This is a genomic window from Caproiciproducens galactitolivorans, assembly GCF_029266045.1.
Lineage (GTDB): Bacteria > Bacillota > Clostridia > Oscillospirales > Acutalibacteraceae > Caproiciproducens > Caproiciproducens galactitolivorans.
Genome location: NZ_JAJUFJ010000004.1, coordinates 1 through 57,671, shown reverse-complemented (window position 1 = coordinate 57,671; position 57,671 = coordinate 1). Strand labels below are relative to the sequence as shown.

The 57,671-nt window shown below is 46.9% G+C and carries 55 protein-coding genes, 5 tRNA genes and 1 riboswitch (1 of these 61 running past the window's edge); of the genes, 42 read left to right on the top strand and 18 right to left on the bottom strand.

The annotated features are described in order from the left end of the window. The 12 genes from hprK to P9B68_RS04615 all read left to right on the top strand — a co-directional run. On the top strand, positions 1-195 hold the 3' portion of the coding sequence (hprK, locus tag P9B68_RS04670) for an HPr(Ser) kinase/phosphatase (RefSeq protein ID WP_135656830.1). Its footprint begins 771 nt before the window's first position; the window shows 195 of its 966 coding nt (coding positions 772-966); the start codon falls outside the window, past its left edge; the stop codon is at positions 193-195. An 86-nt stretch (positions 196-281) separates the two neighbouring features. Continuing rightward, the gene (locus tag P9B68_RS04665; RefSeq protein WP_135656833.1) at positions 282-1,043 is read left to right on the top strand and encodes a phosphatase; all 762 of its coding nucleotides are present in this window, start codon (positions 282-284) and stop codon (positions 1,041-1,043) included. After that, entirely contained in the window at positions 1,040-1,951 is a 912-nt protein-coding gene (murB, locus tag P9B68_RS04660; protein ID WP_135656835.1) for a UDP-N-acetylmuramate dehydrogenase, read from the top strand. Before P9B68_RS04665 ends, murB begins: the two co-directional genes overlap by 4 nt. A 12-nt stretch (positions 1,952-1,963) precedes the next feature. Beyond that, positions 1,964-2,824 carry an RNase adapter RapZ gene (gene rapZ / locus P9B68_RS04655; protein WP_135656837.1) on the top strand — a complete coding sequence of 287 codons (861 nt, stop codon included), beginning with the start codon at positions 1,964-1,966 and terminating at the stop codon, positions 2,822-2,824. Positions 2,825-2,844: 20 nt separating this feature from the next. After that, positions 2,845-3,762 (top strand): DNA-binding protein WhiA, encoded by a 918-nt coding sequence (gene whiA, locus P9B68_RS04650; RefSeq protein ID WP_135656839.1) that lies wholly within the window; start codon positions 2,845-2,847, stop codon positions 3,760-3,762. A gap of 20 nt (positions 3,763-3,782) precedes the next feature. Further along, positions 3,783-7,271: a DNA polymerase III subunit alpha gene (locus P9B68_RS04645; RefSeq protein WP_277668525.1), complete on the top strand. Its 3,489-nt coding sequence runs from the start codon at positions 3,783-3,785 to the stop codon at positions 7,269-7,271. 102 nt (positions 7,272-7,373) lie between these two features. Next, entirely contained in the window at positions 7,374-8,342 is a 969-nt protein-coding gene (gene pfkA, locus P9B68_RS04640) for a 6-phosphofructokinase (RefSeq protein WP_135656844.1), read from the top strand. Positions 8,343-8,456: 114 nt separating this feature from the next. Further along, positions 8,457-8,570, top strand: a riboswitch (FMN riboswitch). A 101-nt stretch (positions 8,571-8,671) separates the two neighbouring features. Then, complete coding sequence (gene ribD, locus P9B68_RS04635) at positions 8,672-9,793, top strand: bifunctional diaminohydroxyphosphoribosylaminopyrimidine deaminase/5-amino-6-(5-phosphoribosylamino)uracil reductase RibD (RefSeq protein ID WP_135656846.1); 1,122 nt, start codon at positions 8,672-8,674, stop codon at positions 9,791-9,793. Next, a complete protein-coding gene (locus P9B68_RS04630; RefSeq protein WP_135656848.1) occupies positions 9,778-10,416 on the top strand; it encodes a riboflavin synthase in 639 nt (212 codons plus the stop codon). Before ribD ends, P9B68_RS04630 begins: the two co-directional genes overlap by 16 nt. A 13-nt stretch (positions 10,417-10,429) precedes the next feature. After that, positions 10,430-11,635: a bifunctional 3,4-dihydroxy-2-butanone-4-phosphate synthase/GTP cyclohydrolase II gene (locus P9B68_RS04625; protein ID WP_277668524.1), complete on the top strand. Its 1,206-nt coding sequence runs from the start codon at positions 10,430-10,432 to the stop codon at positions 11,633-11,635. 22 nt (positions 11,636-11,657) lie between these two features. Next, positions 11,658-12,125: a 6,7-dimethyl-8-ribityllumazine synthase gene (gene ribH / locus P9B68_RS04620; RefSeq protein WP_135656853.1), complete on the top strand. Its 468-nt coding sequence runs from the start codon at positions 11,658-11,660 to the stop codon at positions 12,123-12,125. A gap of 100 nt (positions 12,126-12,225) precedes the next feature. Continuing rightward, complete coding sequence (locus P9B68_RS04615) at positions 12,226-12,807, top strand: DUF6143 family protein (RefSeq protein WP_135656855.1); 582 nt, start codon at positions 12,226-12,228, stop codon at positions 12,805-12,807. 251 nt (positions 12,808-13,058) lie between these two features. Here P9B68_RS04615 and P9B68_RS04610 read toward each other — a convergent pair. Further along, positions 13,059-13,134, bottom strand: a tRNA-Ala gene (locus P9B68_RS04610). Positions 13,135-13,199: 65 nt separating this feature from the next. Next, a complete protein-coding gene (nth, locus tag P9B68_RS04605) occupies positions 13,200-13,850 on the bottom strand; it encodes an endonuclease III (RefSeq protein WP_135656857.1) in 651 nt (216 codons plus the stop codon). Positions 13,851-13,982: 132 nt separating this feature from the next. On the opposite strand from nth, the gene P9B68_RS04600 reads away from it, so the two are divergent. From P9B68_RS04600 to P9B68_RS04585, 4 genes are all read left to right on the top strand, one after another. After that, positions 13,983-14,636, top strand: a complete 654-nt coding sequence (locus P9B68_RS04600) for a TraX family protein (protein ID WP_167875121.1) — start codon at positions 13,983-13,985, stop codon at positions 14,634-14,636. A gap of 54 nt (positions 14,637-14,690) precedes the next feature. Next, complete coding sequence (locus tag P9B68_RS04595) at positions 14,691-15,944, top strand: serine hydroxymethyltransferase (RefSeq protein ID WP_277668559.1); 1,254 nt, start codon at positions 14,691-14,693, stop codon at positions 15,942-15,944. Positions 15,945-15,968: 24 nt separating this feature from the next. Then, on the top strand, positions 15,969-17,240 hold the full coding sequence (locus P9B68_RS04590; protein WP_135656864.1) for a replication-associated recombination protein A: 1,272 nt from the start codon (positions 15,969-15,971) through the stop codon (positions 17,238-17,240). A gap of 91 nt (positions 17,241-17,331) precedes the next feature. Next, on the top strand, positions 17,332-17,985 hold the full coding sequence (locus P9B68_RS04585) for a flavin reductase (protein WP_277668523.1): 654 nt from the start codon (positions 17,332-17,334) through the stop codon (positions 17,983-17,985). 154 nt (positions 17,986-18,139) lie between these two features. On the opposite strand, the gene P9B68_RS04580 is transcribed toward P9B68_RS04585, so the two are convergent. Both P9B68_RS04580 and P9B68_RS04575 read right to left on the bottom strand, forming a co-directional pair. After that, the gene (locus P9B68_RS04580; protein ID WP_277668522.1) at positions 18,140-19,195 is read right to left on the bottom strand and encodes an aldose epimerase family protein; all 1,056 of its coding nucleotides are present in this window, start codon (positions 19,193-19,195) and stop codon (positions 18,140-18,142) included. Positions 19,196-19,226: 31 nt separating this feature from the next. Beyond that, the gene (locus tag P9B68_RS04575; protein WP_135656870.1) at positions 19,227-20,180 is read right to left on the bottom strand and encodes an ROK family protein; all 954 of its coding nucleotides are present in this window, start codon (positions 20,178-20,180) and stop codon (positions 19,227-19,229) included. Between the two features lie 158 nt (positions 20,181-20,338). On the opposite strand from P9B68_RS04575, the gene P9B68_RS04570 reads away from it, so the two are divergent. The 8 genes from P9B68_RS04570 (at position 20,339) to P9B68_RS04535 (ending at position 26,397) form a co-directional block, all read left to right on the top strand. After that, positions 20,339-21,016, top strand: a complete 678-nt coding sequence (locus P9B68_RS04570) for a sugar transferase (protein ID WP_462675521.1) — start codon at positions 20,339-20,341, stop codon at positions 21,014-21,016. A 61-nt stretch (positions 21,017-21,077) separates the two neighbouring features. After that, a complete protein-coding gene (locus P9B68_RS04565) occupies positions 21,078-21,248 on the top strand; it encodes a hypothetical protein (RefSeq protein ID WP_167875122.1) in 171 nt (56 codons plus the stop codon). 80 nt (positions 21,249-21,328) lie between these two features. Beyond that, positions 21,329-22,312 carry a M23 family metallopeptidase gene (locus tag P9B68_RS04560; protein WP_135656872.1) on the top strand — a complete coding sequence of 328 codons (984 nt, stop codon included), beginning with the start codon at positions 21,329-21,331 and terminating at the stop codon, positions 22,310-22,312. Between the two features lie 72 nt (positions 22,313-22,384). Further along, positions 22,385-22,471: transfer RNA gene (locus P9B68_RS04555), tRNA-Leu, on the top strand. Between the two features lie 472 nt (positions 22,472-22,943). Beyond that, entirely contained in the window at positions 22,944-23,162 is a 219-nt protein-coding gene (locus P9B68_RS04550; RefSeq protein ID WP_135656874.1) for a hypothetical protein, read from the top strand. Positions 23,163-23,404: 242 nt separating this feature from the next. Next, the gene (locus P9B68_RS04545; RefSeq protein ID WP_135656876.1) at positions 23,405-25,039 is read left to right on the top strand and encodes a class I adenylate-forming enzyme family protein; all 1,635 of its coding nucleotides are present in this window, start codon (positions 23,405-23,407) and stop codon (positions 25,037-25,039) included. A 105-nt stretch (positions 25,040-25,144) separates the two neighbouring features. After that, positions 25,145-25,708, top strand: coding sequence for a dihydroxyacetone kinase transcriptional activator DhaS (dhaS, locus tag P9B68_RS04540; protein WP_135656878.1), 564 nt, complete (start codon positions 25,145-25,147; stop codon positions 25,706-25,708). A 161-nt stretch (positions 25,709-25,869) separates the two neighbouring features. Beyond that, a complete protein-coding gene (locus P9B68_RS04535; RefSeq protein WP_135656880.1) occupies positions 25,870-26,397 on the top strand; it encodes a cysteine hydrolase family protein in 528 nt (175 codons plus the stop codon). A 35-nt stretch (positions 26,398-26,432) separates the two neighbouring features. Here the strand turns inward: P9B68_RS04535 and P9B68_RS04530 are convergent, their stop codons facing one another. After that, positions 26,433-27,716: a methyl-accepting chemotaxis protein gene (locus P9B68_RS04530; protein ID WP_277668521.1), complete on the bottom strand. Its 1,284-nt coding sequence runs from the start codon at positions 27,714-27,716 to the stop codon at positions 26,433-26,435. 420 nt (positions 27,717-28,136) lie between these two features. On the opposite strand from P9B68_RS04530, the gene speE reads away from it, so the two are divergent. The 4 genes from speE (at position 28,137) to P9B68_RS04510 (ending at position 32,830) form a co-directional block, all read left to right on the top strand. After that, positions 28,137-29,051 (top strand): polyamine aminopropyltransferase, encoded by a 915-nt coding sequence (speE, locus tag P9B68_RS04525; RefSeq protein ID WP_135656884.1) that lies wholly within the window; start codon positions 28,137-28,139, stop codon positions 29,049-29,051. Between the two features lie 65 nt (positions 29,052-29,116). Then, positions 29,117-30,730: a M20/M25/M40 family metallo-hydrolase gene (locus P9B68_RS04520; protein ID WP_135656886.1), complete on the top strand. Its 1,614-nt coding sequence runs from the start codon at positions 29,117-29,119 to the stop codon at positions 30,728-30,730. A 74-nt stretch (positions 30,731-30,804) separates the two neighbouring features. Continuing rightward, entirely contained in the window at positions 30,805-31,932 is a 1,128-nt protein-coding gene (aguA, locus tag P9B68_RS04515; protein ID WP_407932263.1) for an agmatine deiminase, read from the top strand. 118 nt (positions 31,933-32,050) lie between these two features. Beyond that, on the top strand, positions 32,051-32,830 hold the full coding sequence (locus tag P9B68_RS04510; protein WP_135656890.1) for an NYN domain-containing protein: 780 nt from the start codon (positions 32,051-32,053) through the stop codon (positions 32,828-32,830). Between the two features lie 399 nt (positions 32,831-33,229). On the opposite strand, the gene rpsR is transcribed toward P9B68_RS04510, so the two are convergent. From rpsR to P9B68_RS04485, 5 genes are all read right to left on the bottom strand, one after another. Further along, positions 33,230-33,484: a 30S ribosomal protein S18 gene (gene rpsR, locus P9B68_RS04505; RefSeq protein WP_135656892.1), complete on the bottom strand. Its 255-nt coding sequence runs from the start codon at positions 33,482-33,484 to the stop codon at positions 33,230-33,232. 40 nt (positions 33,485-33,524) lie between these two features. Next, entirely contained in the window at positions 33,525-33,980 is a 456-nt protein-coding gene (locus tag P9B68_RS04500; protein ID WP_135656894.1) for a single-stranded DNA-binding protein, read from the bottom strand. 18 nt (positions 33,981-33,998) lie between these two features. Then, entirely contained in the window at positions 33,999-34,295 is a 297-nt protein-coding gene (gene rpsF / locus P9B68_RS04495; protein ID WP_135656896.1) for a 30S ribosomal protein S6, read from the bottom strand. A 117-nt stretch (positions 34,296-34,412) separates the two neighbouring features. Further along, positions 34,413-35,288 carry a UTP--glucose-1-phosphate uridylyltransferase GalU gene (gene galU, locus P9B68_RS04490; RefSeq protein WP_135656898.1) on the bottom strand — a complete coding sequence of 292 codons (876 nt, stop codon included), beginning with the start codon at positions 35,286-35,288 and terminating at the stop codon, positions 34,413-34,415. Between the two features lie 25 nt (positions 35,289-35,313). Further along, positions 35,314-36,351 carry an RING finger protein gene (locus P9B68_RS04485; protein ID WP_135656900.1) on the bottom strand — a complete coding sequence of 346 codons (1,038 nt, stop codon included), beginning with the start codon at positions 36,349-36,351 and terminating at the stop codon, positions 35,314-35,316. Between the two features lie 264 nt (positions 36,352-36,615). Between P9B68_RS04485 and prfB the strand changes: the two genes are divergently transcribed. Both prfB and P9B68_RS04475 read left to right on the top strand, forming a co-directional pair. Then, positions 36,616-37,743, top strand: coding sequence for a peptide chain release factor 2 (gene prfB / locus P9B68_RS04480; protein ID WP_135656902.1), 1,128 nt, complete (start codon positions 36,616-36,618; stop codon positions 37,741-37,743). A gap of 253 nt (positions 37,744-37,996) precedes the next feature. Further along, complete coding sequence (locus P9B68_RS04475; RefSeq protein ID WP_135656904.1) at positions 37,997-38,989, top strand: sialidase/neuraminidase family protein; 993 nt, start codon at positions 37,997-37,999, stop codon at positions 38,987-38,989. A gap of 75 nt (positions 38,990-39,064) precedes the next feature. Here the strand turns inward: P9B68_RS04475 and P9B68_RS04470 are convergent, their stop codons facing one another. From P9B68_RS04470 to P9B68_RS04455, 4 genes are all read right to left on the bottom strand, one after another. Then, the gene (locus P9B68_RS04470) at positions 39,065-39,358 is read right to left on the bottom strand and encodes a late competence development ComFB family protein (protein ID WP_277668520.1); all 294 of its coding nucleotides are present in this window, start codon (positions 39,356-39,358) and stop codon (positions 39,065-39,067) included. Positions 39,359-39,468: 110 nt separating this feature from the next. Beyond that, positions 39,469-39,966 carry an amidase domain-containing protein gene (locus P9B68_RS04465; RefSeq protein WP_135656906.1) on the bottom strand — a complete coding sequence of 166 codons (498 nt, stop codon included), beginning with the start codon at positions 39,964-39,966 and terminating at the stop codon, positions 39,469-39,471. Between the two features lie 69 nt (positions 39,967-40,035). After that, positions 40,036-40,449, bottom strand: a complete 414-nt coding sequence (locus P9B68_RS04460; RefSeq protein ID WP_135656908.1) for a hypothetical protein — start codon at positions 40,447-40,449, stop codon at positions 40,036-40,038. An 85-nt stretch (positions 40,450-40,534) separates the two neighbouring features. Next, positions 40,535-40,711 carry a hypothetical protein gene (locus P9B68_RS04455; RefSeq protein WP_167875123.1) on the bottom strand — a complete coding sequence of 59 codons (177 nt, stop codon included), beginning with the start codon at positions 40,709-40,711 and terminating at the stop codon, positions 40,535-40,537. A gap of 135 nt (positions 40,712-40,846) precedes the next feature. On the opposite strand from P9B68_RS04455, the gene P9B68_RS04450 reads away from it, so the two are divergent. Then, the gene (locus P9B68_RS04450) at positions 40,847-42,043 is read left to right on the top strand and encodes an HD-GYP domain-containing protein (RefSeq protein WP_135656910.1); all 1,197 of its coding nucleotides are present in this window, start codon (positions 40,847-40,849) and stop codon (positions 42,041-42,043) included. Positions 42,044-42,078: 35 nt separating this feature from the next. Here P9B68_RS04450 and P9B68_RS04445 read toward each other — a convergent pair whose 3' ends face one another. Further along, positions 42,079-42,234 carry a hypothetical protein gene (locus tag P9B68_RS04445; RefSeq protein WP_167875124.1) on the bottom strand — a complete coding sequence of 52 codons (156 nt, stop codon included), beginning with the start codon at positions 42,232-42,234 and terminating at the stop codon, positions 42,079-42,081. A gap of 367 nt (positions 42,235-42,601) precedes the next feature. On the opposite strand from P9B68_RS04445, the gene P9B68_RS04440 reads away from it, so the two are divergent. The 9 genes from P9B68_RS04440 (at position 42,602) to nadC (ending at position 50,833) form a co-directional block, all read left to right on the top strand. After that, positions 42,602-43,330: an ABC transporter ATP-binding protein gene (locus tag P9B68_RS04440; RefSeq protein WP_277668519.1), complete on the top strand. Its 729-nt coding sequence runs from the start codon at positions 42,602-42,604 to the stop codon at positions 43,328-43,330. Then, entirely contained in the window at positions 43,327-45,126 is a 1,800-nt protein-coding gene (locus P9B68_RS04435) for a COG1361 family protein (protein ID WP_277668518.1), read from the top strand. The genes P9B68_RS04440 and P9B68_RS04435 overlap by 4 nt, the downstream gene beginning before the upstream one ends. Before the next feature lie 12 nt (positions 45,127-45,138). Then, complete coding sequence (locus P9B68_RS04430) at positions 45,139-46,491, top strand: ABC transporter permease (RefSeq protein ID WP_277668517.1); 1,353 nt, start codon at positions 45,139-45,141, stop codon at positions 46,489-46,491. Between the two features lie 113 nt (positions 46,492-46,604). Then, positions 46,605-46,681, top strand: a tRNA-Asp gene (locus tag P9B68_RS04425). Between the two features lie 3 nt (positions 46,682-46,684). Then, positions 46,685-46,760 (top strand) — tRNA-Thr (locus P9B68_RS04420). A 586-nt stretch (positions 46,761-47,346) separates the two neighbouring features. Further along, positions 47,347-47,433 (top strand) — tRNA-Leu (locus tag P9B68_RS04415). Between the two features lie 365 nt (positions 47,434-47,798). Continuing rightward, a complete protein-coding gene (nadA, locus tag P9B68_RS04410; protein WP_135656918.1) occupies positions 47,799-48,710 on the top strand; it encodes a quinolinate synthase NadA in 912 nt (303 codons plus the stop codon). 4 nt (positions 48,711-48,714) lie between these two features. Further along, the gene (locus tag P9B68_RS04405) at positions 48,715-50,016 is read left to right on the top strand and encodes an L-aspartate oxidase (protein ID WP_135656920.1); all 1,302 of its coding nucleotides are present in this window, start codon (positions 48,715-48,717) and stop codon (positions 50,014-50,016) included. Next, positions 49,997-50,833 carry a carboxylating nicotinate-nucleotide diphosphorylase gene (gene nadC / locus P9B68_RS04400; protein WP_135656922.1) on the top strand — a complete coding sequence of 279 codons (837 nt, stop codon included), beginning with the start codon at positions 49,997-49,999 and terminating at the stop codon, positions 50,831-50,833. Before P9B68_RS04405 ends, nadC begins: the two co-directional genes overlap by 20 nt. 119 nt (positions 50,834-50,952) lie before the next feature. Here the strand turns inward: nadC and P9B68_RS04395 are convergent, their stop codons facing one another. From P9B68_RS04395 to P9B68_RS04385, 3 genes are all read right to left on the bottom strand, one after another. After that, positions 50,953-51,540 (bottom strand): xanthine phosphoribosyltransferase, encoded by a 588-nt coding sequence (locus P9B68_RS04395; RefSeq protein ID WP_135656924.1) that lies wholly within the window; start codon positions 51,538-51,540, stop codon positions 50,953-50,955. A 270-nt stretch (positions 51,541-51,810) separates the two neighbouring features. Beyond that, positions 51,811-53,232, bottom strand: coding sequence for an MFS transporter (locus tag P9B68_RS04390; RefSeq protein WP_135656926.1), 1,422 nt, complete (start codon positions 53,230-53,232; stop codon positions 51,811-51,813). A 317-nt stretch (positions 53,233-53,549) separates the two neighbouring features. Further along, a complete protein-coding gene (locus P9B68_RS04385) occupies positions 53,550-53,855 on the bottom strand; it encodes a hypothetical protein (RefSeq protein ID WP_135656928.1) in 306 nt (101 codons plus the stop codon). Positions 53,856-54,177: 322 nt separating this feature from the next. Between P9B68_RS04385 and P9B68_RS04380 the strand changes: the two genes are divergently transcribed. Together P9B68_RS04380 and P9B68_RS04375 are read left to right on the top strand one after the other, a co-directional pair. Further along, positions 54,178-54,339 (top strand): hypothetical protein, encoded by a 162-nt coding sequence (locus tag P9B68_RS04380; protein WP_167875125.1) that lies wholly within the window; start codon positions 54,178-54,180, stop codon positions 54,337-54,339. Positions 54,340-54,494: 155 nt separating this feature from the next. Beyond that, positions 54,495-57,218 (top strand): SH3 domain-containing protein, encoded by a 2,724-nt coding sequence (locus tag P9B68_RS04375; RefSeq protein WP_135656930.1) that lies wholly within the window; start codon positions 54,495-54,497, stop codon positions 57,216-57,218. Positions 57,219-57,671: the final 453 nt, after the last annotated feature.

The window sequence follows — 57,671 nt, the reverse complement described above, 5'->3', positions numbered from 1 at the left end:
CTTGGAATCAAAGTGCCGGTGCTTACCATTCCGGTTAAGCCGGGCAGGAACCTTGCCATTATTATCGAAGTTGCCGCCATGAACAACCGCCAGAAGAAAATGGGATATAATGCGGCGCAGGAGCTGATGCAGAATCTGGGCATGGATATGTCGATTCTGCAGGAGCAGGAGAAAAAGAGGGAACTGGAATTTTAAGGGGCTTTTCAGTTTGCCTAAATGCATTTGTTTTGCTGAAACAACTGGAAAATTACTAAGGTATGGAATAGGAACAAGGAGTAAGAATGAATATCATAGCAGATACACATACACACACGATTGCATCTACACACGCGTACAGCACATTACAGGAAATGATACACGCCTCAGCGCAGAGAAAGCTGTATGCGATCGCGATTACCGATCATGGCCGCAGCATGCCGGGCGCGCCGGGACAATGGTATTTCGAAAATATGAAAGTGATACCGCGTTTTATGGAAGGTGTTCTTGTCCTGCGCGGGCAGGAAACGAATATTATCGATACGGACGGCAACATTGATCTTGAGCCGGACTGTGTGGGGAAACTGGATTGGATTGTCGCATCCATTCACGAAGAAGCCTTTCGTTGCGAAAACCCTACTGTAGAAGCGGTTACGAATGCATGGATGAACATAACGAAAAACCCGCAGGTTCATGTGATTGGGCACAGCGGCACAAAAGAGTATGAATATGATTTTGAAACAGTAATCCCCGAGTTTGGGCGTACGGGGAAGCTGGTGGAATTGAATGAAGGCAGTTTTATAGGTCGGAAGAAATCCATACCGAACTGCAAAAAAATCATGGAGCTATGTAAAAAACACAGCGTTCCAATCATTTTAAATTCGGATTCCCATATATCCGCAACGGTTGGATGTTTTGAACATTCCTTGGAATTATTGAAGGAACTGGATTTTCCGGAAGAGCTTGTGGTAAACGCAAGCGTGGATCGCTTCCATGCTTACTTAAAAGAGTATTCCGTAGTAAAGAACGATCCGGTCTTTCAATCCAAATCATGGAGGGCAAAATGAATCGACTGGAACAGTTAGCGAACACGGCGAAAGACTTGGGCTGCAAAGTCCGCCGCGACGAACCGATGAGCCGCCATACCACCTTCAAAATAGGGGGGCCGGCGGATCTGTTTATTACCATATACAGCAGGGAGGCCATTCAAAAGCTGTATAAGGCGGCCAATGAGCTTGAGGTGCCGTTGCTACCTATCGGCAATGGCTCCAATATACTTGTCAGCGACAATGGAATTCGCGGCGGAGTGGTTGCGCTGGCCGGAGAATTCAGCCAGATACAATTTACCGGCGACGATTGCACGATCCGCTGTGGCGCGGGCGCAACGCTGGCAGGGCTCTGCGTTTTTGCAAGGGAACATTCGCTTACCGGGCTTGAATTTGCGTGGGGGATTCCCGGCGCAGCCGGAGGCGCGGCGTTTATGAATGCGGGTGCCTATGAATGCGCAATGGAAAGCGTGCTGACTTCCTGTACGCATATTACCAAAACAGGGGAAATCGGTTCGCTTAGCGGTCCGAAGTTGGAGATGGGCTATCGCCACACAGCTTATACCGACAATGGCTGCACGATTCTCTCCCTTACCATTCGGCTGAAAAGGGGCGACCGGGATCAAATTGCGGCCCGCATGGACGAACTGCTTGCCCGCAGGAAAACAAAACAGCCCCTTGAAATGCCAAGCGCCGGAAGCGTATTTAAGCGCCCAAAGGGCCACTTTGCCGGGGCGTTGATTGAAAACTGCGGTTTAAAGGGCAGGAGCGTGGGGGGCGCCATGGTAAGCACGAAGCATGCTGGTTTTATTGTAAATACGGGTGGTGCGACCTGCCGCGACGTGCTAGAGCTGATTGACATCATAAAGGAAACCGTGTATCGGCAGACGAATGTGGAACTGGAATGCGAAATTAAAACGATCGGCTGATATGGAGGAACTATGGAATTTTTGATTGTAACGGGTCTATCCGGCGCGGGGAAATCCCGCGCGATTGACGCGCTGGAGGATATTGGCTTTTATTGCGTGGATAATATCCCGCCAAAGTTAATTACCGCATTTTATGAGCTTGCGAATCAGGCGAAAGGCTCGCTTTCCCGCGTGGCGGTCGTTACGGATATCCGCGGCGGAGATATGTTTTCCAGTCTGTTTGAAACGCTGGATGAGCTGAAAAGCGAAAAGAAGGATTACCGGATTTTGTTTTTAGACGCGAATGATTATGTGCTGATGAACCGTTTTAAGGAAACGCGGCGCAAGCATCCGCTTGCGGAAAACTGCCTTGGTTCGCTGGAGCAGGCGGTCAAACTGGAAAGGGATGTTTTAAAGCCGGTGCGGGAACGGGCGGACTATATCATTGATACTTCCCATCTTTCACCCGCACAGCTTAAGGAGCGCATTTCCAGCCTGTTTTTAGGCGATTCATCCGACGCGCTGATGATTCACTGTGTTTCGTTCGGGTTTAAATATGGAATACCCGCCGAGGCGGATTTGGTGTTTGATGTGCGCTGTCTTCCGAACCCGTTCTATGTGGAAGAACTGCGGAATTTGACGGGGCTGGACGAGCCTGTCCGCAGCTATGTGATGAAATGGGAGCAGACACAGGGATTCATCGACCGCTTATTAAGCCTGGTTGATTATATGATTCCGCTGTACTGCAATGAGGGAAAATCCCAGCTGGTTATTGCCATCGGCTGTACTGGCGGGCATCACCGCTCGGTGGCTTTGGCGCAGCTTCTGTACAATCATCTGCTGGAACAGGATATGCGCACCAGCGTGAATCATCGGGATATCCATAAACAATAAGTACCGGGGAGAAGGTTGGAATGTCATTTTCATCCGATACGAAAATCGAATTATGTAAAGAAATACCGCAGGGCTCCTGCTGCCGAAAGGCGGAGTGCTACGGTTTGCTTTTATTTGCGCGGGCATTTTCGGCCCATGTCATCACACTTACGACGGAAAGCGGGGCCGCCGCGCACCTTGCGGCACAGCTTACCGCTGAAACCATCGGGGTTATTGTTGATATTTCCGCCTCTATGCTGCGCAGAAAGGAGCGGAAAAACTCCTTTACGGTTACCGTAAACGGCAGCGAACAGTGTAGTGCCGTTCTTGCTTTTTTCGGGCATAATCAAAAGGAAATCAATCTGCGGATTAACCATTCGAATATGGAAGAGGACTGCTGTGCCAGCGCTTTTCTGCGCGGCGCTTTCCTGTCCTGCGGCACCGTAACCGATCCCAACAAGGATTATCGCCTTGAATTTACGGTCCCCTTTATGAATTTGGCAAGGGATCTGTCCGCTTTTATCAGCGGGATTTACGAGCTGGATTTGCAGCCTGGCCTTTTGAACCGCAAGGGTTCTTTTGTTGTTTATGTAAAAGGCGGCGAGCGCGTTGCGGATCTGTTGACGTACATGGGGGCGGGCAATGCGGCGATGGCCTTGATGCAGACCAAAATGCTGAAGGAAGTCCGAAACAATGTAAACCGGAAAACCAATTTTGAAACGGCCAATATTGATAAAACAGCCTCTGCCGCTGCCGCGCAGATTATTGCGATTGAAAAAATCATTAAGACAACGGGGCTGGACGCTTTGCCGGAAGAACTGAGGGAAATTGCCGACCTGCGTTACCGCAATCCCGAGATGTCCCTGCGTGAGCTCGGCGGGGCGTTGTCCGAACCGCTGAGCCGTTCCGGGGCGAACCACCGGCTCCAACGCATTGTTGACATAGCGCGGAGTCTATAAAGAACAGAGAGGGAGATACCATGTTTGTACATTTGCACCTGCATACGGAGTATAGCCTGTTAGACGGCGCCTGCCGTATCAAAGAGTTAATCGATACCGCTGCGGACAGGGGCGACACAGCGATTGCGATTACGGACCACGGTGTAATGTACGGCACCGTAGATTTTTATAAAGCCGCGAAAAAGCGGGGTATCAAGCCGATTATCGGCTGCGAGGTTTACGTTGCGCAGCGGTCACGCTTTGATAAGGTACATGAGCTGGATTCGGAACACCGACATCTTGTTCTGCTCTGTGAAAATAATACCGGTTATCAGAACCTGATTGCTATGGTCTCCAAGGCATGGACGGAGGGGTTTTACAGCAAGCCCCGCGTCGATTTTGAACTGCTAGAAAAATATCATGAGGGGCTTATTGCTTTATCCGCCTGCCTGGCCGGTGAAATTCCCCGTGCGCTTACCGCGGGGGATTACAACGGTGCAAAGGAAGCCGCCCTGCGTTATCGTGATATTTTCGGCGAGGATCATTTCTATTTGGAACTACAGGATCATGGAATCCGAGAGCAGAAGCGGATTAACCCGTCTATTATCCGCCTGTCCGAAGAAACGGGAATTCCCCTGGTGGTTACCAATGACTGCCATTATATTAAGCCGGAAGACAACAGCATGCACCGCATTCTTTTATGTATTCAGACAAACCATACGATCAATGACGATGATACGATGGAATTCGGAAGCGACCAGTTTTATTACAAAACGGAAGGAGAAATGCGCGCGCTGTTTCCCAACCATCCGGAGGCGGCCGATAATACAGTAAAGATCGCGGAACGCTGCAATGTGGAATTCGAGTTTGGCCACACGAAGCTTCCGCATTTTGATACGCCGAACGGGCAGGATAACACAGCCTATTTCCGTGAAAAATGTTACGAAGGCTTATACAAGCACTACGGCAAAAATCCGGATCAATCCATTATTGACCGTCTGGAATATGAGCTGAAAACGATTGAACAGATGGGGTATGTGAATTATTATCTGATTGTGCATGACTTTGTGCGCCACGCGAAAGAAGTCGGAATTCCTGTCGGACCGGGAAGGGGCTCCGGCGCGGGAAGCCTTGCCGCCTACTGCATCGGGATTACAGGAATCGATCCCTTGAAATACAACCTGCTGTTCGAACGGTTTTTAAACCCGGAGCGCGTCAGCATGCCTGATTTCGATATCGATTTTTCCGATGAGCGCCGCCCCGAAATGATCGACTATGTTGTCGAGAAATACGGTGCCGATCATGTGGCGCAGATTGTCACCTTCGGCACCATGGCGGCGCGCGGTTCCATTCGTGACACCGGCCGGGCAATGGCGATTCCCTATGCTACGGTGGACAGCGTTGCAAAGCTGGTTCCGATGGAACCGAACATGACGCTTCAAAAAGCGCTGAATTCTTCCACGGAGCTGAAACTGCGCTACGATACCGACCCGCAGATTCATGAACTGATTGATATGGCGCTCAAGCTGGAGGGAATGCCCCGGAACGCTTCCACCCATGCCGCCGGCGTAGTCATTACGGACAAGCCCGTTGCCGAGTACGTGCCGCTTGCGAAAAACAACGATGCCGTCGTTACCCAGTACACTATGACGACGCTGGAAGAGCTGGGCCTTTTGAAAATGGATTTTCTCGGGCTTCGCAACCTCTCTGTAATCCGCGACGCGCAGAATATGATCCGGAAAAAACAGCCGGAATTTCAAATTGAGAATATACCGCTGGACGATAAAAAAGTATACGCAATGCTGGCAGCCGGTGCAACGGACGGCATATTCCAGTTCGAGTCCAGCGGCATGCGCAGCGTGCTGATGCAGCTGAAGCCGGAATTTATTGAAGACCTGATCGCGGTTAATTCGCTGTATCGCCCCGGCCCAATGGAATACATCCCGCGCTATATTGAAAACCGCCATCATCCGGAAAAAATCACATACCGTCACCCGCTTTTAAAGAACATTCTTGACGTTACGTACGGCTGTATTGTGTATCAGGAGCAGGTTATGCAGATTTTCCGAACGCTCGCCGGCTATTCGCTCGGTCGTGCAGACATTGTGCGCCGGGCAATGAGCAAGAAAAAAGCCGACGTAATGGAGCGTGAAAAGCAGATCTTTATATACGGCCTGAAGAACGAAAAGGGCGAAGTGGAGGTGGAAGGCTGTATCCACCGCGGCGTGGACGAAGCGACGGCTAAAGCGATTTACGGCGAAATGGCAAGCTTTGCTTCCTATGCCTTTAACAAATCGCATGCCGCGGCCTATGCATTGTTAAGCTACCAGACGGCGTGGCTCAAATGCTATTATCCGCATGAATATATGGCCGCCCTTCTGACCAGCGTTTTGGACAACAACAATAAGCTTTCGGCCTATATTGCCGAATGCATGCGCCTTGGAATCTGCGTTCTTCCCCCACATGTGAACCAGAGCTGCATTGGTTTTACCGTTTCCGGTAAGGACATCCGGTTCGGCCTGTTGGCGATACGCAATCTTGGGCGCGGGTTCATTTTGAACCTTCTGCATGAACGCGAAGCAAACGGTCCGTTTACCAGTTTTTACGGCTTTTGTAAACGCATGTACGGCGATTTGAACCGCCGTTCCCTAGAGAACCTGATTAAGTGCGGCGCGCTGGACGGCCTTGGGGCAAACCGCAGGCAAATGCTTACGAACGTTTCCAACATTATGGATTATCTTGATGATGATAAAAAGCGCAATGTGGACGGGCAGATGGGCTTTTTCGACAGCGTAAAAAACGATGAGCACGAATATGCCATTGCGCCGATGCCAGATTATAGCCTTTCGGACAAGTTGGCTATGGAAAAAGAATCCGCCGGTATGTATCTTTCCGGCCATCCAATGGCAGAATATATTTATACCTATGATACAATTCATGCGGTCCGGATCGGAGAAATTCTGGATGATGCAAGGGAGCAGGGCGGCCGTTTTCACGACGGTGACACCGTTACGCTTCTGGGGATTATTGTCGGTGTGAAAATGAAGGTTACAAAAAACAACAGTACCATGGCCTTTGTCACAATAGAGGATATGTACGGGTCGATGGAAGTGTTCGTTTTCCCGAAAGTCCTTTCGCAGTTCGCGGAATGGATCGCCGAGGGGAAAATTGTAAAGATTTTTGGCAGGATCAGTATGCGCGAGGACGAGGATGCAAAATTGATTTGCGAATCGGTTGGTCCCGCCCCGCCGCCCGCCGGGAAAAAGAAAGCCGCCCGGTCCGGAAAATCCGCGCGCCCAGGGCTGTATATTAAGGTGCCCGGCGAAAATTCCGAACAGTATAACCGGGCAAAGAAATATTTGGCAATTTTTGACGGTAGCACGCCGCTTTATATCTATTTTGTTGATTCCAAAAAGCTTATGCGCGCCCCCTTGTCAATGTTTGTAAGCGTGAATGATATATTGATTCGAGAATTAAAAAAACTTTTGGGAGACAAGAATGTGGCTTATATTGAACAAATGCAACAATAATCCATATAGGTGATACTTTTATCCATATTTTGCGGTTGATTCCGTACGACAGAATAGACTATAATCTATGGTGAGAGTAAAGCAAAATTAGGGGGTACAAGTATGAATACGAAAACGATTGCTGTTTTGACGAGTGGCGGCGACGCACCCGGAATGAACGCAGCCGTACGCGCCGTTACGAGGACGGGGATTTCATCCGGTATGCGGGTAATGGGAGTCCGCAGAGGATACAACGGCCTTTTGAATCGTGATGTGTTTGAAATGAATCTGCGTAGTGTTTCTGATATTATCAATGACGGCGGCACAGCGCTGTTTACCGCACGCAGCCCGGAGTTTAATACGCCGGAGGGCGTAAAGGAAGCTGCGGATAATTGCCGCGACATGGGCATTGAGGGGGTTGTCGTCATCGGCGGGGACGGTTCTTTCCGCGGGGCAAGGGACTTAACCAAAGCGGGGATTCCCTGCGTGTGCGTTCCGGGAACCATTGATAACGATATTGCCTCAACAGAATATACAATCGGCTTCGACACCGCTATGAACACGGCTGTGGAAATGGTTGACCGTCTGCGTGATACAACCGAATCCCACGACCGCTGTAGTGTTGTGGAGGTTATGGGCAGACGCTGCGGTGACCTGGCCTTGCAGACCGGAATTGCCGTAGGCGCCACGAGCATTTTGGTACCGGAAGTTCCCTTTGACTTCCAAAGGGATATCATCGACCGTATGATGTTTACGCAGAAAACCGGCAAAAAGCATTTCATTATTGTCGTTGCCGAGGGCGTAGGCGGTGTAGACAAGCTAGCAAAAGATATAGAAGCCAAAACCGGTATCGAGACCAGGGCGACCGTCCTTGGACATGTGCAGCGCGGTGGTTCGCCGACGCTGAGGGATCGTGTTGTCGGCACGGTAATGGGATACTATGCGGCAGATCTGCTTTACCGCGGAAAGGGCAACCGCGTTGTCGTTATGCACGATGGTAAGATTACGGACGTTGATCTTAACGAGGCTCTGAATATGACCCGCACATTTGACAAGCAGCTTTATGATATCGCTCATCGGGTTTCCATATAATTCTATATAATAAAGGGGTCCCTTTTCTGGGGCTCCTTTTTTATTTTGAGTTTTCATTAACTATTGACATTTTCCTTCAATTGTGTTATTTTGTTAACAAATAAAATAAAAAGAATAAATCTTCAGGGCAGGGTGAAATTCCCTACCGGCGGTAAAGCCCGCGAGCCGTAAGGCAGATTCGGTGAAACTCCGAGGCCGACAGTACAGTCTGGATGGAAGAAGATTGAAAGCGCGAAAAGCATTGGCAGTTTGCCAGGCTGTTTTTCTTGCATGATTCGCCCTGAGAATTTATTCTCAGGGCTTTCTTTATGCCGAGAAAGGAGGAAAGAATGGATATCAAATATATGCACAGGGCGCTGCGCCTTGCAAAGCGGGGCGCAGGCTACACAAACCCGAATCCGCTTGTCGGTGCGGTCCTTGTTCGGGACGACCGGATCATCGGCGAGGGATACCATGAAGCTTACGGGGCAAACCACGCGGAAATAAATGCTATCCTGCACGCCACGGAAGAGGTAAGCGGAGCGGATCTGTATGTTACTTTGGAGCCCTGCTCCCATTACGGGAAAACGCCTCCCTGTGCGCAGACGATTCTGGAAAAAGGCATTAAGCGGGTAATCGTCGCGGCGGAGGATCCGAATCCGCTGGTATCCGGCAGGGGGATTGCCATGCTTCGGGAAAATGGGGTGGAGGTTATTACGGGCGTGCTGGAAAAAGAGAGCCGGAAGTTGAATGAAATCTTTTTTAAATACATAACAACCGGAAAGCCTTTCTGCATTCTGAAAGCAGCGATGTCGCTGGATGGAAAGATTGCAACCCGAACTGGCGATTCCCAATGGATTACAGGGGAATGCGCACGCAGACAGGTGCATTTGCTTCGGCACCGGGTGGCCTGCGTAATGACGGGAATCGGAACCGTTCTATCCGACGACCCGCAGCTTACCACACGCCTTCCCGATAAAAAGGGAAAAGATGCGGTAAGAGTCATTGTGGACAGCAGCGCAAGAATCCCGCTCTCCGCAAAGGTGTTGAATGTGGATTCGGACGCGCCTGCAATTGTCGCCGTAACGGAAAAAGCACAGGATAAGAAAATAAGGGAGCTGGAGCGAATGGGCGCAAAGGTTATCTGCATGCCCCAAACGGGAAACGGGGTGGATTTGGCTTTTCTGATGAAAAAGCTGGGAGAGGAAGGCCTGGATAGTGTTCTGCTGGAGGGCGGAAGCACGTTGAACGAATCCGCGCTTCGCCAGGGAATTGTCGACAAAGTGAATTTTTTTATCGGACCAATTCTAATCGGCGGGGATACCGCGAAAACAGCGGTTGGCGGTAGAGGGGTTGCTTCCTTAAAAGATGCATATCGCCTGCGAAATCTGTGCACGCAATTTTTTGGCCGCGGCATTATGATCGAAGGTTACCTTGGAACCGGGGAGGAAGCGCCATGTTCACAGGATTGATTGAAGAAATGGGAACTGTTGAGGCGCTGAACAAGTCGGCTCAGTCCGCGCAGATTACCATTCGGGCAGAGAAAGTGCTGCATGGCTTGCGCATAGGGGACAGCATCGCGGTCAACGGCGTATGCCTTACGGTAATATCCTTCGATGCGCATCGGTTCACCGTGGATGCTATGGCGGAAACGTTGCGCCGGACAAATGAGAAGAGCTTTTTACCGGGCGTACGGGTCAACCTGGAACGCGCCATGCGGCTGGGGGATCGGCTGGGCGGACATATTGTAAGCGGCCATGTCGACGGAACCGGCGTGGTCCGGTCTGTGAAGCGGGAAGACAACGCGGTATCAATCGACATAGTGGCGCCGGAAAATATTTTAAAGTATGTTGTAGAAAAGGGCTCCATCGCGGTGGACGGTGTAAGCCTTACGGTGGCCCGGGCGGGCGACCGGCTGTTTCGGATTTGCGTCATTCCTCATACACAGCAGGAAACGACGCTGCTCCAAAGGAAACCCGGAGACACTGTGAATCTGGAATGCGACCTGATTGCCAAATACACCGAAAAGCTGCTGAGGGAAAATTCCCAATTCGCCGGGATCACCATAGAATTTTTACAGCAGCATGGATTTTAAGGAGGTTTTCGTAATGAACTACAATACGATTCCGGAAGCGCTGGATGCTTTGCGCGCAGGAAAAATTATTCTTGTCGCGGACGACAAAAACCGGGAGAACGAAGGCGACCTGATTTGTGCGGCGCAATATGCAACCTGTGAAAACGTGAATTTTATGGCAACATATGCAAAAGGGCTGATTTGCATGCCAATGGATAGTAAGTTGGGCCATAAATTGGGGCTTGCGCAGATGGTTGCGGAAAATACAGACAATCATACCACCGCCTTTACGGTTTCCATTGACCATGTGGATACTACAACCGGCATTTCCGCCGCGGAACGGTCGCTGACGGCGCTGAAATGTGTCGAGCTTGGCGCCAAACCCGAGGATTTCCGCCGGCCGGGGCATATGTTTCCGCTTGTTGCTAGGCGGGGCGGCGTTCTGGTGCGCGGCGGCCATACGGAAGCGACCGTTGACCTTATGCGGCTGGCGGGGCTGAGGGAATGCGGGCTCTGCTGTGAAGTAATGGCGGAGGACGGGCATATGATGCGTACGCTCCAGCTTTGGGAATTTGCGCGACAGCATGGGCTCGTTTTCATCACTATTCATGATCTGCAAGATTATTGCAGGCGCCATGACAAGCATGTTGTCCATATGGCCAGCGCCAAATTGCCCACCGCTTATGGCGACTTTCAGATTCATGGTTATGTCAATGACTTAACCGAAGAGCATCATGTTGCCCTGGTAAAGGGGGATATCGGCGACGGCGAGAATCTTTTGTGCAGGGTGCATTCGGAATGCCTGACAGGGGATGTGTTCGGTTCCCTGCGCTGTGACTGCGGGCAGCAGCTTGCGGCGGCGATGCGCCAAATTGAAAAAGAAGGGCGCGGGATTCTTCTTTACATGAGCCAGGAGGGGCGCGGAATCGGGCTTATCAATAAACTGAAGGCATACGAATTGCAGGAAAAAGGCCGCGATACCGTAGAAGCTAATCTGGAATTGGGTTTTGCGCCCGATTTGCGGGAATACTGGATCGGCGCCCAGATCCTGCAGGACTTAGGCGCTCGAAAAATTCGCCTGTTGACGAATAACCCAAGCAAGATTTACGGGCTGGACGGATTTGGAGTGGAAATTATTGAAAGAGTTCCGATCGAGATTGCTCCCTGTAAAGAAGATGCCTTCTACCTGAAAACAAAAGAGGAAAAAATGGGGCATTTGTTTTCCCATATCCCATCTTAAGCATGAAAAGGAGCGAGTTCACATGAGAGTAATGGAAGGACAACTGGTTGCGGAAAAACTGAAATTCGGGATCGTCGTTTCCCGGTTTAATGAGTTTATTTCAAGCCGCCTTTTGAGCGGCGCGCTGGACACTTTGAAACGCCACGGCGCGAAGGAAGAAGAAATCGAAGTCGCCTGGGTTCCGGGCGCATTTGAAATCCCGCTTGCCGCAAAGAAAATGGCAAAATCCGGGAAATATGACGCGGTTATCTGCCTTGGCGCGGTTATCCGCGGTTCAACGCCGCATTTTGATTATGTAAGCAATGAGGTTTCCAAAGGAATCGCCAGCGTTTCGCTGGAAACGGAAACGCCGGTCGCTTTCGGCGTTTTAACGACGGATAACATTGAACAGGCCATTGAACGCGCCGGTACAAAGTCCGGAAATAAGGGCAGCGACGCGGCGCTTACCACCATTGAAATGGCAAATCTGCTCAGGAAACTTTCAAATTAGGAAATATATAAAATATAACAGTATAAAGCCTTTTTCTAAGCACAGCATCCGCTAATTCCACATAAAATGGGATACGAAAGCAACAGAAAAAGGTGACATTATGCTCAATTCTGCTGGGCCGAACATCATTCGGTATAGTTATGATCAAAGTGTAAACATTCCGATCGAATTGTACGAATCCTTGAACGGCAATTATTTTATGGGTTATGGGGATAATTTAAGCCTTGGAAATGGAACCAGCGCCTGGGCCCGGCTATACAATCCGCCGAATTCCGGCGTCAATTTATATGTGAATGTTTGGACGGTAACCGATATATCGGATTCGCCCTTCCGCGCCCAATTCTGGTTTAACGCAACCCCGCCCAAGGGCTCGTTCGAATCCGTTCCGGTAACCCCGTCCAATACAGCGATTCGCCCCGTTCCGCATCCTCGTGTTCAATTGCAGGTAGCATCGAATGTATCCGGCGAACCGACCGGCGGGGTTAAAGCGTTTGTGCGCAGGGGAGAATCGGGAACAACTGTGGTGGATACCGAAAACGGGAAATTGATTTTTCCGCCCGGGGGTTCATTCCTTGTTTTCTTGTCGGTGACGGAGGACGTTTCAGCTGCGGCGGGGAGAATTGCCTTCGGTTGGTGGGAAGAAAAAATATCCTGTTTTGCATTTTATACGCAAAAGAACTGAGCGCAGGACAAGAAGCTATTATTTATAAAGAAGCAAGGTGCTTTCAAGGTACCTTGCTCAGACTGTCGAAGAACCCATCCGACGCGTTAAGCGAAGGATGGGTTCTTCGACAGTCTGAGAGGCATTGAATTTTACTTCAAAATTTTTCCGGGGTGAAATCCGGAGAAAATGGAAAGATGAAATCCACAGTGCTTGCACGCAGCAGTGTGAAAATAGAAAAGAGGAAATCTTTTTACAGATTTCCTCTTGCATGGTGGACCTGGAGGGATTTGAACCCTTGACCTCTCGGATGCGAACCGAACGCTCTCCCAGCTGAGCTACAGGCCCATATTTCCGCACTTCTCCCGCGCGACGTAAATAATTATATCACGTTGGCACGGCAATTTCAACTATTATTTTAATTTTTCCGACAACTTTTCTTTTCCAAATTTGCAGATGTCTTTTAGACAGCATTCTTCACATTGCGGATTCCGGGCGGTACAAACCTTCCGGCCATGCAGAACAAGCCTGTGGCAGAAGTCGTTTGACTCGTCCATAGGCAGTACTTCGCGAAGCTGTTTTTCCACCTTAAATGGGTTCTTGCCCTCGCTCAGGCCGATTCTTCCGCAAATACGGATACAGTGTGTGTCTGTGACAACCGCCGGTTTGTGATAAATATCGCCGACCACCAGATTGGCGGTTTTTCTGCCCACGCCCGGCAGACGGGTCAATTCTTCGATTGTGTCCGGCACCACGCCACCGTATTCCTCCTTCAGCATTTTGGACATGGCAAGAATATCCCGTGCCTTTGTCTTGTAAAGCCCGCAGGTACGGATTAATTCTTCAATTTCTTCGACTGTTCCTTTCGTAAAGGCATCCACGTCGGGGAACCTTTCAAAGAGGGCAGGGGTAACAAGGTTTACCCTTGCGTCCGTACACTGTGCGGACAGGCGGGTTGCGACCAGCAGTTGAAAGGCGTCGGTATAGGTAAGGGAACAGATGGCGTCCGGATATTCTTTTTTTAAAGCTTCCACCGCCAAAGCCGCGCGCTGTTTCCGGGTCATAACCATTCCCTCCTGCAAAATGTTGATGTATTGTTATTTTATCTTAGATTTCACAAAAGTACAAGTTGACAGGGAAAAGTTTATCAAATATCATATTGGTAAATACATCAAAAAATGGAAGCTGGGGAAAATATGACCAGGGCGCAGATAAAAATTCTTGCAATTGTTACTATGCTGATCGATCACATCGGAGCCATATTTTTCCCGCAGATTCCGTTGTTCCGTATAATTGGCAGGCTTTCTTTCCCGCTCTTTTGCTTCTTTATCGCGCAGGGGGTCCTTTATACTTCCAATGTACGGGCCTATCTCGGACGCCTGTTTCTGTTTGCGCTGCTGTCCGAAATACCGTATGATCTTGCATTTTACAGTACGATTTGGAATCCTCAAAAACAGAATGTGTTTTTTACCCTTTTCTTTGGGCTGGCGGCGATTTCCTTTCTCCGGACATTTCTGGAAACAAAGCCCTTTCTAGCGTGTACTCTCGCGGTCATTCCTGTCTTAACGGCAGAGGTGCTCCACACGGACTATGGGTGGTTCGGCGTAACGCTCGTTATCCTCTTTTATTGCTTACGGGATGTAAAAACCAAAGGGGTTCTCCTGTTTGTTCTGTTTAATACGGGTTACAGTTTCTTAACGGGAACGATAAAATTGTATGCCGCGGCGGCCGGCGTTCCAATCCTGTTTTATAGTGGGAAGAAGGGAAAGCCGGACTGGAAATACTTTTTTTACGTATTTTATCCAGCGCATTTGTTACTGCTGTATTTTGTACGTATAGTTGCCTTTTAGCACATGATCGTGTATAATTATCAATAAATAATTCAGGGAAAGGGAATGATAAAATTGTACAGCGATATGATGGATACCATAGGCTTTATTTCTCAATCGGATCCCGCAGTCGGAGCGGCGATGAAGGAAGAATTAAAGCGCCAGCAGCGCAATCTGGAGATGATTGCCTCCGAAAACCTTGTTTCCCCCGCCGTCATGGCCGCTATGGGCAGCGTACTGACGAATAAATATGCGGAAGGTTACCCGGCAAAACGGTATTACGGCGGATGCCAGTATGTTGATGCCGTCGAAAATCTTGCGCGAGATCGAGCCTGTGAGCTTTTCCACGCGGAGCATGCCAATGTACAGCCGCATTCCGGCGCGCAAGCCAATATTGCGGTTTATTTTGCCCTTTTGAATCCCGGAGACACCGTAATGGGGATGAGCCTTTCGGAAGGCGGCCACCTTACACACGGTTCCCCGGTGAACATTTCAGGCAAATATTTTCATTTCATTCCCTATGGAGTAGACCCCGAAACAGGACGGATTGATTACGATAAAGTCTATGAAACCGCCATGAAGGAAAAACCGAAAATGATCGTTGCGGGCGCGAGCGCGTATCCGCGAATCATTGACTTCAAACGGTTCCGTGAAATCTGCGATGCGTGCGGCGCATATCTGATGGTGGATATGGCGCATATTGCCGGGCTTGTCGCTGCCGGTGAGCACCCCAACCCGGTTGAATGGGCGGATGTGGTTACTTCCACTACGCACAAAACCCTTCGCGGGCCCCGCGGCGGTTTGATCCTTTGCCGTGAGGAATATGCAAAAGCCATAGATAAAGCAATTTTTCCCGGCACGCAGGGTGGGCCGCTGATGCATATTATTGCAGGCAAGGCGGTATGCTTCGGCGAAGCGCTGAAGCCGGAGTTTAAGGATTACGGCCATCGCATAGTCGAGAATGCCGCGGCCCTTGCGGACGGACTGATGAAACGTGGCGTAAGGCTGGTCAGCGGAGGTACGGATAATCACCTGATGCTGATCGACCTGAGCGGGATGGAGCTGACCGGAAAAGAGCTTGAACAGCGCCTTGACGCGGTTTATATTACCGCAAATAAAAACACCGTGCCGAATGAGCAGCGCAGCCCGTTCATTACCAGCGGCGTCCGTTTGGGCACCCCCGCAATTACAACCCGCGGCCTGAATACACAGGATATGGATAAGATTGCCGAATGCATTAGCTTTGTTATCAATGATTTTAATGCAAGAAAAGAAGAAATTCGTGCGATGGTTACAGAAATCTGCAGCCGCTATCCTTTATATGAATAACGAAAACAGGGTGGTGTGGTGACCATGGCGGCACCTTTAGCAGACCGGCTGCGCCCACAGAGTCTGGACGACATTGTCGGCCAGCATCATCTTCTTGATCCGGACAAGGCTCTGCGACGGATTATTGATTCCGGTGTTATTCCGAATATGATTTTTTACGGGCCGTCCGGAATTGGAAAAACCACGCTAGCTTCCATCATTGCAAAGAAAACCAACCGCAGCCTGTATAAACTGAACGGAACGACGGCGTCAACCGCGGATATCCGTTCGGTGGTGGATCAGCTTGACACCTTTGCCGCGCCGAACGGCATCCTACTTTACCTTGATGAAATCCAGTATTTTAATAAGAAGCAGCAGCAAACCTTGCTGGAGTTTATTGAGAACGGACAGATCACGCTGATTGCTTCGACAACGGAGAATCCGTATTTTTATATTTATAACGCGATTCTCAGCCGGGCTACGGTTTTTGAGTTCAAGCCTGTGGAAAAAGAAGATGTCCTGCTGGCGGTACAGCGTGCTTTCCGTTTCATGGAGCAGGAGCAGAACCGGAAAATCCAGGTGGAGGACGGCGCGGCCGAGGTGATTGCTTCTGCTTGCAGCGGGGACGTGCGCAAGGCGATGAATGCGGTGGAACTTTGCGTGCTTTCCGGCGACGAGAAAGACGGCTCTTGCTTTGTAACGCTGGAAAAAGCAAAGGAGCTGACTCAGCGCAGCGCCCTGCGGTATGACCGTGCAGGGGACGAGCATTACGATATCCTTTCTGCGTTTCAAAAGTCGATGCGCGGTTCGGACCCTGATGCCGCGCTTCACTATCTGGCGCGTTTGATTGTGGCCGGGGACCTGCCTTCCATTTGCCGGCGGCTGATGGTCTGTGCATGCGAGGATGTAGGCCTTGCCTACCCGCAGATTATCCCGATTGTGAAAGCGGCAGTGGATGCCGCGATGCAGGTCGGCTTTCCGGAAGCGCGTATTCCGCTGGCCGATGCGGTGGTACTGGTATGCAATGCCCCGAAATCCAATTCGGCGTACTGCGCAATCAACGCCGCAATTGCCGATATTCAAAAGGGAAGAATCGGGAATATTCCCCGCCAGCTTCAAAATAAACATTATGATGGGGAAGACAACCCCAATAAAGGGCAGTTTTATAAATACCCCCATGATTATCCGGACAAATGGGTGGAACAGCAGTATCTGCCGTATGAATTGAAAGACGTCCGGTATTATAAATATGGGCAGAATAAGACGGAGCAGGCGTATCAGGCTTATTGGAGCAGGATTAAAGGGGAAAATAAATGAAATTTATTTTAATTTTTTAAAATTTTTGTATTATCGTCTTGTGCGTAGTGCGCCGGAGTGCTATCATGGATATAAATGGGAGGTGAACGTTATGAAAAACGAAATTCTCTTTAATTTGACATACGGCATGTATGCGATTGGTGTGAAGGATGATAAGAAAGCTTCCGCCTGTATCGTAAATACGGTTGCTCAGGTTTGCAACGACCCGAATATGATAGCGGTAAGCATGAACCACAATAATTATAGCCATGAATGCATTGTAAAAAACGGCATTTTTACCGTTTCCGTTTTGTCGGAGGATACCTCCGGCGCAGTAATCGGCGCATTAGGTTTTAATTCCGGCCGCGATATCGATAAGCTCAGCAATGTCCGCCATAAGATTTTGGCAGAGGGCGTCCCGGTTCTGAAAGAGAACATCTGCTGCTGGCTGCTCTGCCGCGTAGTGAATAGTGTGGAAACACCTACGCATACCATCTTTATTGCGGAAGTCGTTGCCGGAAGCGACGAAGCAAAGGGCAAGCCCATGACGTACGATTACTATCATAAGGTAATTAAGGGCAAGGCGCCGAAAAATGCGCCGACCTATCAGGCTGAACAGCCGGAAGAAGAACTGGATGGGAACAGTTGGGTCTGCACGGTTTGCGGTTATGTTTACAATGATCCCGATGTTCCTTTCGAGGATTTGCCGGATGATTGGGTCTGTCCGATCTGTGGCGCTCCGAAATCCGCTTTTAAACGTAAATAAAAGAGCTGCCGGTTTAAATGCCCCCAAACGTTGGGAGAGTATTAAAAGAAAGCAAAACCCGGAGAAGGCTTGCTGCCTGTGAAGAACAGGCGGCAAGCCCTTTTCTATGCTTTTCAGAAAGGAAGGGCAGCCTGCGTAAGCGGGCCGCCCTTTTTCATCGAACTGTAAATTTGTAAATGGTTGTGTGCTCGTATTTTTCACCCGGTTTCAGGTTTTGATACGGGAAATTTTCATGGTGCATGGAATCGGGGAAAAACTGTGTTTCCAGGCAGATCGCGTGGTGCGACCGATATTTTATGCCGCCCTTTCCCGTATCAACGGTAATACCGTTTGCAGTATAAACTTGTATGCCGGGCATATCGGTAAAAACGGACATTACCCGTTCGCTCACCTGGTCGTAAAGCTCGCCGGCTTTTTTCATCCCGTCCCCGCCTTTCAGCACGAAATTATGGTCATAGCCGCCGAAGCTTTTTAATAAGCTGTCGTTTGCCCGGATATCCTGCCCGATGGTTTTGGGCTTATTGAAATCATAGGCTGTACCCGTGACCGGCAGCAGCTCGCCAGTCGGAATTAAATCGGGACCGACCGCCGTGATATAATCGGCATTTATTTGCAGTTCCTGTGATAAAATATCTTTTTTGGCGTTTCCGCTGATATTGAAATATGAGTGGTTTGTAAGGTTAACCGGCGTTTCGTGGTCGGTTTTTGCGGTATATTCTATGATTAAGGCGTTATCGGTGGAAAGGGAATAGGTAACCGTAATATCAAGGTTACCGGGAAATCCGCATTCACCGTCCTTACTGCAATAGGAAAAAGTAGCGGAAGGCGCGTCGTCGTCATGATTGCTGCATTTCAATCTCCAGACGCGGTCCTGAATTCCACCGGGGGCGCTGTGCAGGGAATTCCTGCCGTTATTGGCGGTAAGAGCATAGCGCTTGCCGTCGATTGTAAATTCCGCTCCGCCGATGCGGTTTGCAAAGCGGCCCACAACAGCGCCGAAAACGTCTCCCTGTGCCAAATAATCCTCTAGCTTGTCATGCCCCAGCACCACGTCGCCGAAATTTCCCCGTTTGTCCGGTACAAGCAATTTCACAATCCGGCAGCCGTACGTGATGATTTGCGCGGTCATTCCGCCGGTGTTTTTGAGGATGTAGCTTTCAACTTCCGTACCGTCCGGCAGAATCCCGAAAATCGATTTATCAAGACTCATTTTGTTCTCCTCTTTATATTATGGAATAAAATTATTTTCCAAGTAAAGCGGCGCCGATGATTCCGGCGTCATTGCCGAGCATTGCCCTGCAGAGCTTTGTCCGCTTGTCCTCGCTGATGGTATAAGCCTGACTGGCAACATATTCGCGCAGGGGCTTCAGAAGGGTTTCTCCTTCATTGCAGATGCCGCCGCCGATGCAGAGGACATCCGGTTGGAATGTGTTAATGCAGTTCACCAGGCCGCATCCAAGGTAGGCTATGTATTCATCTACAACCGCTTTTCCGGTGGGGTCGCCTGCGCGCATTGCGTCAAAAGCGGTACGGCCGTCTACGTTGTTCAGGTCATTATTGACCAGTTTCCAGATCGGCGCGTTGTGATCGTTTACTTTTTCCATGGCTTCCTTTGTTGAACGGATCAAACCGGTGGCGGAAGCATAGGTTTCCCAGCATCCGTCGCGGCCGCAGGTGCAGTGGCGCCCATTATACGCAATAACCGTGTGCCCCATTTCACCGGCGCCGAAATTAGAACCGGCGTAGATTTTACCGTCAATAATAATACCGCTGCCAATGCCCGTCCCTAGCGTAATGGCAAGGGCGTTTTTGGTTCCTTTCAAAGCGCCTGCCTGATATTCGCCGTATGCGGCGGCGTTGGCGTCGTTTTCAACGATAACCCTCTTGTTCATTCTGGCTTCCAGCAGTTTTTTTAGCTCAAAATGCTTGAAATGCAGGTTGTTTGAAAATTCCACCACACCGGTGTCGCGGTTTATCGTACCGGGAGTTCCGATTCCAACCCATGGAACATCATCAATGGATATTCCGGCGTTTTCCAGCGCCTCGTAAGCAGTACTGGCAAGTTGTTCGCACATTTCGTCCGACGAACAGGGTACGCGGGTCTTTTTTTTCGCAGTCGCGATGATCCGGTTATTTTCATCAACCACACCAACTTTGATGTTTGTCCCGCCCAGATCAATACCAAGATAATACATTACCATATCCCCTTTATTCGCTGTTTCGCAATATTGCTTATAGTATAACATTTCGACGCATGAAATGTAAACATATTGCATAAGGAATGTGGTAAATTTGTTATCGGACTCAAAAATGTGCTATAATACTACAAACAAATCAGAATGGAGAGCGTATCGTGATTTTCGAAACCCTGCCAGAAAGTATGAAAAACAAATATACAAAAGAATATGTCGAAATACTGAATAAACGAAAATTTTCCCTTTTCTTAAAGCGGGTGTTTGACGTCGTTGTATCCCTTATTATTTTAACTTTGCTGTCTCCTTTTTTTCTCCTGTTGGCGATTGCAATCAAACTGGATTCCAAAGGCCCGGTTTTTTACCGTCAGACCCGTGTCGGCCGCTATAATACGGATTTTAAGATTTTTAAGTTCAGAACCATGGTTCTGGATGCCGATAAGATCGGCCCGCCGCTTACGGTTGGGGACGACCCGCGCATTACCAGAATGGGCCGTATTATCCGCAAATTAAGGCTGGATGAATTTTCCCAGTTATTAAATGTATTGAACGGCAGCATGAGCCTGGTCGGTCCCCGTCCGGAGGTGCGGAAATATGTGGAAGCCTATACGCCGGAGTATATGGCGACACTTTTAATCCGTCCCGGAATAACCGCAACCTCAAGCATTGCCTTTAAGGACGAAGATCGCCTTTTAAATGCGGCGGAAAATCCGGAACAGGTTTATATTGAGCAGATTCTGCCTCCTAAGATGGCGTATAATCTGGAATACATGAAAAACATCACGCTTTTCAATGATATAAAAATTATGTTCCAGACGGTTGGGGCCGTTCTCAAATAAAAGTTCGTAATGCATTCATAATTTTCCCGTTGCCGCTCATAATAAGGGCGAGGTGAAATCTATGGATGCAGACCGCAAGCAACGTTGTGAGAGGAAAGAAGGAAAGGCTTACAAGATGGCTTCAACGCTTCCGAATATGGGCAGGGGCGATATCCCGTCCGATATACTGGGAAGTTATACGGGAACGTCCCAGGACGGGCAAAAACCGGATCAGGATGCAGATGATCTTTAATTTTTGAGCTATATTTTTCTCATTGTCATCATAATAATTGTAGGACAGTAGGTGATCGCTTGTTTTACAATTGTATGAAAATGAAAAAAATAATAGCTCTTTTTCTTTTGCTCGTTGCTGCAGTTGTTTTTGCCTCCTCCAGCTGCTTTAATCGAAGCGCGCCTGCCGTTGCCGAGACACAGGCTTCGGCAGGCGACTACATAAAATATGTTGAGTTTAATGTTCCCTATATCGCATTGAAAAAAGCAATGAACCTCGATATTTCTTCACATGACAAGGAGATAAAATATAATTGGATTGAACTGCTTGCTTATCTTGCGGCGAAGTACGGCGGGAATTTCTCCCATTATAAGAGCAATGATATGGATATCCTTGTCGAAAAGCTGCAAACGCAGAGCATCGATGAACTAACGAAGAATATGAAACATTATACGTATTATCATAAAGCATACACAGCCGTTTTGGGAGGCTTGCTGGGCAGTTACAAAATCAACGGCGAGGAAAAATACGGCCTGATCGGCTTTTCGCCAATTGCCAAATCGTTTCCCTATCATGATTACGATGATTTTGGAGCCGCGCGAACCTACGGTTATAAGCGGCAGCATTTAGGTCATGATATGATTGCGGCGACCGGAACGCCTGTCATTGCGGTGGAGTCCGGCGTGGTGGAAGCGCTTGGCTGGAACCAATACGGGGGATGGCGCATCGGGATTCGCAGCTTTGATAAGATGCGGTATTACTATTATGCCCATTTAAGGCAAAATCGCCCGTATGCGGCGGATTTGGCGGTTGGGCAGACAGTTACCGCGGGCGACGTAATTGGATATGTGGGCCATACGGGCTACAGCACAAAGGAGAATGTCAATAACATTAATCTAAGCCATTTGCATTTTGGGCTTCAGCTTATTTTTGATGAGAGCCAAAAGGAATGCAACAATGAAATCTGGGTGGATGTTTATCAGCTCACAAAGCTGCTGCGCCAAAACCAGTCAGCGGTTGTCCGTAACCCAACGACCAAAGAATACTGCAGGAAAATTCCAATCGAAATCCAATATGAGCAGTAAATTTTTCATTGATTTTTCCGCCACACTATGCTATAATAGCAAACGTTGAACCGCCAATTTGACAGTTTGCACGCTGGTGTGGCGGAATCGGCAGACGCAAGGGACTTAAAATCCCTCGGTGGCAACACCGTGCCAGTTCAAGTCTGGCCACCAGCACCAAAAAGCAGTCCAGCCCTTATGGGTCGGGCTGCTTTTTCACGTTGACGGATTCATAATGCGAACTGCGGTGCAGGTGGTGGGGGAAGCAGCAGAAAGGCGAATCATTTCGGAAAATGTGGGTACTCGCGGAACGCGGGCACAGTATGCAAAAAAAACACCGCAGCTTTTCAGCTACGGTGTTTTTGGCATATCTGAAGGATTCTATTTTTATATTATTTCTTTTGATCGCATCCCAGTTGTGTACCGGTGTTTCGTTCCCGATTTTGAAAAGAGCGGAACAGTTGGAAATGCAGAGTAGGATCGGACTGTAAAACATAGGAAATGAATTCGTTGGCACAATCACCTAAGTTTAACACGTTAAAATTGGTAAAAACAGAAAAATGGCGTTGATTATTGGTAAGTTTTTATACAAAAAAAGAGTTGACTTTTGTCAAATATTAAATTATTCTTTATGAAGAAAGGGAGTGGTGAAATGAAAATCGATAAAGTTGTCGTGATTGCCAATAAAACCTTTGAGGGAATCAGCGTAATTAACATTGAGCTTTACAATGAGAGCGGAAGACGATGCGCGCAACCTACAAAGCATTTTATAGACAGCATCAATAAACTCCCTACGCTGGACGAGAAGAAAATTAAGACGGTAATCGCAAGGCAATATCAGATTCCCGCAGATATGATTTCCTTCTTTTAAAATGGAAATTGATGATAAAGCATCCGTTGTTTGACGACGGATGCTTTTTTTCATAAGGACGATGCTTGCTGTTCGCCTTAAACCACATATTTTTATTATTAAATAAATTATTTTTATAAACTTTATTACTTTAATGGTTTTACTGGCTAAATTATGATATAATCGGACAGAAGGAAAAAATAAAATCACATCATACTGAGATTCCCCTTCATCTCAAATTGAAAGAAGAAAGTTGATGTAAAATGGCAATTACAGATTTTCTTGAAAGAAACGCGAAGCTCTACCCCACGGAAATCAGTCTGGTCGAGATCAATCCGGCGAACCAGCCGGATCGTGCGGTTACATGGCGGGAATATAATTTAATTGAGTCCAGTTCTTCCGAGAAATATCGCCGTGAAATGACTTGGAGGGAATTCGATATAAAAGCGAACCGGTTTGCGAATCTCCTTCTTACCCGCGGTGTTCAAAAGGGGGATAGGGTGGCAATCCTCCTGATGAACTGCCTGGAATGGCTTCCGATTTATTTTGGAATCTTAAAGACTGGGGCGCTTGCGGTTCCGATGAATTACCGTTATACAGCCGAAGAAATCAAATACTGTCTGGAACTGGCAGAGGCGAATACGCTTGTGTTCGGTCCGGAGTTTATCGGACGTGTGGAGCAGATATTCGACCATCTGCATGGCGTGAAGACCTTTTTCTATGTGGGAGAAAACAAGCCGACCTTTGCAGACAGTTACGACAAACTTGTTGCGTATTGTTCATCTACCGCGCCGGCGGTTGATCTGAAGGACGACGATGACGCGGCGATCTATTTTTCTTCCGGCACGACTGGTTTTCCCAAGGCGATTCTTCATTCGCACAAGGCGTTGATTTCCTCCTGCCTTACCGAGCAGAATCATCATTCGCAAACGCATGAGGATGTCTTCTTGTGTATTCCTCCGCTTTACCACACCGGTGCGAAAATGCACTGGTTTGGCAGCCTTTTGACGGGCGGAAAAGCGGTGCTCCTTCGCGGGGTGAAACCGGAGTGGATTTTACAGGCGGTTTCCGAAGAAAAAGTCACGATTGTTTGGCTGCTGGTTCCCTGGGCGCAGGATATTCTGGACGCTATAGAGCATGGGGACATCCGGCTCCAGGATTACCGTCTGGATCAGTGGCGGCTGATGCACATTGGCGCCCAGCCCGTTCCGCCCAGCCTAATCCGTCGCTGGAAAAAGGTCTTTCCGCAGCATCTTTATGATACGAACTACGGGCTCAGCGAATCCATCGGTCCGGGCTGCGTGCATCTTGGCGTTGAAAATATACATAAAGTAGGCGCAATCGGCAAAGCGGGGTACCTTTGGGAGGCCGCGATTGTCGACGATCAGGGCCAAAAGGTTTGCCCGGGCGAAGTGGGCGAGCTGATTGTGAAAGGTCCAGGCGTTATGAAATGCTACTTCAACAATCCGGAAGCAACTGCGGAAACGCTGAAAAACGGATGGCTTTTTACCGGCGATATGGCGCGTATGGACGAAGACGGTTTCATTTATCTGGTCGACCGCAAAAAGGATGTTATTATCAGCGGGGGAGAGAATCTCTATCCCGTACAGATTGAGGACTTTTTGCGCGCACATCCGGCGATAAAGGACGTCGCGGTTATTGGGCTTCCGGACGACCGTTTGGGCGAAATCGCCGCTGCGATCATCGAATTGAAACCGGATGTTTCCTGTACGGAAGAGGATATACGGGAGTTCTGCATGAATCTCCCGCGCTATAAAAGGCCGCGCAGGATAATTTTTGCGGACGTGCCGAGAAATCCGACCGGGAAAATTGAAAAACCCCGTCTGCGCGAAATTTACTGCGGCGAGCGTTTGGTCGAAGCCGAAACGACAAAATAAAACCGAAGCGCAGCCTTCGCGTTCTGTTGTAAAAGAATCATAACTGTGTTACCATAATACATACGAATAAATGATACATCCATTTTCGAAGCGAGGGGCTTAACTATGTCTTCGGTAACAAAAAGAGCATTGGCAGCTTCCCTGAAAAAACTGATGGAGAAAACGCCGCTTGATAAAATAACCGTCGTCGATGTGGTAACGGAATGCGGGGTAAACCGTCAGACATTTTATTATCATTTTCAGGATATCTACGACCTTTTGGGTTGGATTTACCGTACGGAAGCGATTGACGGAATTGCCGGTTATCGAACTTACAGCACGTGGCCGCAGGGGTTTTTGATGATATTCCAGTATGTTATGGACAATAAAGCGTTTTGCAAGAATACGTTTCATTCGATTGGGCGCGAACATCTGGACCATTTTTTGCACGAGGTTACATATGATTTAATGATGGGGGTCATTAATGAAGTTGCCAACGGGAAGAACGTTTCCGACCGTGAGAAAGATTTCATGGCGAATTTTTATTCTTACGCTTTCATTGGCATTTTGGCGCAATGGATTTTGGAAGATATGCAGGAGGATCCGAAGCGTATCGTTGATAGCCTGTGCAAACTCATCGAAGGGGATATTCCCCGCGCAATAGAAAAATACGCAAAGGATTCCGTTTGATTCCAGAAATGACAAGCCCATGCAAGAACCCTCTAAAGATCGGAAAGGCTTCCTGCACGGGCTTTCTAAATATAATTAGAAAAAAATTATGTATTTTGTGTGCCTCAAAAGAAAACGTGCTATAATGGATAAAAAGAAAATCCGTGAAAAGGGATGTTGCTATGAAGAAGATATTGATTATCGTGGATTACCAAAATGATTTTGTTTCCGGAAGCCTGGGTTTTCAAGATGCGGTTTTGCTGGAGGACCAGATTGCAGAAAAAATAAAAGACTATCGAAAGAATGGCTGGGAAGTAGCCTTTACTTATGACACACATGAATCCAATTATCTGAATACACAGGAGGGAAGGAAGCTTCCCGTACCGCATTGCCTGAAAAACACCGAGGGCTGGAGGTTGTACGGAAAAATAGCCGCTCTCTGCCGTACCGAAGATAAATGCTTCGAAAAGCCGGCCTTTGGTTCCATGCAGCTTGCCGAATATCTCGCGGACAAGCAGTATGACTGCGTTGAGTTTGCTGGTGTTGTTTCCAATATCTGCGTCCTCTCAAATGCCGTGCTGGCAAAGGCGGCGCTTCCGGAAGCGGAAATCCGTGTGGATGCCGCCTGTACAGCCAGTAACGACGCGCGCTTGAATCAGGAGGCGCTTGATATTATGAAGGAATTACAGATTGAGATTATAAACGGATGAAAAAACACCCCGTGATTCCACGGGGTGTTTGCAATTTAGGCGCGAAGTTTTACTTTTTCGGCTTCGGACCTTAAAATTTTTGCCTGTGCGGAAAGTTCCTCGCTTGCGGCCGCGCTTTCCTCCGCTGTTGCGGAGTTTGTCTGGACGACTGCGGAAACCTGTTCGATTCCCTTGGTTATTTCCGAGATGGCCGTTGCCTGTGCGGTGGAGGCCTGTTCTATTTTCCGTATGGTGTCCTGCACATTTGCCATTTGCTCGGCTGCCATGTTCAATGCCTGCGCGGTGCTGTCGGCAATCTGTGTTCCATCTGTAACCTTTTCAATGGAGTTTTCAATTAACTGGGTTGTCTGTTTCGCTGCGTCAGCGGATTTGCTTGCAAGATTGCGTACCTCGTCGGCAACAACGGAGAAGCCTTTCCCCGCCGCTCCGGCTCTGGCGGCTTCAACGGCGGCGTTCAAAGCCAGAATATTGGTTTGGAATGCAATATTATCAATTACCTTGATGATTTTACTGATTTCGTTGGAAGAGATATTGATGTTATTCATCGCTTCAAGCATTTGCTGCATTTGCTGGTTACTGTGCTGCACCTGTTTTGTGGTTTCCTCTATGTAAGACGTTGCCTCGGTGACGTGCTCGGTGTTCTCATTTACCCGCTGGGAAACGTCGGATATGGTTGCGGAAAGTTCCTGGATGGCGCTGGCCTGTTCCGTGGCGCCCTGTGCCAGGTTTTGCGCTCCGCTGGCTACCTGGCTTGAGCCGTTGCTGATCTGTTCGGAGGAGGTTAGAACATTTTTAAATGTCCCATTTAATGAATCTAAGATGGTATTTACCGCTGTTGCAATCGGAGCGTAATCGCCCGCATAACCCTTTAGCGGCTTTAAGGAAAGATCGCCTTCTGCAATTTTTACAAGTTTATTCGTTATTTCATTAATCGCGTAGCGTAGGCTTTGCATAGCAAAGCGGAAGGCGTCGGCAAGCTGGCCCAATTCATTTTGAGACCGGAAGGTAATGTTAACGTCCAAATTTCCCTCGGCGAACTGTGTAGCTGCCTCGATCAGCTCTTCTACTGGCTTGCTAATTGTTTTCACAATCGAGAAATATATGGATATTAAAGAAAGGATTCCTACGATCGTGATCAGAATTAAGACAATAGCGAAAGAGTTCAATGAACCGCTGCTGCTTAAAATTCCCAAGATGCCTAAACCACCGCATAGGGCGATAAAGATTGCTCCGATAATAAATCCAAGCAGCAGCCTTTTTTGGATTTTCATATCGGAAAGTTTTAAACGGGGCAGTTTCAAATCTTTTAAATTTTTCATTTGGTTTTAACCTCCTTGGAATGATTACTAGATAGAAATATTGGATTTAGAAGTAAAAAGTACGACCATCAATCGCCCCTTTCAGTCAAATGCGGTAAGAAGATAAATTATTCCTATAAAATATATTTTAACAGAATAAGTCAATTTATTCTATTTTATAATGAATTATAACGAATTTTTTACAGAAAATAACCAAAAAAATTCCCATAATTCTACTTCATAATCAAATTTAAGGATTTTAAATAAAGGAAAAGATCAATCGCCAGAATTCGACAATTTTTCTTATTCAGCGTGAAAACAGCAGTAAAAAGATTATGATAAATTAAAAATGATTGGAAAAAATAGTAATTGAAATTGGAAGGGCAGTATGCTATTATAATTTACAATTTGATCAATTTTAAATGAAAAGGAGAGCAAAGGATGGAGAATCCTCTTGTTGATATTCTGTACACGCAAAACTGGGACAGTAGCACAAAATTTTCGATTAAGGTAACAAAACCGCTTCATACGGAGGTAACGCCTTACCAGAGAATCGATTTTTTCGATTCGGAAACGTATGGCCGCTTCTTTACACTAGACGGTCTGATGATGGTTACACAGAAAGATGAATTTGCTTACCATGATATGATCGCCCATGTGCCTATGGCGACAAACCCGGATATCAAGCGCGTTTTGATTATCGGCGGCGGCGACGGGGGAACATCGCGTGAAATATGCCGTTATAAACATATTGAAAGTGTTGATCTTGTGGAAATCGATGAGCGGGTTGTGCGGCTTTGCCAGCAGTATCTTCCGCAGACAGCGGGCCATATTGCAAATGAACCGCGCCTCCATCTGCACTTTGAAGACGGCCTAAATTATGTAAAGAACAAGCCGGATGCTTCCTATGACTTGATCCTTGTGGATTCCACAGACCCGATCGGTTCCGGCGAGGGGCTGTTCACCACGGAATTTTACCGTCAGTGCTTCCGTGTCCTTTCAGACGAAGGCATTCTGATTAACCAGCACGAATCTCCTTATTATTCGTTCCATGTAAAGGAAATGCGCAAGGCGCACCGGAAAATCAAAGACGTGTTTCCGATCGTAAGGGTATACCAGTACAATATCGCTACGTATCCGTCCGGTCACTGGCTGTTCGGTTTTGCTTCCAAAAAATATGACCCGGTGCGTGACCATCAGGCAGAGCGCTGGGAAGCGTTCGGCCTGAAAACCATGTATTATAATTCCCAAATCCATGAAGGCGCATTTGCCCTTCCTACCTTTGTAAATGAAATGCTGGCTGGAACGGACCCGAATACGCTCCCGATTTTTCCCCATAAAGATTATGTCGAATAAATTCAAAATAATGGGCCGGCGCGAAAACCGGTCCATTCATTTTATCGGAAAAGGAGAGATGCAGGTTGCGCCGGAAGGAATTGGATTCGGAAGAGATGCTCCGCTTTTTATTGGACTTTTGCGCGGTGAACACCATAAACGGGCGAGAGGGCTGCGAAAACAACGGAACAAAGTTCTTGTATGAAAGCCTGAAAACAATACCGTATTTTCAGGAAAATCCGGAATGCCTATTTTTACAGATGGTTGAGGGCGATCCTTTAAAAAGAAAAAATCTGGTAGCTTTTTTGAAGGCAAATCCCACTACGAAAAAGACCATAATTCTCAGCGGCCACATTGATACGGTCGATACCGAAGCGTGCGGCCCGTTGAAGGATTTGGCGTTTCAGCCGCTCCAATATACACAAGCGCTTTCAAAAGCGGATATCCGCGAAGAAATCCGCAGCGAGCTCCAAAGCGGCGAGTATCTCGCCGGCAGGGGGGTGGCGGATATGAAATCCGGGCTGGCGGCCCAGTGGGCGGTTATGAAATATTATGCCCTGCATATGGAAAAACTGAGAGTCAATCTGCTTTGGATACCGGTTGTCGATGAAGAGAACAATGCGAACGGGATTCATCAGGCGGTAGAATATTTCTGTTCCCTGCGGGATGAAAAATACGAATTCCTCTGCTGTATTGACAGCGAACCGACCATTACTCCGGAAAGCAAGGAATGCGGACGGATTTATCTTGGCACAATCGGAATGGTTACTCCCTTTGTGCTGGCTGTGGGGAAGGAAAGCCATGTGGGCGAATATTTTGAAGGGATCAGCGCCGCGCTGATGGCATTTCACTTGGGAATAGCGATTGAGAATAATCCGGAATTTACGGAAATTTATATGGAAAAAAAATATCCGCCCATTTGCTGCCTGAGGACAATGGATTTTCGAAAGAGCTATTCCGTAACGGTTCCAAACCGCTTCGCTATGTATTTTAATTATCTGTTTGTAAGGAAAAGGCCGGGGGATATCCTTCATTTGATCCGACAACTTGCTGTTTCCTCTGCAAAAAATGCGCTGGAACAGGCCAACACGGGAAAAAAGGCTGTTAAAATACGGACTTTTGAAGAGCTTTGTACGGAATACGAGCAGAAATCGGGACGCAGCCATGAGGAAGGCTTAAAGGCATTTATCCGCCGGTGTCCGCAGGATATGGATATTCAGGACTGCTGTTTGCACTTTGTGAATGAACTTTGCGGAGAAGTCCAATTGGAGGGGCCGGCGTTTGTCATCGGTTTTCTGCCGCCATACTGCCCTTCCCGCGTGAATCTACGGATCAGCGAGAAAGAGCGGAAAGTGGAAGCTATCGCAGAGCAGTTGATCGAAGCCCGCAAAGAAGAAGGAATTGACATTCGGCTGTCCGAAGTGTATGAGGGCATATCGGATTTGAGCGAGCTTGGGTTCCAAGGCGACGACGAGGACATTTCCCTTTTGCGGAAAAACCTTGTGGGGCTGAATGTCGGTACGCCGTATCCGCTTGAAAAAATGCAGCAGCTTGATATCCCAGTTATCAATATCGGCCCCATCGGCAAAGATGCGCACAAAAGGGGGGAAAGGCTGTATCTTCCGTATTTTCAGGATGTGCTTCCGGGGCTTTTACTGGATTTCATTGAGAAAATGCAGAGCGATGAAGGCAAGTCTTAAAGGGCATAGATCCCTCTTAGAAAGAATGCCTGATTGGTCCGACCGACGTAACACATGCAGAAAGGAGAGCAGCTGTGAAAGTAATCTATCAAGAAGATTCAACACCCCGAAAAGACGGCTACCGAATGCCCGGGGAGTTTGAAAATCATACGGGCACATGGATGCTTTGGCCGCAGAGACCGGACAACTGGCGCAATGGCGGAAAGCCGGCGCAGGAGGTTTTTTGCAATGTTGCAAGGGCAATTGCGCAGTTCGAGCAGGTTACCATGTGCGTTAGCCCGGATCAATATGAAAACGCAAGCGCCATGCTGAAGGACAGCGGGCAAATTCGCGTAGTGGAAATGACCAGCAACGACGCGTGGATTCGGGACTGCGGACCGACTTTTGTTGTCAATGACAGGGGAGACGTCCGGGCGGTTGACTGGGATTTCAACGCGTGGGGCGGCCTTTATGACGGTTTGTATTTTCCATGGGATCAGGACGCGCTTGTTGCGGCCAAGATCTGTGAACTCGAACGAATTACCCGCTACAAGCCCGATCGTTTCGTTTTAGAGGGCGGTTCCATTCACGTTGACGGCGAAGGCACAGTTCTGGTTACGGAATCCTGTCTACTGAGTCCCGGTAGGAATCCGGGGTTTACAAAGGAACAGATTGAGGCAAATCTGCGCGAGTACTTAAACATAGAAAAGGTTGTGTGGGTAAAAGAGGGAATTGACCCGGACGAAACCAACGGACATATCGACGATGTCGCCTGCTTCGTGCGTCCGGGCGTTGTTGCCTGCATTTGGACGGATGATAGGGATGATCCGTTCTATCGGATTGCACATGATGCTTACGATTTGCTGTCCAACACCATTGACGCCAAGGGACGCAGGCTGAAGGTCTGCAAGCTCTGCCTGCCGAAAAAACCGGTTCGCATCACCCATGAAGAGTCCAAAGGCGTTGATATGGTAGAAGGAACCCGCCCGAGAATGGAGGGGGATCTCTGCCCGGGCTCTTATATGAATTTCCTGATTGTCAACGGCGGCGTAATTGTTCCCCAGTACGGCGATGAAAACGATGCGCTTGCTCTTGAGCAGATACGGGAGATGTTTCCGGAACGGAAAGTGGTGGGCGTTTTGACCCGCGAAATTCTTTTGGGCGGGGGAAATATCCACTGCATTACGCAGCAGCAGCCAAGCGGCAAAGAATGCACAGAATAAGCCTTTACGGTTGGAGGCCCTATCGTTTGATCGGAAACTGCGGTTCCGGATTGATAATCTTTATCAATTCAATTATACTAGTAAAATAGAGGTATAAAAAATAAAGTGAGGTCTTGGTATGCCCAATGACAATCGGATAGCCGTACTGATCGACGCAGATAATGTTTCGGAAAAGTTTATCAAGTTTATTTTGGATGAGGTATCAAACGATGGCGTGGCGACTTACAAACGGATTTATGGCGACTGGACGAAGCCTGCGCTTAGTACATGGAAAAACGTACTGCTGGAATATTCTATCACGCCGATTCAGCAATACAGCTACACAACTGGAAAAAATGCAACGGATTCCGCTATGATTATCGACGCGATGGATATTTTGTATTCCGGGAACGTAGAGGGGTTCTGTATTGTTTCAAGTGATAGTGATTTCACCCGCCTTGCTGTCCGCCTGCGCGAATCCGGCATGTATGTTGTTGGAATGGGGGAAAAGAAAACTCCGCAGGCTTTTATCTCGGCCTGCAATAAATTTCGCTATTTAGAGGTTCTTGCGCAGACAACCGCCCAGGGTGAAGAAACGCAAACCGGGGAAGAAGAAGCCGTAACAGTAGAAACAACGCCGCTTGAGGTTATTAAAAATACCGTTCAGACCATTGTACAGGAAATATCGGATGATGATGGACGAGCATTTGTGGGTGAAATCGGAAACATGCTGCTGCGCCGTTATCCAGACTTTGACGTTCGCAATTATGGATTTAAAAAGCTTACCCCGCTCCTTCAATCCTTTAAAATTTTTGATATCTATTCAGAAAAAAACAGCGATGGGTATAACCGTCTTGTATATGTAAAAGAGAAAAATCCTTCGTCTTCTCAAAACAATAATAAAAAATCCCGTAAATAGGAAATTTTCTTGAAGGCAGCGAGATAGGGCAGCGGCTTAGCCGCTGCCTCTCGCTATTAGATTGTATTGGCGAACCGTATTTTTATTCAGATTGTATCGCTTTATTTGAAGCGCCGGAAAAGATGAAAAGGTGATGGCTTTGACTGAAATACATGTCTTTCCGGATATAGACTTATAGTCACATTTTTCATGAGTAGTATTTAAAGTTGTATAAAACAGACAACCAAAAAGCATTTCCGACCGATAAAGGGCGCCTGTCTCAGTATACTGTAAATGTTTGCGCCGCACCAGTACGGCTTTCATACCGTGAGGATCCATTTCAGCGTGCTTTTTGGAAAAAGAAAAAGAGCGGACGCAACCGCGTTCGCTCTTTCTTGTTAAGTTGCAGGAATGTGAATATCAGTCGCTGCTGAAAGGGAGCAATGCGAGGTGACGCGCACGCTTAATAGCGACGGTCAATTCGCGCTGATGATGTGCACATGTTCCGGTTACTCTGCGGGGAAGAATCTTCGCCCTTTCAGAAATAAAACGGCGGAGCTTTGCAACATCCTTGTAATCAATCGAATCTACCTTGTCAACACAAAAACCGCAAACCTTTTTGCGGGACTTACGCCCGCCGGGGCGGCGGTCTTGCTTATCGTTTTTATCAGCCATGGCAAAAGCCTCCTTTTCTCATCATAATTTAAAGAGGAAATCAGAACGGCAAATCGTCGTCCAATGGAATTTCCTCAAAATCGCCTGTGTCTCCACTTGCATAAGCAGGAGCAGACTGCTCAAGGGCGGTATCTGGTTTCGAATGATAATTGCTGCCCTGCGTTCCGGTACTGTCGCGTTTTGATTCCGCAAAATGGACGTTATCGGCTACAACTTCAAACGCTTTGCGCTTGTTACCTTCTTTGTCTGTATAGGTTCTTGTTTGAATGGAACCCTGCACCGCAACCAACTGCCCTTTGTGAAAATATTTGCACACAAAGTCAGCTGTGCTGCGCCATGCGACAACGTCGATAAAGTCCGCCTGACGCTCCGCTCCGGCTTTTACATAGGAACGGTCTACCGCTAGTGTAAAGCTTGTTACCGAAATATCATTCGGCGTATGCCGAAGCTCCGGATCGGCAACAAGTCTGCCCATTAAAACAGCGACATTGAGCATTCAAATCACTCTTCCTTCTTAGCTATCTTTCCGGATGATGAGAGAACGAAGGACACCATCGGTAATCTTAAAGATTCTGTCGAGTTCCGCGGTGAATTCAGGCGCGCTCGTGAAGCTGATTAAAGTGTAGTAGCCTTCTTCCTGCTTCTGAATCGGGTACGCAAGTCTGCGCTTACCCCATTCGTCAACGGTGTCGATGGTACCGTGTGCTTCAATCAGATCCTTGAATTTCTGCACCAGCGAAGCGATTGCGTCCTCACCAAGCTTAGTAGAAAGGATAAATACGGTTTCATAGGAATTTTTTACTCCAGACATAATTGCACCTCCTTTTGGACTTTGGCCCCGGAATCAATCCGGAGCAAGGATAAAAGCCGAAAATTGCGGCTTAACAGAATAATTATATCAGTCTGTTTCTACGAAGTCAATAAAAATTTATATTTCCTTGCACAGTTCCTTCAGGTAGGCTTTGAATTCCGCCCCGATTTCCGGGTGCTTGAGCGCGGCTTCCACCTGAGCCTGCATAATTCCGAGCTTGTTCCCCATATCGTAGCGTTTTCCAGTGTATTCAACCGCAATCATGCCGACGGAGCGCGCCAGCGTGCGCATTGCGTCGGTCAGCTGGATTTCACCGCCCGCGCCCGGTTCCGTTTTATCCAGAATATCAAAAATATCCGGCGTGAGAATGCAACGGCCAAGGATGGAATACAGGGACATAATCTTATCCGGAGACGGTTTTTCAATCATATCTGTGCATTTGAAATAATTGTCGTGAATATTTTCAACCTTCAGGGAGCTGTATTTCGTAATGGCTTCGGCGGAAACCTGCTTTACTCCTAAAACGCCTTTGCCGAATTCCTCATACGCGCGTATCAGCTGGGCACAGGCGGGGTCTTCTCCCATAATGACATCGTCGCCGTACAAAACCGCAAACGGCTCGTTACCGACAAAAGATCTTGCGCAGTTTACCGCGTGGCCGAGGCCGCGCGTTTCCTTTTGGCGCACAAAGTAAATATTTGCTTGATGGGCAATATCGATGATTTCCTTTAAAATTTTCTCTTTTTCCGGCCCGCTGCTGGTCAGGCGCGCTTCCAGTTCAGGGACGCGGTCAAAATGATCTTCAATCAGGCCTTTGCCGCGGTTTGTAATGATCAGGATATCTTTGATGCCGGAACGGACAGCTTCCTCAACAATGTATTGGATTGCTGGCTTGTCCACGATGGGCAGCATTTCTTTCGGCATAGATTTTGTCGCAGGCAGAACGCGGGTTCCCAGTCCTGCGGCAGGAATGACAGCTTTGGTTACTTTCATGAATTAACAACTCCTAAATATACGATTATAAGATTTGAGGAAGATACATTACAATCAGATAGCAGATTAAAAGGCAGATTGCAAGTGCCGTGTTTACGCCGCCTTGTTCCTGGTACTGAATTGCAGCGTGGGTAGCATCCGGCGCCTCCTGGCGGATTTGCTTCACCTTACTCACGCAGTGCTTCAAATACCATTTATTTCCGTTAAATCCGACAATCAGCATAATAATAAACTGAATTACGGCGATAATGGTCGGCAGGCAGAATAAAAACACTTGTTGATCCGGCTGCTGGGAAAGCTGGGCAAGAACCTGCATCATCTGTGCATAAGTTACATTCGAGGAATCCAAGGAGAGTCCCTCTTTTTGAAACATGGCCTGCAGCAAAGGAGTGGCAAAATGAATCGATACGTATGTGGAGATCAGATACAGAACCGTCATGACGGCGGTTACAATGGAACCGGTTTTATACTGCTTCCGGTACAGCATCCAGCCCCCTGAAAACAGAAATGCGCTAAAATTGAACCGGTTTTTCCCAAAGCGTTTTAAATTCATAAAAACAGGTAGATAATAAGGGGTGTTGCTTTGCACCAGCCTGGAAATATCCCCGGCGGAAACATCGTCGATTTGCTCGTTTGGGTTTACCCCGCCCATTGGATCAAATAGAAAGGGAACCGGCCCTTGTTGAAAAGGAGCGCCGTACGGCGGGAAGCCGTTCTGCGGATTCGACGGATTTTGCTGGAATCCCGGTGTATCCTGCTGATTTATTGTAAGGGACTGCCCGCAACGGTCGCAGAACATCGCGTTTTGCGAATTCATGTTTCCACAGCGCGGACAGCGCTTTGTTTTACATTCTGCCCGATTCACAGGTTCCTTTTGGGCTTCCTGCTTTGGCGGCGCCCATGCGGTATTAGTGCCGTGTTTGTCGGAGAAAACACATTTGCCTTCACTGGCGTAACACGCGCGGTGATAAGGAGCGCCGCATTCCGGGCAAACCACAATATCATCGTCGCGGGCAAAAGGCTTTCCGCAAACAGGGCAGTGTAAACCTGTATAATCAATCATTCTTTAACCTCCTGTAGAAAATATAAAGCGGCTTATTACCCTATTGTATATAATTTCCGTTAAAACTGCAACAATTTATCCGTAAATTTTCATCTCATTCACAATTCACCGCCGTTTATGGCTTCGAAGCATCTCTTGGCACCCACCTTCGGCAAATGTCCTTTACATTGTATATAAAATACTTTATAATATTTTCGTTATAGCACAGTTAAATCGTGAATTTTTTGTAAATCTACTATTAGATGAGATTAGAAGGATGGTTTTATGCTTCAGTTTGAAGAAATGAAGCTCGCTTTACAGGAGTTGGAGCCGGATCTAAAGGATTTGGCGGAGGCGCTCGGGCTTGAAAGCATGCGCGAAGAAATCGAAAAGTTGGACGCGAAAGCTGCCCAGCCCGGTTTTTGGGACGATATGGAGACTTCGCAGAAGGTTTTGCAGCGTTCAAGCATGCTGAAAAACAAAATGGCCGCTTACGAACGATTAAAAAGCGCCTACGGGGACACGATGGCGTTGATTGAGCTTGCTGATGAGGAGGGCGATCTTTCCTTACTGCCGGAAGCGCAGGAAGAGATGAAAAAATTCCAGTCGGAATTGGAATCACAGCGCCTGTCAACGCTCCTGAACGGAGAATACGACAGCAAAAATGCCATTTTGACGTTCCATGCGGGCGCGGGCGGAACCGAAGCGCAGGATTGGGCGGAAATGCTTTACCGGATGTACTGCCGCTGGGGCGAGCGTCATGGTTATAAGGTGGAAACGCTCGATTATCTTGACGGCGAAGAGGCCGGTTTAAAAAGCGCGACCGTATTAATTAGCGGCGAAAATGCGTACGGATTTTTGAAAAGCGAGGTCGGGGTGCACCGGCTTGTCCGTGTTTCGCCTTTTGACGCGTCCGGAAGGCGGCATACTTCTTTTGCTTCGCTGGAAGTTATGCCGGAAATTGACGACGACGTTGAAGTGCAGATCAACCCGGATGATATAAAAATGGATGTGTACCGTGCTAGCGGCGCGGGTGGGCAGAAGGTTAACAAAACATCGTCCGCCGTCCGCCTGACGCATATCCCGACCGGAATCGTTGTTTCCTGCCAGGTGGAGCGAAGCCAGTACCAAAACCGCGATGTCGCTATGCGTATGCTGAAATCCAAACTCATGGAAATTAAAGAGCGCGAACATTTGGAGCGCATAGAGGACATTAAGGGCGTGCAGAAAGAAATCGCGTGGGGGTCTCAGATTCGGTCCTACGTTTTTATGCCGTATACCCTTGTAAAAGACCACCGCACAGGCTATGAATCCGGCAATATTAATGCGGTGATGGACGGCGACCTGGACGGATTTATCAATGCGTATCTGAAAGCGCAAAGCTTGAACGCGCTTGGGGAAAATGTCGATTAATAATGTAAAAAGTTACAATTTTGGAATGGAAGGTTTCAAAAGTTATCCTTTATATTTTAGAATAGAAAGAATATAATAGGGAATCGAACGAAATGATGGTTTTCATTGCAGTATCAGAAAGGTTATGATTCCCTTGAAATCTCGTTTGCAAAAATCCGTAATCACATGTATCTGTGTTTTTGTATGTTTGACTCTTTTACTTTTATCTTATAGTGGTCGCCAGCCGGAATCTATATCTAAGGCAAAAAAACCTATGCAACATGTACCGGCTAAGCTCTTTACGCAGACTTTCCCTTCTTTCACTAAAAAAGTAGGATACCCCAAAAAAGTTCCTCTGGCTTTCTATGAGTTGCAGAAGAAATACAATCTGGTTGCGGTTCCGACTTATGACGGCTCCTTTCAGCTTACCCACCCCAAGGTGCTGTATTTTGCAAAAGGCTGGAACGGATATAAGTACTGGATGTCCATGACGCCTTATCCGTATGGAAATGATGATTACGAAAATCCGTCTATTGTTGTTTCGAACGACGGGAAAAACTGGAGCGCGCCCGAAGGACTGAAAAATCCTGTTTCCGGGTTACCTCCGGATGTAAAAACGGGCGGGCATTATTCAGACCCGCAGCTTGTGATGCGCGGAAAAACGATGGAACTCTGGTACCGTTACAATCCGCAGAAACATGGAAGCCGCTATCCGGATAACGGAATAAATATCTATTATAGAAAGCAAACGCAGGATGGCATTCATTGGTCGGCTGCACAAAAGCTCCTGCAAAGCCGCGACGGTTATTTGAGCCTGTGCGTGCTTTATGAAAATGGGATGTACCGCACTTGGTATGCGTCTTACGGCGGCGATTTATGCTATACGGAAAGTCGTGACGCGTTAACATGGTCGACTCCCATATGCTGTAAAGTACCCCTTCCCGCCGGACTGCAGTGTTATCATCAGGATGTCATTAAAAACGGCTCGGATTATTATCTGCTACAAACGGCTGAAAGAGCATCCAATTATTCATTTCGGCTTTTCCTCCTTAAGTCACAGGACGGAATTCATTTTACAATGCTTCAGCCGATTATTCCAACGAAAGATACGGCGCTTTGGAAAAATATTTCTTTTTACCGCAGTACCGTTTTTGTAAAGGATAATAAAATGGATTTTTATATTTCTATCATTATTCGTAAGAGAAAATGGTATATGACACAAATGGAGATGCCGATGCCGAAAGTATTGCCGGGTGTTCAGTTATAAAAATAAAAGATTAGAATCAACAAAAGGACCGCAAACTGCGGCCCTTTTGTTATCCGGTAAATTCTATAGGGAAGACTATGTATTATCCGAATCAAAATCATCGTGGTGTGGATTTTCACTAACCAGTTTTGCTCCTTGAAACAAAACGTTGAGCATATCTGTTTCGTATTGAATGGATAGCGTATCCAATTTACTGAAAACGGTTCCCTTTGTAGTAACAACATATTTTGGGGGAAGCCGGTTTAAAGCATAAGAAGCGATATCCATTCGGCATTTTTCACATTTGCAGCACCCCAGCGAATCAATTACTTCGTCTAATTTTAATTGGACCAGGGTTTCCATTAGGTTTGTCAGTTTAACCTCCATCATATTACTCCTTCCGGTCACATCATAACAATTATTAAATATTATCATAATTTTTCTAATTTGTAAATGCGCAATTCGAAAGAATTTTACCGACTGCTTTGCTTTACGCTTTTTTAGTCTGGAACATGTTTCCGATACCCTAGAATATGTAAGCAGCGTATCTTTTTGTAAATATAGCTGCTTAACGGCCGCATATAAGAATCGTAAGTATGGGCTGCTACAAAGATATCCTCATCCGTTTTACCGACAACGACGGGGGAGTGGTAAAAATGCTCCAGTTCATCTCCCAGTTGAAGAATGTCGCCGATTTCTAGATTGTCCGTGTCGGATACCTCCGCGTAAGGCCCGGTTCCTTTATTTGTTGTAAGGAAGTTGTATAAATACTGTACGCCGCTCCAGGAGGGTGTTCGGTCGCTGCTGCTTTTATAATACCAGCCGAAGACAGGCGTGTAATTCATAACTTTGCAGCCGGCATAAATACATTGGGAAGCAAAATTCGTACAATCTCCGCCCATTTTGTCAAAATTTATAAAGGCCGGATTCCGTTGAAAAGCCCATATTTTCGCATATTCGAATGCATTTTCGCGGTTATACGGAAATTCAGCCAGCATAGTACGCACCCCGCATTCTATTTCATACTTATAGATAGTATGAGGGAAAAACGGTCGCAATTCCATTCTTTAAAAATTTTTTTGCTTAGCGGAGCCATCCTTACGGCGGGATCTGATTTTAAGCAAAAAGCGAAGAATTTGTACTGCCGCACCGGCGCATAACCCGATTGTCATCCAGGTAAATAAGGTGATCAGTCCCACAAGGTCTTCCCAGCCGCTGACATTGTTCAGAAAGGTCAATGCCATTTCAAAAAAGCCGATCCCAAGCCCTGCAAGGAAAATCCAGAGCATGATCCGCAGGTTCAGCAGATATAGGGTGGATGTTACTGCTCCGAAAGTCAGGGACAAAACAAGGTAGGCAATCATATTTTGAATCGTGACGGGGTTGCCGAGCAGATAACCCACTTCAAAATAGAAGAGAACAAAACAAACGGCCGTTACCGTGAACCAGATAACCCAGAAGTACAGGCTCCGATTTTTCATAGCAATACTTCCTTTTTGTAAATGAATATGGAATATTATGCCCTTTCGTCCAGGAGCTTAGACAAAAAAGGAGCGCAGCGAAAAGCTACGCCCCGCGGTAGGAGTCATCCTGCATAAATGTTTCAGCAAAAAGATGCAGTGCGTCCGCGGTGGATATTTCCGCCGCCTTTTTTTTCGCCGCCTCTCTTGCATACTGGGGGAGGGACTCGTAATATTCCTTTGCTTTCGCATCCGATCGCAGAAGGTCGTTTAAATCTGCCATTTCATCACCTCTCCTTTAGTTTTGACGAATTACAAGTAATTAGACAGGAATTTTTTTCCATTCAATCGGCTGTTCATTGATTTTTCTTCCAAAAAATGATACAATTTTACAATCGACTTACATGGAGATACGGATATGGATTTTAATATCAATCAGCTTTTAAACTCTCTATCTTATACCTTGGATTTTGTAGAAAAGGACTTAATAAAAAACGTGACAAATCATGGCAGGCGTGTGGCCTATATTGCGGCGCGGATAGGGAAAAAAATAGAAATGGGCGATACCGATTTATTCGATTTAATATCTTACTCGCTTCTGCACGACAACGGCGTAACAAAATCATTAATTCAGTCAAAGGAATCAAAAAATTACATAAGGGTGGAACTAAATGTGCTTCACTGTGTGGAAGGGGAAAGAAATATTGCTTACTTTCCCTTTTTTCACAGTATTCCAAATGTAATTCTTTACCATCATGAGCATTACGACGGCAGCGGCTTTTTTGGTGTTACGGGGAAGGATATCCCCGAATTTTCACGTATAATCGCTTTGGCGGATTTCATCGCCATTGCATTTTCGGAAGGGAAAAGTGCGGAAGACATTCTTTCCTCTATAAGAAATTCAAACCATTTTGACTTGGAATATTGCCAAGTTTTTTATGAATTGAGCAGAAATGTTGAGTTTTGGCTGAATATGGATGATAACTTTGTATTCGACGCGCTGAATTCCCTTATGCCAAGCGTTCAAAGAGAGTTTTCCTATAAGGATATGCGCATGGTTTCCCGTATTTTCAGTAATATTATTGATGCGAAATCCCCTTTTACCGGTTCCCATTCAAGGGGAATAAGCAGGAAAACCGGTATTCTCTGCAAATACTATGACTTTGATGAAGAAGTATCCTGGAAAATGCGTATAGCGGCGGACTTGCACGATCTTGGAAAGCTAATGATTCCGAATGAAATATTAGACAAGCCGGGTAAATTGAGCCGGCAGGAAATTACTATAATCCAATCCCATCCGTTTTATACCCGTAAAACGCTGGAGGGGATCGCCGGATTCGAAGAAATTGCTGAATGGGCTTCCAATCATCATGAAAAGCTGAACGGCAACGGCTATCCGTTCGGCCTGGATGCGGATAAGCTGGATTTCAACTCCCGCCTTTTATGCTGTGTGGATATTTATCAGGCACTGACGGAAAACCGGCCGTATCGCAAAGCCTTGTCCCATGAAAGTGCAATTGCATTAATGCGTTCCATGGTGAGTAATAAGCTGATTGACGCTTCCATTGTAGAAGATATCCATTCCGTCTTTCATGCTCTGCCAGAAAATTTGTGAAATCAAAAAGACCCAAGCCTTCGCTTGAGCCTTTGTCATGAATCCGAATTTTCGATCTGTTCCTGGAGTTCGTCAATGAAAGTTTCGATTTGCTCCATGCGCTTCTGATCCTTTTTCCGTTCTGCATGCTGGTAATACACCTTGTATACCGTTAGTTTGCTTTGCAGTACTGCCTTTTGCTTGGTATTCATGAAAGCGCCTCCTTGTATATTACTATTATATAACATAAAGTTATAACTTTTAATGTAAAGCGGGAAATGGCTGATATTGTAAAAAAGTACGCCGGAAAAAGGGCGTACTTCATTTACCGCAATTTTCATTCTCTTTGCTTGGAAAAGCCTTAAACAATCGATATGCCTCGTTTTTAAAATATGCCTGACTTGCAGTCAGGCTTTTTTTATTATATATGAAATTTTATTGTTTGTCAAATTTTTCTAAAATATTTCTTTTTAAAAATTTCTATAATGTTTACAGATTTGTTCATTGTTTTCCGAATCGACATATTTTATAATAAGAAAAGAATTAGAAAATATTTCCTTTACATCGTTCGGAGGATTTATGAGCCTGATTTGCTTGAAAGACATTCGCAAGGTTTATCATATGGATGAAGAAAAAATAGTTGCGCTCGGGCGGATCAATCTCCGCATTGAGCAAGGGGAAATCTGCTGTATTCTGGGAACGTCCGGCTCGGGAAAATCAACGCTTTTAAATATTATGGCCGGACTGGAAAAGCCGACAAAAGGAAGCATTGAAATCGACGGCGTAAATGTGACCGATTTTTCTGAAAAGCAATGGGCGCTGTTTCGTCAGAAATACATCGGTTTTGTTTTTCAGTCCTACAACCTTTTGCCTACTTTGACAGCGATTCAAAATGTGGCGGTTCCGTTGATGTTTAAGGGAATCAAGAAGAAGGAACGCACCAAAATCGCGGTTCATATGCTGAAAATGGTTCATTTGGGAAACCGCCTGACGCATATGCCAACCCAAATGAGCGGCGGGCAGCAACAGCGCGTGGGGATTGCGCGGGCTTTTGTTGCACGGCCGCCCATTGTTTTTGCCGATGAACCTACGGGAAATCTGGACAGTAAAACAAGCCGGGAGGTCATGGGGCTGATGGTTACCATGGCGAAAAAATATAAAGAAACGCTCATCCTCGTTACCCACGATACGGAAATTGCAAAATACGCCGATCGTATTATTACGATACACGACGGCAGCATTCTGAACGACCAAAGCAATGAATCGATTCTGAAAAACCCGGAAAACTTGGAGGAAAAAGTTGTATGAGACTGGAAAAAAGACGCTTGGCTTCCCTTTTCCTGACCTTTTTGATGGCGGTCGCATTTTGTATGGGGTATCCGCCTGCAAAGGCATCCAATACTGCAGACCCGGAAATTTACAGCGAAAAACAAACGGTTTTAAAAGGCAGTCCGTTTCAGGCTGTGTTTTATTTTAAACATGCCTATTACAGTAGCACATATGATATTGTAATTGACGTTAATAATACAAACGGGGCCATTTCTTTAGGGGAAAAGACATTTTCCTCGAAAAAAGGTGAAATTGATAAAGAAACCGGTGAAGTAAATACTGATTCGAGCAAGAGTTCGGAAGATGACGACAGCTATTATAAATATGATTATAAACTTGTTATTCCCGAGAAATATATGAAGCGCGTCGGGGATGGGGCGGGTACTTTGAAATTTACCATCCGCTATTACGATAGCAACGGGGCAAAGCTGGGAACCTATTTGGTACAAAAGACCGTTTTTGACCCTACAGGGACGAATTCAACCGAGGAAAACGGCCGGCTTCAGCTGCAATCCTACCGTATGGACCATTCGCCCGTGAAAGAGGGGGAGAAATTCAACCTTATTTTAACCCTTAAGAATAACGGGCCCTCCGCCTGTAATAATGTAATGTCTGTTTTGGATCCGTCCAGCGCTGAGGGAATCAGTATCCATGGGATTTCCGATACACAGTACATAGACTCCATCGCGCCGGGGCAGTCCGTAAACATTACCTATCCGATGACATGCCTGTCCAAAATGGTTACGGGTAATTATACGGTGAGCGTGATCCTTTCGGCAGATGAACTGAGCAAATCCCTTACTTCCAAGATTTTTATTCCGGTAATCGGGACAAAAGCGGATAAGGATGCCGTAAGCAACATCAACGAAAGTAAGCCGCTGATCATTATTGAAAGCTACGATTACGGCGGGAAGCCGGTGATGGGCGGAAAAGAATTCAACCTTGCAATGCATTTCAGAAACACGAATACTACCACACAAATTGAGAATCTGAAAATTACGGTCTCTTCCGTTGCGGGTACGGATGATAAATCCGCTGCCGGTGCGTTTACACCGGCAAAATCCTCGAATACCTTCTTTATTTCCAAAGTTGCGCCCGGTTCTTCTTTTACAGAACAGATCGCCCTGATACCGAAAGCAGACGCCACGCCGAATTCCTACGGTGTTACGGTTGCTTTTACCTATGAAGCTGTTCTGGACGGCAAGCGGGAGGCTATTGAGGCGAATGAAATCATTTCCATTCCCCTTGTCCAGTCCGACCGCTTTGAAGCGAATGGGGCGGAATTGCAGGGGCCTATTTCCATGGGGGATGCCGGTCAGCTCAACATCAGTTATGTAAATAAGGGAAAAAGTAAGATATTCAACCTTTCGGTGAAACTGGAGGGGAACTTTTCTACAGAATCGCCGAACACCTATATCGGGAATGTGGAATCCGGCTCCGGGGATACTTTTCAAGCGTCCTTGAGTCCATTGGAGGAAGGAACGTTAACCGGAAAGGCGATCTTTAGCTATGAGGACGCCAACGGAAATGTGAAAACTCTTGTCAAAAATTTTTCCTGCCAGGTAATCGCCCCGCAGGAAAACGGGGAGGAGCTTGGCTCCGAACCCGGTTCTTCGCTGGACGCTTCGAAAAAACCGCCCCTCTGGATGATTTTAACGGGAGCGGGCGTTGTGATCGTTGCGGCGGTTGTTTTGTTTCTTGTCATTCGGAAGAAGAGAAAAGCGAAGAAGCAGAAAATGTTGGAAGAAAGCGATGATTATGATGAAGCGTCGTAGGGTGATGGGATAATGAGAATTCAAGATATGCTTTCCATGGCCTTTGGAAATCTCTTTAAACGCAAGGTGCGGACTTTGCTGACAGTAACCGGCGTTATCATCGGTACCTGCGCAATTGTTGTTATGATGTCTTTGGGGATCGGCATTAAGCAGTCCATGCAAGATACGTTGAAAAACATGGGGGATTTAACGGTCATTACGGTGAATAGTACTTCGCAGTCCCCGGATGCCGCGGCTCTTGATGATAAAATGCTGAAGAAAATGAAAAAAATGGAACATGTTGCCGCCTTGACGCCGATTTTAAGCCTGGATTCATCAATGATCAGCATACAAAGTAAGAAGTACAAGTTTCAAGGGATGATATACGGTGTTTATCTGGATACCCTGAAAGATTTCGGATACAAAACGGAGAACGGCGAACTTCCTTCCGCCGGCGCAGACAAAACAACAATTTTGTTCGGGAAAGACGCGGAATATGATTTTATAGACATCCGTAAGTCGAGCAACAATATGATTTATCCGCAGCCGGATAAGAATGGCAAGATGCCAGATCCGTATGTCTGCCCGATGAAGGATAAGTTTCAGGTAACCGTAACCCTGCCCGAAGATTCGACAGCGACCGTCAAGCCCCTAAAGCTTCGGTGTGTTGGCACCCTTTCCGAAGATGGGGGAAAAAATCCGTATCCGAGCCATTCGATCTTTATGGATGTGACCTATGCGAAGGAATTGCAGGCAAAATACAATAAACTGAACAACGTAAAAAAGACCTCAAAAAAAGAAAGTTATGAAAGCGCAAGTGTAAAAGTGGATTCGATAGCAAATGTGCCGAAGGTGGAAAAAGCGATTAAAGAGCTGGGCTTCACAACGTACAGCATGGAAAATATTCGCAAGCCCATGGAGGAGCAGATGCGAACCATCCAGATGATTCTGGGCGGGCTGGGCGGCATTTCGCTTTTTGTCGCAGCGCTGGGGATTACGAATACAATGATCATGTCCATTTACGAGAGAACGCGCGAAATTGGAATTATGAAGGTTCTTGGCTGCGTTGTAAGGAATATCCGGACCATGTTCTTAATTGAATCGGGCGCAATCGGCTTTATTGGCGGCGTAATCGGGCTGGCGCAAAGCTATGCCATATCGTTTGCCATCAATACGCTGTATGCCACAAGTGGTGATCAAGGAGGCGGTGCAGCCGGAATGATAATGGAAGGCACCGCGGGCGCGGCGGGCCAAATATCGATTATCCCTCTATGGCTCGCGCTTGGGGCGTTGCTCTTTTCAACGATGGTTGGTTTGCTTTCCGGCTTTTATCCTGCGAACCGCGCGGTTAAAGTCAGCGCGCTGACGGCGATAAAACAGGAATAATTCTTTTCAGAAACTGGCAGAGCGGTTTCGAAAAAAATTAAAAATTTTTTATCGATAAATGTTGACAAGAGTTTGCCTTTTCAGTATAATAGTACACGTTGCTCATGGCAAATGGCTCGGTAGTTCAGCTGGTTAGAACGCTAGCCTGTCACGCTAGAGGTCGTCGGTTCGATCCCGATCCGAGTCGCCATTTGCTGCTATGGCTCAGTTGGCAGAGCACATCCTTGGTAAGGATGAGGTCACGCGTTCGAATCGCGTTAGCAGCTCCAAAACCACCGCTAGATGTAGGTTTAGCGGTGGTTTTTTATGCATTTTAATTTTATAAGAAAATCAGCCGTTTTTACAAATAACAATGGCTGCGAATTGCGCCAAGTTGCTGACGGTTGTATACACGTTGCTTACAATTTGCTGCTTTAAAGCCTTATGAAACACAACTGGCTATCCTTAATTTTTATAATTCCGTTCCGTACACTTGCGGAAGTTGTTCGGGTTTTTCTTTTTGCCCACGCCGCAAATGAAAAGGCTCCTACCTTAACCGGTAAGAGCCGCCGCAGAGTAAGTAATTTTAGGAGTCTACCTCACCTCCAAATCTCATAGCACGAATTCTATTTTACAGAGTTAATGAATCCAATTGATGAAGAAATTTTTAAGAATTTGAAAATAAGGCATGTTCAAGGAAAACTTACTGTGGAAAGAATGAAAAACTCCGAAACCTTTTCGCTTGCGCTAACCGAAACCGCTGTTGAATCCTGGGGAAAAAGAGGGGTCGATCTTTTTCTTCAAAATTCAACAAATTTTTTGAAACTTTTGTCTTGACATAGAATACATGTTATGCTAATATAATAAGGTCGTCATGCGAGAGTGGCGGAATTGGCAGACGCGCATGGTTCAGGTCCATGTGAAAGCAATTTCATGGGGGTTCAAGTCCCCCCCCTCGCACCATTATTATCAGGGTCGTCGATTTGACGGCTCTGATTTCTTTTTCCCGTATTTTCTTCTTAGCGTTTTGCTTTGCAGTTATTTACAAATCACACAATGAAAAATCCATGCGCCCGGTCTGTACCGGCACATGGATTTTTTTGTGCTTTTTTCGGGCCTCAGAGAACCTGTTTTTTCTATATGGGGCAAGAGATAGGGTAAGCGGCGCTTTTGTATAGGCAGGCCATAGTCGGGAATCCGATACCTCATAAAATTTATAAATAAATCGAATTTTGACCTTGCGTTTCGTTCTTTTTAGTGCTATAGTATTTTATAAATTATGACAAGACACATGTATATACATATAAAGTAGAGGCTGAGAATTCGAAATGACGGAGAGCATTCAAAATAGAATTCGGTTATTAAAAACCGAAAAAAATGCAATTATACTTGCGCATTACTATCAAAGCCCGGAAGTGCAGGAGATAGCGGATGCAGTTGGCGATTCTTATGCTTTAAGCAAGCTTGCAAAAGAGTGCAGCGAGGATGTGATCGTCTTTTGCGGCGTCAGGTTTATGGCTGAAAGTGCGAAAATATTATCGCCCGATAAAACGGTGATTCTGCCCGTAATTGACGCCGGATGCCCCATGGCGGAGATGGCCGGCGCCGCGGAAGTAAAGGCAATGAAAGCGCTTCATCCGAAAGCCGGGGTCGTCTGCTATATTAATTCCACCGCGGAGGTGAAAGCGGAGTCGGATGTGTGCTGTACATCCTCTAATGCTGTGGATATTGTGCGGAAAATGGAGCAGGAGGAAATCCTGTTCCTTCCCGACCGGAATTTAGGGAACTTTGTACAGGAAAAGGTGCCGGAGAAAAAAATAATACTGTGGGATGGCTTTTGTATAACGCATAAAAAAGTAAAAGCTGAAGTAATTGAAAAGGCAAAAGCAACCCATCCTGGCATTCAGGTATTGGCGCATCCGGAATGTGACAGGGCTGTCTGGGAACTGGCGGATTTTGTAGGCAGCACCGGAGAAATCATAAAATATGCCGCAGCGAGTGCTTCGGAAAAATATCTGATTGTAACGGAACAGGGCGTACTGTATGAGCTTCAGAAAAGAAACTCCAATAAGAAATTTTATACTCCGTATGGTTCTATGACATGCGTGGACATGAAGAAAACCAGGCTGGAAGATGTATATAACTGCCTGCAGAATATGCGGTATGCGATAACGGTTGAGGAAGAAATAAGGCTGAAAGCCTATAAAGCTTTGGCCAATATGCATATTTTGGGAAGGTGATTCTTTGAATGTGTATTTTGATGTACTGATTGTCGGAACCGGGGCCGCGGGAATGTACGCCGCTTTAAACCTAAGACAGGATTTAAAGGTGTTGTTAATTACAAAAGCAGAAGCGGCAGAATGCAACAGCTATCTTGCCCAGGGCGGCATTGCCGTGGCAAGGGATGAAAACGACCTGGATTCCTTTGTGGAAGATACCTTAAAGGCTGGAAAATATGAAAATAATGTTGAGGCTGTAAAGGTTCTGGCAAGAGAATCAAGAGAGAATATTAACCAGCTCATCCGATACGGTGTGGAATTTGACAGGGAACATGGGGATTTACAATATACAAGAGAAGGCGCCCACCGCATTAACCGCATCGTACATTGTAAAGACCAAACCGGAAAAAAGGTCACGGAAGCCCTTTATAAGGAGGTAAAGAGAAGGAGGAATATTACGGTTTTTGAAGGCACCTGCCTGATTGATATCCTCCGGGTGGGAAATACCTGTTGCGGAGGAATCGCTGTCAAAAACGGGGAAGTCTTTTTCATCCATTCGAAATTTGTCCTATTGGCCTCCGGAGGAATAGGCGGTTTATTTAAAAACTCCACGAATTATTGCAGCGTAACCGGCGACGGAATTGCTATAGCGTTGAAGAACGGGATAAAAGTAAAAAATCTAAATTACATTCAAATACATCCTACTGCCTTTTATGAGGAAGCGCCGAACGGAAGAAGGTTCCTGATATCCGAGGCTGTCCGCGGAGAAGGGGGAAAACTGATTAACAAAAATAAGGAAAGGTTTGTGGACGAGCTTTTGCCGAGGGATGTGGTTTCAAAAAAAATCTTTGAAGAGGAAGAGAAAACGCATATGCCCTATGTGGGGCTGGACATCACATTTAAACCGGCCGCCTATCTTGTGAAAAGGTTTCCGGGAATCTATCGAGAATGCCTGAAAAAAGGAGTGGATATTACGCGCAATGTGATACCGGTAACACCTGCGCAGCACTATTTTATGGGCGGAATCGAAGTCGATTTGTATGCCCAGACATCCATGAAGAACCTTTTCGCCTGCGGCGAGGTAAGCTGTACCGGGGTTCACGGGGCGAACAGGCTTGCGAGCAATTCTCTGCTCGAGGCTTTGGTGTTTTCCAGAAGGGCGGCTAAGCTTATCAACAGTACGATTGATTTTGTGAATAGGCTTGATGCGAAAGCGCCCGACATCCCTCTAAATCCGGATATAGAACAGAAAAGGAATCGGGAAATTGCCATTCAGAAATTCAAGGAAGTAATTGGGGGATTAAAAAGTGAATTGGTTTCTTGTTGATTCGATAATCAAAAATGCTCTTCTGGAGGATATTCCAAACGAAGATATTACCACGGTAAATACGATAAGCACGGACAGCAGATCCTCAGTTGACCTGATCGCAAAGGAAAACGGTATCATTGCAGGACTGGAAGTTTTCAAGCGTGTGTTCCGTTTATTGGGGGACGTCTGCGTGGAATGTAATGTTTCCGATGGGGACCGGGTTACGGAAGGACAGATTCTTGGAAAAATTACCGGGAATACAAGGGCCATATTAAGCGGAGAGAGGACGGCACTGAATTTTTTACAGAGGATGAGCGGCATTGCTACCCTTACGAATCAATTTGCCGCAAAGCTGGCGGGTACCCATACCAAGCTTTTGGATACCAGAAAAACTACGCCGAATTTAAGGATTCTGGAAAAGTATGCTGTTAAAGTCGGGGGAGGGTGCAACCACCGATTCAACCTTTCCGACGGCGTATTGTTAAAGGACAATCATATCAGCGCCGCGGGTGGAATCAGGAACGCCATCAATCTCGTGAGGGCAAATGCCTCATTTGTCAGAAAAATTGAAGTGGAAACCGAAACGATTGAACAGGTGCAAGAGGCTTTGGAAGCCGGAGCGGATATCATCATGCTTGATAATACGGATCTGAAAACAATGAAAGAAGCGGTAAACATGATCAATAAAAGAGCTGTGACAGAGGCATCTGGGAACATAACGCTTGACAATATTGCGGATGTCGCCGCGTGCGGAGTCGATTATATCTCTACCGGCGCTGTAACCCATTCCTTTAAAGTATTGGATATCAGCATGAAAAATCTCAAGAACATTTAAACAGAGTTTTACGATTCAAGTCCGTTTGCCATATGGAAGATTCCGTTTTATATCCTCATGCAAAAATCACCTTCAGCCCATCCAGCTGAAGGTGATTTTTGCGTTACTTTCTTTCCAAGTTATTCCTGAGGGCTTTCTTCCCGAAACGTTACCACACCGTTTTCCATACGGTCAATAATAGCGAGGCTTTGTAAGTTGTACCCCTCGGCGCGAAGCCTATCCCCGCCGCCCTGGAATCCTTTTTCAATTACAATGCCGATTCCCGCGACAGAAGCGCCGGATTGGCGGGCAATATCCAGAAGCCCCCGCTGTGCCTTTCCCGTCGCCAGAAAGTCGTCCAGAATCAGTATACGGTCATTTGGGGACACAAAGCGTTTTTCCAGCATGGCGGTGTACTCGTTTCCATGCGTATAGCTCATGATTTTTGACGTGTAAATATCCCCGTCGATATTTTTGCTTTCTGTCTTTTTGGCGAAAACAACCGGTACACCGAAGTACTGCGCTGCAATGCAGGCAATCGCGATTCCGCTTGCTTCTATCGTGATGATTTTTGTGATTTTTTCCTTGCTGAATAAACGCTTGAATTCTTTCCCAATTTCATTCAGAAGGGCAATATCAATCTGATGATTCAAGAAGCTGTCCACTTTCAGAACATTGCCTTCTTTTACTTTCCCATCCCTGCGGATTCGTTCCTTTAATAATTCCATATTTCTTCCTCACGCTGCTTTAATTGTTTGATATTCCTTACATTTTACCCGATTTTCAGGTGAACTGCAAGGAAGTTTCGACACGAAAGGCAGGCGGCAAATTGGGCGTATGTACCTTCCTTTTTATTGGAGCGAAGCTGTTTAGGGAGTTTTGCATTTTCATTGGGATTGTGGCGCAGAGAAAATATGGAGAAAATGGAGCAGTGCGCAAACAGGTGTAAGCACAATATTGTACTGTTTTAGCGCATTGCGAATGGGATTCTGCGGTTATCACGACTGCTCGGATGATGGCATGTTGGCCCCGGCAGATTCCACTTTTGGTTCCTTGCGGCGGTTGTACAGGCGGACTGCCGTAATGATAACGCCGACCATGCAGACGGTAGCGCCTGCAATATAGGCTAAGCGCATGCCGAAAATAAACGCATCATTGCGCCCCGGAACATATCCGGTTACGTGTTTTCCGATTTTCCAGCTCATTCCGGCGTACAGAATTGCGGTGGACATGGCGATGCCTATGGTAAATCCGACATTGCGCACCAGCGCGTTCACGCTTCCGCCAATACCGAGCTTTTCCGGGGGAAGCATGGACATAACAAGGGAATTGTTCGGGGACTGGAATAGTCCGTTCCCAAAAGACATAATGCCGATATATAACCCCAGTATCCAGTAAACGGGATGCTCATTCAGGGTCGCTATCAGGTACAGGCCCGTGCTGGTAAGCAGAAGGCCGATCAGCGTTAAGACTTCAGAGCCGATTTTGTCGGAAAGATATCCGCTGGCGGGCGCGACCAACGCGAGGATTACCGGGTAGATCGTCATATAAAGCCCGGCTTTGCCTGGAGACATATTCAGCGCGTTTTGCAGGTAAAACGGCAGGATGATATTGGAGCACGAAATTGCCACGAAAGAGGTAAAAGCGCAAAAGATACTTACGGTAAACCATTTGTTTTCGAAAATATGAAGGTCCAGCAGGGGAGCTTTTGCTTTCTGTTCAACCATATAGAATGCGGCAAAGGACACAACCGCCACGGCAAAAAAGAGAAGAATCAGCCAGTGCGTATAGCCTATGGTTTGTCCATACTCCAATGCGATAAACAGCGGGGCAATTGCAAAAATAAACAGGAAGCTTCCCCATAAATCCAGCTTTTCGTCGGATACGGTGTCCTCTGGCCCTGAAAATTTCAGGTTTGCAAAGTAAGCCAGCAAACCAATCGGTACGTTTACCCAGAACAGATACTCCCAGCTTGCAAAGGAAATGATCAGCCCGCCCAAAGCAGGGCCGACCATTGTTCCTAGGGCGACAAAGGTACCGTTGATTCCAAGCGCCCGCCCGCGTTCTTCCGGAGGGAACGTTCTGGCAATAATGCCTTGGCTGTTTGCCATGCTTGCCGAAGCGCCGACCGCCTGAATTGCGCGTGCCAACAGGATCAAAGGTAAAGTGCGCATCAAGCCGCACAAAAACGAGCCGATTGTAAAAATTAAAAGGCCGAAGCGGAAAATTTTGCCCTGCCCTTTTAAGTCGCCCAAACGGCCGAATATTAAAATACAGAAGGTAATTACAATTAAATAGGCGCTTACGACCCAGGTGATTAATCCGGTTCCTACATTCAGCGCTTTTGCCATGGAGGGCAGAGCCACGTTCACAATACTGCCGTCTAAAGTGTTCATAAAAGTGGATATGACGGTTATCATTAACACAATCCACTTGTTTCGATCATTTTCTGTTGCTTTCGTTTCCACTATAACTTATCCGTCCTCTTATTTTCAGAATTGTTAAGCCGGTTTCTTTGTTTCATCTATATTGGAAATTTTGTCCAGCTTTTATGATACAACAAAAATTTTGTAATTACAACCGGTACTGCCGCCAAAACAGTCGGAATAATGTGAAAATTTAAACAACTGATTTTACTGAATAAATGTCGATTTACATAAAAAGCCTGCGGGGGAGAAATCACCCTGCGGGCTTTTCAGATGTAGTTTTAAACTTATGTTTAGCAGAGTGCAGAAAATTATACCATTCTGTGCGGGCCTTTTTGACGGCTGTGCTGCGAACAAAGCTCCAGCCGGTCGCATTTTTCCTGGAGACATCGTATCTGATTTTTTAATTCGTCCAGGTCGCAACCGTTTGCTTTTTCGGAAGACTTCTCCTGCTGATCCAGTTGCGCGGCCCAGGATAATAACAAACCGCCCACAGCAACGATGAAATTGCCAAGAACGTTCAGCTCGCCGGCATCCAGATTGTCAGATAGTAAAAAAGCCAATACAGTTGCAAGAATCACCAGTTCACAGGGCTCTAAGGAAGTCAGGTTTTCCATAAATCATCACCAGTTTATTTTATGCTGGCTCGGTCGATATTGTATTTTGGATTCAAGCGAAAAAACGAAAAAATGGCTGCCCGCGACAGACTCTTTCGGCGGCGAATTTGCCAAATTGTATAATTTTATTTTCGGTGTTCTGATTATCCCTTTTTAAATAGTGAATGTGTGCGATTTATTTTTGCACATCGGAAATAAGATGGTGGCCGGCATTATAGAATTCAACAGCGTATGAAGACTGCATTAAGAAGGGAAAACATAAAAGGGACAATCGCATTTCCAAATTGACAGGAATACTATAGTACTAGGAATGGGGGATGTTATGCAGAAGGTAATGATTCGTTTTTTTAATAAAGAACTTGGCTATGAAGCGGCAAAATTTTTAAAAAATCTGGGTTATCAGGTAAGTACGGTTGGTAAGACGTATTGGATCGATAAATACCCGATTATTTCATGCCTGATTCTTGAAGTTGAGTACGAATAACAGGCTTCGAATCTTAGTGGAAAATGTTAACAAATGGCATTTGCGCTTGCTTCTTACTACATTTTGGTTTATAATCGAACCAGAATTTTGTATTGTTTATAGAAAGAAAACGGAATCAAATATACAATTTTTATTAATAAATTGGAGTGGTAGGATTGAAGCACAAAACAAAGCGCATTGTTGCGGCAGCGATTTCCTTTGCATGCACCGCCGCGGTTACGGTGAGCCTTGTGCCCACGATTGCGGTTACGGCTGCTGTCACGGCTAAAACAACGGATTATTTAAATCTTCGCGAAGGCGCGGGTATAGATAAAAAAGTGATTTTAACCCTCAGCAAGGGGGTTGCGGTCACAATCCTTGATAATTCCAATGCAACATGGGCGAAGGTACAAACCGCAAGCGGAAAACAAGGGTATTGCAGCAAGCAATATCTGAGTATCCCCGGTTCCGGGGCTACGAATTCCCCTTCTGTTTCGGGAACGGCTTCCACAGCGGTCACGACAGATCGTGTAAATCTTCGGGCGGGAGCGGGAACCTCGACAAAAATCATGGCAACGCTCCCAATTGGTACAAGCTTAAAAGTAATGGACGCTTCCAATCCTGCATGGGTTAAAGTCCAGACTTCCGATGGAAGGCAGGGTTATTGCAGCACACAATACATACGCATATTGGCTGCTTCTTCCGGCGGGGTCGCCTCTGGGAATACTTCCTCAGGGAGTTCTTCCTCCGCTTCTATAACGGCGGTTACGACGGACTATCTGAATCTGCGTCAGGGTGCCGGTACGAATTTTAAGGTGCTGGTTACAATCAGCAAAGGAACGGCGCTTACGGTTTTGGATAATTCCAATCCATCTTGGGCCAAGGTACAGACTCCGGATGGAAAACAGGGATATTGCAGCAAGCAATATTTAACATTTAAAAATAACAGTTCATCCGGAAGTTCATCCGGAACGCCGTCCAATTCCGGCTCTTCCTCAAATTCAAGCACATCCGGTTCGGTTACGGCGAAAACAACTTCAAATCTAAATGTAAGAAGCGGCGCGGGAACGAGTTTCGGGATTGTTATGACGCTGCTCAACGGCACGTCCGTTACCGTTCTGGATAATTCGAATGCGCAGTGGGTCAAAATTAAAACCAGCGATGGAAAAACAGGATATTGCAGTAAGGAATTTCTGCAGATAACAGATACTGGCTCCAATACAAATCCAAATCCGGATCCGGGTACAGGTACGGGTGCGGATACTGGCACCGATACGCCCCCGGACGTTGATACCGGCTCAGACAACGGTTCGGATTCCCATACCATCACGGGTGCCAGCGTTACTGCGGACATGCTCCGCTTGCGCCAGGATCCGAGTACGAGCGCAAAGATCCTTGCCAACCTACCGCGTGGAACTAGCTTGAAGGTTCTCGATACTTCGAATTCTTCCTGGACCAAGGTACAGACTTCCAGCGGGTTGACCGGTTACGTCAGCTCGGAATATATTCAGATTCATTATTCGGATGATCCCTCCAATGCCTCATCGCTTTCCCTGTCAACTACTTCCTCAAAAATTCCGGCGGGAAAGACACTGTACATAAAAGCCAATGTTTCACCAAGTGGAACCTATATTAACTGGACAAGCAGCAATAATAATGTGGCGACCGTTTCAAACGGGTATGTATCTGCCGTTTCCACCGGGACAGCCGTTATTACGGCGAGTTCGGGCTCTTACAAAGCAACCTGCAATATTACCGTTACAAGTGCGGAGCCGGTGAGAACCGCCTTTGCTTCGCCGAATATTGCCAGCACAGGGGCGGCGGTTACGCTGACTGCTGTTACCGATACCAGCCGGGATGCGGTTCAGTTTGTCATCCAGAGTCCGGATGGAACAAAGCAAACCGTCAATGCGGATTCCTGTACGAATGAATCCTGCCAGAATGTAACGACAAAAAAGTGGACCGCTACGACGACTTTCTATTCGCCGGGAACCTATACATTCACCGCGTACTCCTCCCAGAATGGGAATATGAGTACAACCGGTTTTACGTCGAACGCATATGTATCCTCTCAGCAGGATTTTTCGACTACCACGAGCGAAGAGCGCCGCGTCAGCGACCAGATGATCGCCCTGATTGCCAAATGGGAGGGCTACAGCCCCACCGTTTACGCCGATCAGCTTACCGCCAATCAGGTGCCAACCATTGGCTACGGCTGTACCTTCGGAGCGAACGCAGTCTTTTACAACAATTTGACCGAAACGGAAGCCTGGTCGCTCCTAGTCAATAAAATCAATAATTCCTCATATACTACGGAACTAAATAAAATGATTAAGAACAACCATTTTCTGATGAATCAGAATCAGGCCGACTGTCTGATCAGCTTTGCCTATAATGTAGGCGCGGGCTATTTCAACACCAGTTCTCAGGTCGATTTCCGGACGATTATGAGGAATGCGGTCGTACCGCCGACGATTTCCGGCTCTTTGGCGGCAACTGTGACAAAAGATACGGTCGTTCGCAGCGAACCAAGCATTAACGGTTCCGAGGTATGCAGTATATCCAACGGAGCCTCGATAGATGTTACCGATACCAACTTTTCGAATCCGAAAGACGGCTGGTACAAAGTACGGGCTTCCAACGGCAGCGAAGGCTGGGTAAACTCAGGCTATGTGTGCCTTTCGAATGCCGATTCCCTTACGCATGACCTGAACTATACCAACGCCTACGCTATGGGAACGGAAATGCTCCGCTGGAGTCAGGCGGGCGGCAAATTCTATACCGGCCTTTTCTACCGGAGGCTTGGGGAAGTTAATGTCTACAATTACGGCGATTATGACGCCGTACGGTATAACAAATACAGCTACACCTATCCCAGCGGTGCGGCCGGTTTAAGTTAAACAAAACCGAATCGTTTAACGCCTTCTGTCTGCCTGTCAGAGGGCGTTTTGCTATATCCGGATGATTTTATTGCACCTAAGGAAATACTGATTAATTGAATATAATATCCACCAATACAACTTTTACATCATTTATCTGTGTTGAAAACTTAAGCTTTTATAGCCTTTAATCAAGCAAATTGTTGAAAACTTCTGCTTTTAGGCGCACCTGTGCCACGAATTATGCTGGCTGTTTTTGCCAACCACCGCTTCGTGCACACATCAGGAGGTTTGCGCTTGCTGCAAGCAGGTACAATCTGTTCAGATTTTTAGGGAACCTCTGAATAAATGGCCAATATCTTCAATTTCACTCAGGTCTGAGCCAAGTTTGCTGAATTTCCCCCAAAAATGGTGTTTTTCCGCCGTTTCAACTTCATTTTCTCTTGTGCGCCCGTCAAAAAGGCGCACTATGCC

What these genes read in the sequence shown, in the direction of transcription:
- P9B68_RS04665 (WP_135656833.1), top strand. Translation starts at nt 282, where the DNA reads ATGAATATCATAGCAGATACACATACACACACGATTGCATCTACACAC.
- murB (WP_135656835.1), top strand. Translation starts at nt 1,040, where the DNA reads ATGAATCGACTGGAACAGTTAGCGAACACGGCGAAAGACTTGGGCTGC.
- rapZ (WP_135656837.1), top strand. Translation starts at nt 1,964, where the DNA reads ATGGAATTTTTGATTGTAACGGGTCTATCCGGCGCGGGGAAATCCCGC.
- whiA (WP_135656839.1), top strand. Translation starts at nt 2,845, where the DNA reads ATGTCATTTTCATCCGATACGAAAATCGAATTATGTAAAGAAATACCG.
- P9B68_RS04645 (WP_277668525.1), top strand. Translation starts at nt 3,783, where the DNA reads ATGTTTGTACATTTGCACCTGCATACGGAGTATAGCCTGTTAGACGGC.
- pfkA (WP_135656844.1), top strand. Translation starts at nt 7,374, where the DNA reads ATGAATACGAAAACGATTGCTGTTTTGACGAGTGGCGGCGACGCACCC.
- ribD (WP_135656846.1), top strand. Translation starts at nt 8,672, where the DNA reads ATGGATATCAAATATATGCACAGGGCGCTGCGCCTTGCAAAGCGGGGC.
- P9B68_RS04630 (WP_135656848.1), top strand. Translation starts at nt 9,778, where the DNA reads ATGTTCACAGGATTGATTGAAGAAATGGGAACTGTTGAGGCGCTGAAC.
- P9B68_RS04625 (WP_277668524.1), top strand. Translation starts at nt 10,430, where the DNA reads ATGAACTACAATACGATTCCGGAAGCGCTGGATGCTTTGCGCGCAGGA.
- ribH (WP_135656853.1), top strand. Translation starts at nt 11,658, where the DNA reads ATGAGAGTAATGGAAGGACAACTGGTTGCGGAAAAACTGAAATTCGGG.
- P9B68_RS04615 (WP_135656855.1), top strand. Translation starts at nt 12,226, where the DNA reads ATGCTCAATTCTGCTGGGCCGAACATCATTCGGTATAGTTATGATCAA.
- nth (WP_135656857.1), bottom strand. Translation starts at nt 13,850, where the DNA reads ATGACCCGGAAACAGCGCGCGGCTTTGGCGGTGGAAGCTTTAAAAAAA.
- P9B68_RS04600 (WP_167875121.1), top strand. Translation starts at nt 13,983, where the DNA reads ATGACCAGGGCGCAGATAAAAATTCTTGCAATTGTTACTATGCTGATC.
- P9B68_RS04590 (WP_135656864.1), top strand. Translation starts at nt 15,969, where the DNA reads ATGGCGGCACCTTTAGCAGACCGGCTGCGCCCACAGAGTCTGGACGAC.
- P9B68_RS04585 (WP_277668523.1), top strand. Translation starts at nt 17,332, where the DNA reads ATGAAAAACGAAATTCTCTTTAATTTGACATACGGCATGTATGCGATT.
- P9B68_RS04580 (WP_277668522.1), bottom strand. Translation starts at nt 19,195, where the DNA reads ATGAGTCTTGATAAATCGATTTTCGGGATTCTGCCGGACGGTACGGAA.
- P9B68_RS04575 (WP_135656870.1), bottom strand. Translation starts at nt 20,180, where the DNA reads ATGTATTATCTTGGTATTGATCTGGGCGGGACAAACATCAAAGTTGGT.
- P9B68_RS04565 (WP_167875122.1), top strand. Translation starts at nt 21,078, where the DNA reads ATGGATGCAGACCGCAAGCAACGTTGTGAGAGGAAAGAAGGAAAGGCT.
- P9B68_RS04560 (WP_135656872.1), top strand. Translation starts at nt 21,329, where the DNA reads ATGAAAAAAATAATAGCTCTTTTTCTTTTGCTCGTTGCTGCAGTTGTT.
- P9B68_RS04550 (WP_135656874.1), top strand. Translation starts at nt 22,944, where the DNA reads ATGAAAATCGATAAAGTTGTCGTGATTGCCAATAAAACCTTTGAGGGA.
- P9B68_RS04545 (WP_135656876.1), top strand. Translation starts at nt 23,405, where the DNA reads ATGGCAATTACAGATTTTCTTGAAAGAAACGCGAAGCTCTACCCCACG.
- dhaS (WP_135656878.1), top strand. Translation starts at nt 25,145, where the DNA reads ATGTCTTCGGTAACAAAAAGAGCATTGGCAGCTTCCCTGAAAAAACTG.
- P9B68_RS04535 (WP_135656880.1), top strand. Translation starts at nt 25,870, where the DNA reads ATGAAGAAGATATTGATTATCGTGGATTACCAAAATGATTTTGTTTCC.
- P9B68_RS04530 (WP_277668521.1), bottom strand. Translation starts at nt 27,716, where the DNA reads ATGAAAAATTTAAAAGATTTGAAACTGCCCCGTTTAAAACTTTCCGAT.
- speE (WP_135656884.1), top strand. Translation starts at nt 28,137, where the DNA reads ATGGAGAATCCTCTTGTTGATATTCTGTACACGCAAAACTGGGACAGT.
- P9B68_RS04510 (WP_135656890.1), top strand. Translation starts at nt 32,051, where the DNA reads ATGCCCAATGACAATCGGATAGCCGTACTGATCGACGCAGATAATGTT.
- rpsR (WP_135656892.1), bottom strand. Translation starts at nt 33,484, where the DNA reads ATGGCTGATAAAAACGATAAGCAAGACCGCCGCCCCGGCGGGCGTAAG.
- P9B68_RS04500 (WP_135656894.1), bottom strand. Translation starts at nt 33,980, where the DNA reads ATGCTCAATGTCGCTGTTTTAATGGGCAGACTTGTTGCCGATCCGGAG.
- rpsF (WP_135656896.1), bottom strand. Translation starts at nt 34,295, where the DNA reads ATGTCTGGAGTAAAAAATTCCTATGAAACCGTATTTATCCTTTCTACT.
- galU (WP_135656898.1), bottom strand. Translation starts at nt 35,288, where the DNA reads ATGAAAGTAACCAAAGCTGTCATTCCTGCCGCAGGACTGGGAACCCGC.
- P9B68_RS04485 (WP_135656900.1), bottom strand. Translation starts at nt 36,351, where the DNA reads ATGATTGATTATACAGGTTTACACTGCCCTGTTTGCGGAAAGCCTTTT.
- prfB (WP_135656902.1), top strand. Translation starts at nt 36,616, where the DNA reads ATGCTTCAGTTTGAAGAAATGAAGCTCGCTTTACAGGAGTTGGAGCCG.
- P9B68_RS04475 (WP_135656904.1), top strand. Translation starts at nt 37,997, where the DNA reads ATGCAACATGTACCGGCTAAGCTCTTTACGCAGACTTTCCCTTCTTTC.
- P9B68_RS04470 (WP_277668520.1), bottom strand. Translation starts at nt 39,358, where the DNA reads ATGATGGAGGTTAAACTGACAAACCTAATGGAAACCCTGGTCCAATTA.
- P9B68_RS04465 (WP_135656906.1), bottom strand. Translation starts at nt 39,966, where the DNA reads ATGCTGGCTGAATTTCCGTATAACCGCGAAAATGCATTCGAATATGCG.
- P9B68_RS04460 (WP_135656908.1), bottom strand. Translation starts at nt 40,449, where the DNA reads ATGAAAAATCGGAGCCTGTACTTCTGGGTTATCTGGTTCACGGTAACG.
- P9B68_RS04455 (WP_167875123.1), bottom strand. Translation starts at nt 40,711, where the DNA reads ATGGCAGATTTAAACGACCTTCTGCGATCGGATGCGAAAGCAAAGGAA.
- P9B68_RS04450 (WP_135656910.1), top strand. Translation starts at nt 40,847, where the DNA reads ATGGATTTTAATATCAATCAGCTTTTAAACTCTCTATCTTATACCTTG.
- P9B68_RS04445 (WP_167875124.1), bottom strand. Translation starts at nt 42,234, where the DNA reads ATGAATACCAAGCAAAAGGCAGTACTGCAAAGCAAACTAACGGTATAC.
- P9B68_RS04440 (WP_277668519.1), top strand. Translation starts at nt 42,602, where the DNA reads ATGAGCCTGATTTGCTTGAAAGACATTCGCAAGGTTTATCATATGGAT.
- P9B68_RS04435 (WP_277668518.1), top strand. Translation starts at nt 43,327, where the DNA reads ATGAGACTGGAAAAAAGACGCTTGGCTTCCCTTTTCCTGACCTTTTTG.
- P9B68_RS04430 (WP_277668517.1), top strand. Translation starts at nt 45,139, where the DNA reads ATGAGAATTCAAGATATGCTTTCCATGGCCTTTGGAAATCTCTTTAAA.
- nadA (WP_135656918.1), top strand. Translation starts at nt 47,799, where the DNA reads ATGACGGAGAGCATTCAAAATAGAATTCGGTTATTAAAAACCGAAAAA.
- P9B68_RS04395 (WP_135656924.1), bottom strand. Translation starts at nt 51,540, where the DNA reads ATGGAATTATTAAAGGAACGAATCCGCAGGGATGGGAAAGTAAAAGAA.
- P9B68_RS04390 (WP_135656926.1), bottom strand. Translation starts at nt 53,232, where the DNA reads ATGATAACCGTCATATCCACTTTTATGAACACTTTAGACGGCAGTATT.
- P9B68_RS04385 (WP_135656928.1), bottom strand. Translation starts at nt 53,855, where the DNA reads ATGGAAAACCTGACTTCCTTAGAGCCCTGTGAACTGGTGATTCTTGCA.
- P9B68_RS04380 (WP_167875125.1), top strand. Translation starts at nt 54,178, where the DNA reads ATGCAGAAGGTAATGATTCGTTTTTTTAATAAAGAACTTGGCTATGAA.